55 protein-coding genes, 1 pseudogene and 1 CRISPR repeat array (2 of these 57 cut by a window edge) are annotated in these 57,671 nt (G+C 32.9%); of the genes and pseudogenes, 33 read left to right on the top strand and 23 right to left on the bottom strand.

Annotation, left to right across the window (positions count from 1 at the left end; genetic code table 11):
* Positions 1–1,589: direct repeats of the CRISPR family, unit length 36 nt; unit sequence GTTGTGGTTTGATTAAAGATTAGAGAACACGATATT; it reaches 28 nt to the left of the window's first position.
* A gap of 105 nt (positions 1,590–1,694) precedes the next feature.
* Entirely contained in the window at positions 1,695–2,024 is a 330-nt protein-coding gene (gene cas2 / locus BUC09_RS11655) for a CRISPR-associated endonuclease Cas2 (RefSeq protein ID WP_073311767.1), read from the bottom strand.
* Positions 2,015–2,899, bottom strand: coding sequence for a type II CRISPR-associated endonuclease Cas1 (gene cas1, locus BUC09_RS11650; protein ID WP_073311766.1), 885 nt, complete (start codon positions 2,897–2,899; stop codon positions 2,015–2,017). The genes cas2 and cas1 overlap by 10 nt, the downstream gene beginning before the upstream one ends.
* Positions 2,900–3,004: 105 nt before the next feature.
* Here cas1 and BUC09_RS11645 point away from each other — a divergent pair, with 105 nt between their 5' ends.
* The 3 genes from BUC09_RS11645 to BUC09_RS11635 are packed head-to-tail and all read left to right on the top strand — an operon-like array spanning position 3,005 to position 4,480.
* Positions 3,005–3,415: a hypothetical protein gene (locus BUC09_RS11645; RefSeq protein WP_073311765.1), complete on the top strand. Its 411-nt coding sequence runs from the start codon at positions 3,005–3,007 to the stop codon at positions 3,413–3,415.
* Positions 3,416–3,451: 36 nt separating this feature from the next.
* Positions 3,452–3,655 (top strand): hypothetical protein, encoded by a 204-nt coding sequence (locus BUC09_RS11640; protein ID WP_073311764.1) that lies wholly within the window; start codon positions 3,452–3,454, stop codon positions 3,653–3,655.
* A 15-nt stretch (positions 3,656–3,670) separates the two neighbouring features.
* Positions 3,671–4,480, top strand: a complete 810-nt coding sequence (locus BUC09_RS11635; RefSeq protein WP_073311763.1) for an endonuclease/exonuclease/phosphatase family protein — start codon at positions 3,671–3,673, stop codon at positions 4,478–4,480.
* A gap of 165 nt (positions 4,481–4,645) precedes the next feature.
* Here the strand turns inward: BUC09_RS11635 and BUC09_RS11630 are convergent, their stop codons facing one another.
* Positions 4,646–5,704 carry a 3-oxoacyl-ACP synthase III family protein gene (locus BUC09_RS11630; RefSeq protein WP_073311762.1) on the bottom strand — a complete coding sequence of 353 codons (1,059 nt, stop codon included), beginning with the start codon at positions 5,702–5,704 and terminating at the stop codon, positions 4,646–4,648.
* 241 nt (positions 5,705–5,945) lie between these two features.
* Between BUC09_RS11630 and BUC09_RS11625 the strand changes: the two genes are divergently transcribed.
* The 4 genes from BUC09_RS11625 to BUC09_RS11610 all read left to right on the top strand — a co-directional run bounded on the left by BUC09_RS11625 (position 5,946) and on the right by BUC09_RS11610 (position 13,237).
* Positions 5,946–8,786, top strand: coding sequence for a sensor histidine kinase (locus BUC09_RS11625; protein ID WP_073311761.1), 2,841 nt, complete (start codon positions 5,946–5,948; stop codon positions 8,784–8,786).
* Position 8,787: 1 nt separating this feature from the next.
* Positions 8,788–9,540: a LytR/AlgR family response regulator transcription factor gene (locus tag BUC09_RS11620; protein ID WP_073311760.1), complete on the top strand. Its 753-nt coding sequence runs from the start codon at positions 8,788–8,790 to the stop codon at positions 9,538–9,540.
* A 98-nt stretch (positions 9,541–9,638) separates the two neighbouring features.
* Entirely contained in the window at positions 9,639–11,375 is a 1,737-nt protein-coding gene (locus BUC09_RS11615) for a T9SS type A sorting domain-containing protein (RefSeq protein ID WP_073311759.1), read from the top strand.
* Between the two features lie 140 nt (positions 11,376–11,515).
* On the top strand, positions 11,516–13,237 hold the full coding sequence (locus BUC09_RS11610; protein WP_073311758.1) for a T9SS type A sorting domain-containing protein: 1,722 nt from the start codon (positions 11,516–11,518) through the stop codon (positions 13,235–13,237).
* 19 nt (positions 13,238–13,256) lie between these two features.
* On the opposite strand, the gene BUC09_RS11605 is transcribed toward BUC09_RS11610, so the two are convergent.
* Together BUC09_RS11605 and gcvP are read right to left on the bottom strand one after the other, a co-directional pair.
* On the bottom strand, positions 13,257–13,637 hold the full coding sequence (locus BUC09_RS11605; RefSeq protein WP_073311757.1) for a group III truncated hemoglobin: 381 nt from the start codon (positions 13,635–13,637) through the stop codon (positions 13,257–13,259).
* 60 nt (positions 13,638–13,697) lie between these two features.
* Positions 13,698–16,547, bottom strand: coding sequence for an aminomethyl-transferring glycine dehydrogenase (gene gcvP, locus BUC09_RS11600; RefSeq protein ID WP_073311756.1), 2,850 nt, complete (start codon positions 16,545–16,547; stop codon positions 13,698–13,700).
* A 113-nt stretch (positions 16,548–16,660) separates the two neighbouring features.
* Here gcvP and BUC09_RS11595 point away from each other — a divergent pair, with 113 nt between their 5' ends.
* On the top strand, positions 16,661–17,542 hold the full coding sequence (locus BUC09_RS11595; RefSeq protein WP_317041201.1) for a UbiA prenyltransferase family protein: 882 nt from the start codon (positions 16,661–16,663) through the stop codon (positions 17,540–17,542).
* A gap of 164 nt (positions 17,543–17,706) precedes the next feature.
* On the top strand, positions 17,707–17,991 hold the full coding sequence (locus BUC09_RS11590; protein WP_073311755.1) for a hypothetical protein: 285 nt from the start codon (positions 17,707–17,709) through the stop codon (positions 17,989–17,991).
* Positions 17,992–18,036: 45 nt separating this feature from the next.
* Here BUC09_RS11590 and BUC09_RS11585 read toward each other — a convergent pair whose 3' ends face one another.
* The 11 genes from BUC09_RS11585 to BUC09_RS11525 form a co-directional block, all read right to left on the bottom strand.
* On the bottom strand, positions 18,037–18,498 hold the full coding sequence (locus BUC09_RS11585; protein WP_073311822.1) for an SRPBCC family protein: 462 nt from the start codon (positions 18,496–18,498) through the stop codon (positions 18,037–18,039).
* Positions 18,491–19,402, bottom strand: coding sequence for a TIGR01777 family oxidoreductase (locus tag BUC09_RS11580; protein WP_073311754.1), 912 nt, complete (start codon positions 19,400–19,402; stop codon positions 18,491–18,493). Before BUC09_RS11580 ends, BUC09_RS11585 begins: the two co-directional genes overlap by 8 nt.
* Positions 19,403–19,461: 59 nt before the next feature.
* Complete coding sequence (locus BUC09_RS11575) at positions 19,462–19,845, bottom strand: hypothetical protein (RefSeq protein ID WP_073311753.1); 384 nt, start codon at positions 19,843–19,845, stop codon at positions 19,462–19,464.
* 7 nt (positions 19,846–19,852) lie between these two features.
* Complete coding sequence (locus BUC09_RS11570; RefSeq protein ID WP_073311752.1) at positions 19,853–20,209, bottom strand: hypothetical protein; 357 nt, start codon at positions 20,207–20,209, stop codon at positions 19,853–19,855.
* A complete protein-coding gene (locus BUC09_RS11565; RefSeq protein ID WP_073311751.1) occupies positions 20,196–20,921 on the bottom strand; it encodes a YqjF family protein in 726 nt (241 codons plus the stop codon). Before BUC09_RS11565 ends, BUC09_RS11570 begins: the two co-directional genes overlap by 14 nt.
* Before the next feature lie 387 nt (positions 20,922–21,308).
* A complete protein-coding gene (locus tag BUC09_RS11555; protein ID WP_073311749.1) occupies positions 21,309–21,812 on the bottom strand; it encodes a GbsR/MarR family transcriptional regulator in 504 nt (167 codons plus the stop codon).
* 93 nt (positions 21,813–21,905) lie between these two features.
* Complete coding sequence (locus BUC09_RS11550) at positions 21,906–22,499, bottom strand: hypothetical protein (RefSeq protein ID WP_073311748.1); 594 nt, start codon at positions 22,497–22,499, stop codon at positions 21,906–21,908.
* A 5-nt stretch (positions 22,500–22,504) separates the two neighbouring features.
* The gene (locus BUC09_RS11545) at positions 22,505–24,529 is read right to left on the bottom strand and encodes a M3 family metallopeptidase (protein WP_073311747.1); all 2,025 of its coding nucleotides are present in this window, start codon (positions 24,527–24,529) and stop codon (positions 22,505–22,507) included.
* Between the two features lie 177 nt (positions 24,530–24,706).
* A complete protein-coding gene (gene purE, locus BUC09_RS11540) occupies positions 24,707–25,192 on the bottom strand; it encodes a 5-(carboxyamino)imidazole ribonucleotide mutase (protein WP_073311746.1) in 486 nt (161 codons plus the stop codon).
* 283 nt (positions 25,193–25,475) lie between these two features.
* Positions 25,476–26,633: a 5-(carboxyamino)imidazole ribonucleotide synthase gene (locus BUC09_RS11530; RefSeq protein ID WP_073311744.1), complete on the bottom strand. Its 1,158-nt coding sequence runs from the start codon at positions 26,631–26,633 to the stop codon at positions 25,476–25,478.
* A gap of 64 nt (positions 26,634–26,697) precedes the next feature.
* Positions 26,698–27,237: a hypothetical protein gene (locus BUC09_RS11525; protein WP_234972595.1), complete on the bottom strand. Its 540-nt coding sequence runs from the start codon at positions 27,235–27,237 to the stop codon at positions 26,698–26,700.
* Between the two features lie 69 nt (positions 27,238–27,306).
* On the opposite strand from BUC09_RS11525, the gene hpt reads away from it, so the two are divergent.
* The 4 genes from hpt to obgE all read left to right on the top strand — a co-directional run bounded on the left by hpt (position 27,307) and on the right by obgE (position 30,878).
* Positions 27,307–27,837: a hypoxanthine phosphoribosyltransferase gene (hpt, locus tag BUC09_RS11520; RefSeq protein ID WP_073311742.1), complete on the top strand. Its 531-nt coding sequence runs from the start codon at positions 27,307–27,309 to the stop codon at positions 27,835–27,837.
* A gap of 28 nt (positions 27,838–27,865) precedes the next feature.
* Complete coding sequence (locus tag BUC09_RS11515) at positions 27,866–28,438, top strand: adenylate kinase (RefSeq protein WP_073311741.1); 573 nt, start codon at positions 27,866–27,868, stop codon at positions 28,436–28,438.
* A gap of 66 nt (positions 28,439–28,504) precedes the next feature.
* Positions 28,505–29,737, top strand: a complete 1,233-nt coding sequence (locus BUC09_RS11510) for a hemolysin family protein (RefSeq protein WP_234972593.1) — start codon at positions 28,505–28,507, stop codon at positions 29,735–29,737.
* Positions 29,738–29,870: 133 nt separating this feature from the next.
* Positions 29,871–30,878, top strand: a complete 1,008-nt coding sequence (gene obgE, locus BUC09_RS11505; protein WP_073311739.1) for a GTPase ObgE — start codon at positions 29,871–29,873, stop codon at positions 30,876–30,878.
* 32 nt (positions 30,879–30,910) lie between these two features.
* On the opposite strand, the gene lysM is transcribed toward obgE, so the two are convergent.
* On the bottom strand, positions 30,911–31,378 hold the full coding sequence (gene lysM, locus BUC09_RS11500) for a peptidoglycan-binding protein LysM (protein ID WP_073311738.1): 468 nt from the start codon (positions 31,376–31,378) through the stop codon (positions 30,911–30,913).
* Between the two features lie 191 nt (positions 31,379–31,569).
* Here lysM and BUC09_RS11495 point away from each other — a divergent pair, with 191 nt between their 5' ends.
* The 3 genes from BUC09_RS11495 to BUC09_RS11485 all read left to right on the top strand — a co-directional run bounded on the left by BUC09_RS11495 (position 31,570) and on the right by BUC09_RS11485 (position 35,969).
* Complete coding sequence (locus BUC09_RS11495) at positions 31,570–33,720, top strand: S46 family peptidase (protein ID WP_073311737.1); 2,151 nt, start codon at positions 31,570–31,572, stop codon at positions 33,718–33,720.
* Positions 33,721–33,907: 187 nt separating this feature from the next.
* A complete protein-coding gene (locus BUC09_RS11490; protein WP_073311736.1) occupies positions 33,908–34,594 on the top strand; it encodes a tetratricopeptide repeat protein in 687 nt (228 codons plus the stop codon).
* Positions 34,595–34,613: 19 nt separating this feature from the next.
* Positions 34,614–35,969 carry a UDP-N-acetylmuramate--L-alanine ligase gene (locus BUC09_RS11485; protein ID WP_073311735.1) on the top strand — a complete coding sequence of 452 codons (1,356 nt, stop codon included), beginning with the start codon at positions 34,614–34,616 and terminating at the stop codon, positions 35,967–35,969.
* A gap of 275 nt (positions 35,970–36,244) precedes the next feature.
* On the opposite strand, the gene BUC09_RS11475 is transcribed toward BUC09_RS11485, so the two are convergent.
* Positions 36,245–36,895 carry a DUF1287 domain-containing protein gene (locus BUC09_RS11475; protein WP_073311733.1) on the bottom strand — a complete coding sequence of 217 codons (651 nt, stop codon included), beginning with the start codon at positions 36,893–36,895 and terminating at the stop codon, positions 36,245–36,247.
* Positions 36,896–36,968: 73 nt separating this feature from the next.
* Between BUC09_RS11475 and radC the strand changes: the two genes are divergently transcribed.
* From radC to BUC09_RS11445, 6 genes and pseudogenes are all read left to right on the top strand, one after another.
* Positions 36,969–37,652 carry a RadC family protein gene (radC, locus tag BUC09_RS11470; protein ID WP_073311821.1) on the top strand — a complete coding sequence of 228 codons (684 nt, stop codon included), beginning with the start codon at positions 36,969–36,971 and terminating at the stop codon, positions 37,650–37,652.
* Between the two features lie 3 nt (positions 37,653–37,655).
* A pseudogene (locus BUC09_RS11465) lies at positions 37,656–38,163 on the top strand (ABC transporter ATP-binding protein); the annotation flags it as partial.
* A 118-nt stretch (positions 38,164–38,281) separates the two neighbouring features.
* The gene (locus BUC09_RS11460) at positions 38,282–39,475 is read left to right on the top strand and encodes an ABC transporter permease (protein WP_073311731.1); all 1,194 of its coding nucleotides are present in this window, start codon (positions 38,282–38,284) and stop codon (positions 39,473–39,475) included.
* Positions 39,468–39,941 carry a hypothetical protein gene (locus BUC09_RS11455; protein WP_073311730.1) on the top strand — a complete coding sequence of 158 codons (474 nt, stop codon included), beginning with the start codon at positions 39,468–39,470 and terminating at the stop codon, positions 39,939–39,941. The genes BUC09_RS11460 and BUC09_RS11455 overlap by 8 nt, the downstream gene beginning before the upstream one ends.
* Positions 39,942–39,944: 3 nt before the next feature.
* Positions 39,945–40,631, top strand: coding sequence for a YjjG family noncanonical pyrimidine nucleotidase (locus tag BUC09_RS11450; protein WP_073311729.1), 687 nt, complete (start codon positions 39,945–39,947; stop codon positions 40,629–40,631).
* A 2-nt stretch (positions 40,632–40,633) separates the two neighbouring features.
* Positions 40,634–41,344, top strand: a complete 711-nt coding sequence (locus tag BUC09_RS11445; RefSeq protein WP_073311728.1) for a hypothetical protein — start codon at positions 40,634–40,636, stop codon at positions 41,342–41,344.
* Between the two features lie 3 nt (positions 41,345–41,347).
* Here the strand turns inward: BUC09_RS11445 and BUC09_RS11440 are convergent, their stop codons facing one another.
* The gene (locus BUC09_RS11440) at positions 41,348–42,637 is read right to left on the bottom strand and encodes a replication-associated recombination protein A (RefSeq protein WP_073311727.1); all 1,290 of its coding nucleotides are present in this window, start codon (positions 42,635–42,637) and stop codon (positions 41,348–41,350) included.
* Between the two features lie 168 nt (positions 42,638–42,805).
* Between BUC09_RS11440 and BUC09_RS11435 the strand changes: the two genes are divergently transcribed.
* On the top strand, positions 42,806–43,573 hold the full coding sequence (locus BUC09_RS11435) for a rhomboid family intramembrane serine protease (RefSeq protein ID WP_073311726.1): 768 nt from the start codon (positions 42,806–42,808) through the stop codon (positions 43,571–43,573).
* Between the two features lie 39 nt (positions 43,574–43,612).
* Here the strand turns inward: BUC09_RS11435 and rlmB are convergent, their stop codons facing one another.
* The 4 genes from rlmB to BUC09_RS11415 all read right to left on the bottom strand — a co-directional run bounded on the left by rlmB (position 43,613) and on the right by BUC09_RS11415 (position 50,946).
* Positions 43,613–44,347, bottom strand: a complete 735-nt coding sequence (rlmB, locus tag BUC09_RS11430) for a 23S rRNA (guanosine(2251)-2'-O)-methyltransferase RlmB (protein WP_073311725.1) — start codon at positions 44,345–44,347, stop codon at positions 43,613–43,615.
* A gap of 64 nt (positions 44,348–44,411) precedes the next feature.
* Complete coding sequence (locus BUC09_RS11425) at positions 44,412–45,890, bottom strand: SusD/RagB family nutrient-binding outer membrane lipoprotein (RefSeq protein WP_073311724.1); 1,479 nt, start codon at positions 45,888–45,890, stop codon at positions 44,412–44,414.
* 11 nt (positions 45,891–45,901) lie between these two features.
* Positions 45,902–49,132: a SusC/RagA family TonB-linked outer membrane protein gene (locus BUC09_RS11420; RefSeq protein ID WP_073311723.1), complete on the bottom strand. Its 3,231-nt coding sequence runs from the start codon at positions 49,130–49,132 to the stop codon at positions 45,902–45,904.
* Positions 49,133–49,275: 143 nt separating this feature from the next.
* Positions 49,276–50,946, bottom strand: a complete 1,671-nt coding sequence (locus BUC09_RS11415) for a POTRA domain-containing protein (RefSeq protein WP_234972582.1) — start codon at positions 50,944–50,946, stop codon at positions 49,276–49,278.
* 171 nt (positions 50,947–51,117) lie between these two features.
* Here BUC09_RS11415 and rpsL point away from each other — a divergent pair, with 171 nt between their 5' ends.
* The 10 genes from rpsL to rplV form a co-directional block, all read left to right on the top strand.
* Positions 51,118–51,501, top strand: coding sequence for a 30S ribosomal protein S12 (gene rpsL, locus BUC09_RS11410; protein ID WP_073311722.1), 384 nt, complete (start codon positions 51,118–51,120; stop codon positions 51,499–51,501).
* A 26-nt stretch (positions 51,502–51,527) separates the two neighbouring features.
* Positions 51,528–52,004 (top strand): 30S ribosomal protein S7, encoded by a 477-nt coding sequence (gene rpsG, locus BUC09_RS11405; protein ID WP_073311721.1) that lies wholly within the window; start codon positions 51,528–51,530, stop codon positions 52,002–52,004.
* A gap of 10 nt (positions 52,005–52,014) precedes the next feature.
* Positions 52,015–54,171 carry an elongation factor G gene (gene fusA / locus BUC09_RS11400; protein ID WP_073311720.1) on the top strand — a complete coding sequence of 719 codons (2,157 nt, stop codon included), beginning with the start codon at positions 52,015–52,017 and terminating at the stop codon, positions 54,169–54,171.
* Positions 54,172–54,182: 11 nt separating this feature from the next.
* The gene (gene rpsJ / locus BUC09_RS11395; RefSeq protein ID WP_073311719.1) at positions 54,183–54,488 is read left to right on the top strand and encodes a 30S ribosomal protein S10; all 306 of its coding nucleotides are present in this window, start codon (positions 54,183–54,185) and stop codon (positions 54,486–54,488) included.
* 112 nt (positions 54,489–54,600) lie between these two features.
* Complete coding sequence (gene rplC / locus BUC09_RS11390; protein WP_073311718.1) at positions 54,601–55,218, top strand: 50S ribosomal protein L3; 618 nt, start codon at positions 54,601–54,603, stop codon at positions 55,216–55,218.
* Entirely contained in the window at positions 55,218–55,847 is a 630-nt protein-coding gene (gene rplD, locus BUC09_RS11385) for a 50S ribosomal protein L4 (protein WP_073311716.1), read from the top strand. Before rplC ends, rplD begins: the two co-directional genes overlap by 1 nt.
* Positions 55,848–55,853: 6 nt before the next feature.
* Positions 55,854–56,144 (top strand): 50S ribosomal protein L23, encoded by a 291-nt coding sequence (gene rplW / locus BUC09_RS11380; RefSeq protein ID WP_073311714.1) that lies wholly within the window; start codon positions 55,854–55,856, stop codon positions 56,142–56,144.
* 10 nt (positions 56,145–56,154) lie between these two features.
* The gene (gene rplB, locus BUC09_RS11375) at positions 56,155–56,979 is read left to right on the top strand and encodes a 50S ribosomal protein L2 (protein ID WP_073311712.1); all 825 of its coding nucleotides are present in this window, start codon (positions 56,155–56,157) and stop codon (positions 56,977–56,979) included.
* A 6-nt stretch (positions 56,980–56,985) separates the two neighbouring features.
* Positions 56,986–57,264 (top strand): 30S ribosomal protein S19, encoded by a 279-nt coding sequence (gene rpsS, locus BUC09_RS11370; protein ID WP_073311710.1) that lies wholly within the window; start codon positions 56,986–56,988, stop codon positions 57,262–57,264.
* Positions 57,265–57,272: 8 nt separating this feature from the next.
* Positions 57,273–57,671: the 5' portion of a 50S ribosomal protein L22 gene (rplV, locus tag BUC09_RS11365; protein WP_073311708.1), read on the top strand. It continues 12 nt past the right edge of the window; 399 of the gene's 411 nt are visible here — the first part of the coding sequence; its start codon is at positions 57,273–57,275; the stop codon falls past the right edge of the window.

Here is a 57,671-nt window from a genome sequence, read left to right as displayed (position 1 = left end):
ACGATATTTAATATCAAAGGTGGGGGTACTTTTGCAGAGTTGTGGTTTGATTAAAGATTAGAGAACACGATATTGCAGATGGCGAATCACACCACGCAAATATGTTGTGGTTTGATTAAAGATTAGAGAACACGATATTTACAAAGGTATAAATCAAGACACGAAGCAGGTTGTGGTTTGATTAAAGATTAGAGAACACGATATTCCCGCCGCTACTTTCTATATCGATAGCCAGTTGTGGTTTGATTAAAGATTAGAGAACACGATATTGAACCTGAGGAGTTTATGAACTCCAAATTAGTTGTGGTTTGATTAAAGATTAGAGAACACGATATTTGCTCAGGGAGATTTTGCAAGAACCTCAGGGTTGTGGTTTGATTAAAGATTAGAGAACACGATATTGAATTTAAACTTAGAGACAATAAATACAGAGTTGTGGTTTGATTAAAGATTAGAGAACACGATATTTGAGGTAAACCTACTGTTAAGATAACACGGGTTGTGGTTTGATTAAAGATTAGAGAACACGATATTGTGTTAAAGGTGGTATATTTGCAAATACGAGTTGTGGTTTGATTAAAGATTAGAGAACACGATATTATTGGCTAGTTCAATGGCTAATGCAATTCAGTTGTGGTTTGATTAAAGATTAGAGAACACGATATTTTAGGTGATGGATTGGATATTGATCAGATAGTTGTGGTTTGATTAAAGATTAGAGAACACGATATTAACAGTTTTCTGTTTTGATGATGCAGTATAGTTGTGGTTTGATTAAAGATTAGAGAACACGATATTTGAATTAGGTGGTTTTATGATACCAAACCAGTTGTGGTTTGATTAAAGATTAGAGAACACGATATTGTCTCAAGGAGGTAAACGAATGATGTTAGTGTTGTGGTTTGATTAAAGATTAGAGAACACGATATTAGATTTGTTTGATGATTTTATGAGATTGAAGTTGTGGTTTGATTAAAGATTAGAGAACACGATATTTGAGCTTAAAGAATTGGTTAAAAATGAAACGTTGTGGTTTGATTAAAGATTAGAGAACACGATATTAAAAGCGAAATTGGCGGCTAAACCTGCCGCGTTGTGGTTTGATTAAAGATTAGAGAACACGATATTATCTCAGTTATACATATACGGGGGCGATAAGTTGTGGTTTGATTAAAGATTAGAGAACACGATATTAATTATTAAAACTACTTGGGTCACGCCACAGTTGTGGTTTGATTAAAGATTAGAGAACACGATATTTAAAGACCCTAATTGCAGAAAGCACGCGCAGTTGTGGTTTGATTAAAGATTAGAGAACACGATATTATATGTAGTAGCGACATTTGGAGCTGCATAGTTGTGGTTTGATTAAAGATTAGAGAACACGATATTTTTGGTTTTTGGCAAAGAAAATGCAACTGCGTTGTGGTTTGATTAAAGATTAGAGAACACGATATTTACCAAATCAGAATTATCAATATTTACACTGTTGTGGTTTGATTAAAGATTAGAGAACACGATATTAAAGACACAAACTCTGTTTATCCATTTAAGTTGTGGTTTGATTAAAGATTAGAGAACACGATATTAGTAGCGGCGTTGTCTTCTGATATTTAAGTGTTTAAGGTGAAATATCGTAATAAAAAATGCTTCTTTTTTGCAGTGATAAGGCAAGATTGAGGCATTTTTTTATTTTAAAATAATTCCAACTGTGTAGGTTGCGGCTCTTTGGGTATTGCTGCCTTACCCCAAAAATTTAAGATATTGCCAAATTGCTTGTCGGTTATTCGTAGTACAGAAACTTTTCCTAATGGGGGTAGTAATTTATGAATTCGCTTCTCATGGACATCGGCACTTTCGCTACTAGCACAATGTCTAACATATACAGAATATTGCATCATGCTAAAACCATCCTTCAACAAATTGTTTCTAAAGCCAGAGGCATTTTTTCTATCCTTTTTAGTTTCTGTTGGCAAATCAAAAAATACAAATAACCACATAATTCTGTATCCATTTAGCTCCATAGTTTTGGATATTTTATCTTCTTACGCTCTCCAGTAAAACATTGTTGCAATGAACTAGCCGTTTTCTGTAAAGCGACCATTAAAGGACTTTTTTCTTCTTTAAAGTAAACTGTTCGAGTCAGAATTTGTAATAGTTCAGACTTAATCTCGGTATTTAATTCTAGTTCTTTATATCGCTGCATTATTTCATACACTTTTTCATCAACAATAGGACGAAAAGGTTCCATAATATCATCTGCCAGCGCAAAAGCATTGTATTTACTTTTATGATGAATCCCTAATGTATTTAAAAGACCACTTCCAGAGAGTGTTCTTGCTGTTGCTGCTCTTAAAATAGCATAACCATAGTTTAAAAAGTTATTAGGGTAATCGCCAAATCGCTCTCTTTTAAAGTTATGTTCAAAAAAAGTTTTCCAATAAAAACTCGCAGCAACTCCTTCCATATTTGAAGTATCGCCACTCAAAACTTTGGTTGCTAAAAAATCAAAATTGTTTTTCTTTCCTGTAATTTTTTCCAACAGTATTCCTTGATTGGTAATTTTTTCTACTATCGTTTGTTGCCAAAGTTGTTTTTTTAAAGGAATGCTTGCATCTATCTGATTTTTAAATATTTCTTGTTGGATGTGATGGCTGTTCAAGTTCATAAACAAACCATTGGGTAGATGAGATTTATTGCAAATAATGACAGCAGTATTATTTTCGATTAACAAATTTAATGATGGTAGACTTATGAAGGTTTCTTGGTTGTCAATGACTAAAAAGCCAATGTCTTCTATTGGTGTAGTTCTTTTTTTAAGTTCATTTTCAATTATTAATTGATTGAATTTAGTACTAATTGAACTCTTGTTTTCTACTAATATGGTTTTTTTTAACATGAGGTAAAAATTAATTGTAATTTAATTTTTAAAAATGATTAGTTTTTACGGTTTTCCGTATTCATAATTGTATATGGATTATTAATTTTAAAATAAAAATAGCGTATGACTAAAAAACTACTTTTTATATATTTTATAGGGTTAATTTTAGTTTCTTGTAGACAAGAAGCTCAAAAACCTGTACAGAAAATTGTTCCTTTTGTAGAGAAAATACTTCCTGAAGACATAAAAACAATTACCCCTGAGGAGGCAAAGACATTTCATAAAAATCCTGAAAGAAAGTATGAATATAGAACAGGGACTTACAATAATTATGAATATGATTATGATGTTGTAGGAACAGATAGTCTGAAAAACCATGTGAAAGGAAATGTGATTGTAAAAGGAAAGTATGGGGCAGGTATGCTTACTGACTCATTGGGAAGAGTATTTGATGTGGAGGTAGAATGGACGGGATTTGATATGCTAAAAGCCAAGGATAAAAAAGGAAATACATATACCCTGAAGACCGAATAGTTCTACTTTCAGTATTGACTTAAATATTTATATGCCATGAAACTAATCTGTTTACTACTATTATGTATTACTTCTCATTCTGTTGATAAAAAAGTTTATGTTTGCTTTTCAAAAGGAGCTTCAAGATATCATTATAAAGAACATTGTAGGGGATTAAGTGCTTGTAAACATGTGGTAAAAAAAATGACTATTGAAGAAGCTAAAGAATTTGGGTTCACTCTTTGTAAGTGGGAAGACTAAATAGAGATTGTAAAGATGCGTTACTTCAATACCATTTTATTAATTTGTTTGCTATTTGTTAGTACAATAACTGCCCAAATAAAGGTGTGTTCTTGGAATGTAGAAAATATAGGTAAATCGAAATCGGAAGCAGATATTGAATTTATAGCTACTATCTTGCGTGATTTTGATATTGTTGCTCTTCAAGAAGTTGTTGCGGGTTATGGAGGAGCCCAAGCTGTGGCGAAATTGGCAGATGCCTTGAATAGGAAAGGAGCAAAATGGGAGTATGTCGTTAGTGAACCGACTTCAGGGAGTACATACAAAACAGAACGTTATGCTTTTTTATGGAAAAGTCATCTTTTAAAAATTAAAGGAAGTCCATGGTTGGAAAAAAAATATCAACTCTTAATAGACAGGGAGCCCTTTTATGCTACGTTTAAATTTGGGAGTAAAGAATTTACATTGGTTAATTTCCATGCAATAACAAAAAGCAAACAACCAGAAACAGAAATTAAGTATTTTAAATTTTTACCATCTCAATATCCGAGTTTGAATTTGATTTTTGTGGGTGATTTTAATTGTCCACAATCACATACAGTATTTTTCCCCTTAAAGAAAATGGGGTATGAGTCTGTTTTTAAAAATCAAAAAACATCGTTAAAAAAAGTATGCAAAAAAGGCAATTGTCTAGCCTCTGAGTTTGACAACATTTGGTTTGATGGAAAGAAGAATAAAGTAGTAAATAGGGATGTAATCCATTTTTATGAAAACTTTGAATCTCTTGATGAAGCAAGAAAAATTTCTGATCATATTCCTATTGTAGTAGAGTTGGAATGGTTGTAATGTTCTTTTATCTATTTGGAATGCTAAATTTAAGACAATAATAAAAAAACCTCTCAAAGTGAGAGGTTTTATATGAAATTTTATAGGATAGCTGAGGTTCTCGATGGTAGCTGAGCGCAGTCGAAGGCAGCTGAGACTCTCGATGGTAGCTGAGCGCAGTCGAAGCTAGTATTGATATACAATTGCATTAATACTCATACCCGCACCTACAGAGGCAAAAATAATCACATCGCCTTTGTTTAACTGTTGGTTTTCGACTTCGCCTTTTACAATCAAATCATACAAAGTAGGTACAGTAGCTACGCTACTATTTCCTAGTTTGTGAATGCTCATAGGCATTACTCTTTCGGGTGGGTCTTGTTTGTATATTTTGTAAAAGCGTTGTATGATGGCTTCGTCCATTTTTTCATTGGCCTGATGAATCAATACTTTTTTCACTTCGCTAATATCTATGCCGCTTTTGTCTAAACAGGCTGCCATGGCTTTAGGAACTTGGCTTAAAGCAAATTCATAAATTTTGCGTCCGTGCATTTTGATATAACGCACATCTGGATCATGGTCTTTATTGAATGAATTGCCAAAGTATAAGTAATAGGCTTCGTCATACGTAAATGTCGCCGATTCGTGAGCTAGAATTCCTCCTGCTTCATCGGTAGCTTCTATTACTGTTGCACCTGCACCATCTGAATAAATCATAGAATCTCTGTCGTGCAAATCGACTACTCTTGATAGGGTTTCGGCTCCAACAACTAGACATTTTTTGGCCATGCCCGCTTTAATGAAAGCTTGTGCGTGAATCACACCTTCGACCCATCCTGGACAACCAAAAAGCATATCGTAAGCCACACATTTTGGGTTTTTAATGCGTAAATCATACTTTACACGCGTTGCTAAACTCGGTAATATGTCGGTTTGAATAGCGCCTTGTTTTACGTTACCAAAATTGTGAGCAAAAATGATGTAGTCTAACTCTTCAGGGTCAATGCCAGCATCTGCAATGGCTTTTTTTGCCGCAATGGTAGCAATGTCTGAAGTAAGTAAATCGTCAGTAACATAACGGCGTTCTTCGATTCCAGTTATGTCGTGAAATTTTTCGGTAATGGTTTCATTGGGCAAAGGGAATGGGGTGCCATCATCGTTCAAAAAAACGTGTTTGGCAAAATCTTTATTGGTTACAGTTTCGGTTGGGATGTAGCTCCCAGAACCAGTAATTCGGACATTCATAAGTGTAGATAAAGTTTACACTAAATTAACCATAATATTAACTAATTACTAGTAATACGCTTTGTTTGCTTTATTTTTACTAATAATCTAAATAAAAAGTTATAAAATTAGTAATGCTGTTTTTATTTATGTGTTTTTTTTCATTAACTGTATTTTGTGGTGCATAATTTTAGAAGTTCAAACGGCATTTTCGAAAGGTAATTACTGTTTAAGCCACAGTTTGTTATAAATTTGACTACGTATGTTATTGAGATTTGTTTTTTTACTAATTACTTTATCCTGTTTTGCGCAGCAACCTTCTCATTATGTTGTAGGAGAAGAGGAGTTGGCAGGGGTAAGTATTTATAGTTTACTACAAGATAAAGACAAATCGATTTGGGTATCTACTAATAATGGTTTGTACAATTATGATGGGACAAAGTTCTCAAGGATAGAAACCAGTCTTATTAATGATTTGTCACTTTTTGGTTTAACCAAAGATGTCTTTGGCGACATTTACTTTTTTAATTTAAGTGGCCAAATTTTTAAAATTGAGGACAAGAAAATCAAACTCTTCTGGCAAGTTCCTAAAAAATACAATAGTAGTGTTTTTTATATAGCATTTGATAGCGATAATAATTTGATTATTTCCTGTAAAAGTCTTTTGAAAGTAACTAAAAATGGATCTTATAAAGTTTGTCATTCTTTTGATAGAAATGACGCTTGCCAAATGAGTATCGACGAAGACCGAAATATTTATTTTTGGGATAATAACAAGGTGTTTAAGTTTGATGGAGATCATTTAACCTATAAACAAGAACCTAAAGGCACCCAGAATATATTGATGGTTCATCAATCTAAAAAAGGGGTAGTTAGTTTAGTTTCAAATTTAGAACCTGTTGTTGTTTATAAAAATTGGAATGGGGATTCTAAACGAATCGAGTTTAATGTTCCTGTTCAAGAAACAATTAGTTATATCAGTTACATTTCTGAAAAGTATGACTACTATTGGTTGGCTTCTTCCAATAATGGAATTTATTGTTTTACTAAAAATGGCTCTTCTAATTATAATGGTAAAAAGTTATTTCAAGATTATTTTATTTCGTCATATTTAGAAGACGATGACGGAAATATTTGGCTAGCTACTTTTGGTAAAGGAATGCTCATAATTCCTAATATGAAAATTGTCGATTTTTCTAATAATTCAATCATAGGGAATGATGACTTATCAAAAATTACGAAGAAAAACAATGTGGTTTATTTTGGAGGTGTAAAAGGAAATGTTTACGAGTTGAAAGACAATAACATCTCTATTGTAAATTCAAATTTTAAAAAGATAGAATCATTACTTTATATCCCTAAGAATGATCTGTTTTTTGTGAATAGTTCGGTCTATAAAACTATTTTCTCCTCTCAAAAAGCTGCCGAAAACACATACAATAAGTATGATGTGTATGAATCAAAAAAAACAGATTCGGTCTTTTTTGTAACTCGAAGAGGTCTTTTTTGCTTAGAAAAAAATCTAGAGGCTACAAATTTAAACTATGACATTCGAAGTTATTGTGTTTACAAGGATGAGAAAAATGATATTACTTGGATAGGTTCTTCAACAGGTTTAGAAATTAAGAGAGGAAATACAATCACTAAGGTTGAGGTTTCAAAACGCCCTGTTTTTGCTAATAGTATTATTGAGGTGGATCAAGAAACATGGATAGCATCGAATAATGGTATTTGTGTTTTTGAAAAAGACAGGTTTAAAAAGAAGTTTAGTAAGAAGGAAGGCTTGATATCTGATAAAATAAACAAAATAATTAAGCAGAATAATTACGTCTATATTGCTTCAAACGAAGGGATTCAGCGATATGATTTATTAAAAAAACAATTTAGCAATTTTACGAAATCGAATGGATTGATTTCTAATGCCGTTTTTGATTTTGAAGTTATTGAGGAACAAATTTATATTATCACAGCAATGGGGATTCAGAAATTTAATTTCAACGATTTGCAAGTGCCAATTTTGCCTCAAATCAATTTTGAAAGTGTAATTGTAAATGGTTCTGAACAGGTTGAAAATAAAGTTGTTTTAGCCAATAAAAACAACACGATAGAATTTCATTTAAAAACAATTTTACACGGAAATAAAAGTAATTTAAAGTATGTCTATCAGTTAAAAGGGTACGATGCGGCTCCTCTAGAAAATTCTTTTTTTGAAAATACAATCAAGTATACCAATTTGCCTGCTGGGAATTATGAACTAGTAGTGTTTTTAAAAGATGCGAATGGAAGTGTAAGTAAATCGTCTAGGTTTAGTTTTGAAATTGAAGAAGTATTTTGGAAGAAAACCAAAAATATTGTGTTGTTCTCTTTGCTGCTTTTAGCACTGATTTACGGTTTTTACAGAATTAGAATTCGATACATTCTGAATCAAAAAAATATTGAACTAGAAAAAGAACGTTATAAAATTGAGTTGGCAAAATCACAATTAAAAGCCTTAAACTCACAAATGAATCCGCATTTTATTTTTAATGCGCTAAATAGTATTCAGGAATATATTTTATTGAACAAGAAAGAGCAGGCGTCAAATTATTTGGGTGATTTTGCTGATTTAATGCGAAGTTATTTGGAACATAGTCAGTTGGATAGCATATCATTAAAAGATGAAATTGAAACGTTGCAATTGTATTTAAGTTTAGAGAAAATCAGGTTTGAAGACGACTTGAGTTATGAGTTTACAATTGATAAAAATATCTTATTAGATAATATCGAAATTCCTTCTTTTATCATTCAACCTTTTATTGAAAATGCTATAAAACATGGTTTGCTTCATAAACAAGGAGATAAAAAAATTGATGTTTCTTTTCAATTACTCGATTCTGATACTATACGATGTGAAGTAGTTGATAATGGAGTGGGTCGAGTAAAAAGTTCAGAAATAAATAAAAACAAGAAACGAACTTCGTTTGCTGTCGATGCCAATCAGAATAGATTAGAATTGTTGAATCAAAAATTTAGCAATAAAATTGGTTTAGAAATTGTCGATTTATATGATGACAATTTGCCAACAGGGACAAAAGTAATACTAACATTACCAATTTTTAAGTAAAATGAAAGCACTTATAATTGATGACGAAAGCAAAGCGAGATCGCTATTGAAAACAATAATTAGTGAATATGTTTTTGATATTGATGAGGTTATGGAGGCAACCAATTTATTAGAGGGTGTTGCTGTACTACAAAAAAATGCTGTCGATATTGTTTTTCTAGATATAGAAATGCCTAACCATTCGGGATTGGAATTGTTTTCTTTTTTAAATCCTAGTGAGATTAATTTTGAATTAGTTTTTACCACAGCTTATAGTGAATATGCAATTAAAGCCTTCGAGTTTTCGGCCATTGATTATTTGTTAAAACCTTTACGACCTAATAAAGTAGTTGATGCAGTTGAAAAGGCTAAAATTAAATTAGAACAAAATCAATTGCAAGAACGATTGTTTGAGTTGAAGAATGCGTTAACAACTGAAAAATTCAATAAAATTGCTTTGCCAGTTGAGGAAGGTGTTTTGTTTGTAAAACTAGATGATATTTATTTTTTACAGGCTGAAAGTATGTACACGCAGTTTTATTTAACAAGCGGCAAAAAAATATTGATTAGTAAACCACTCAAGTATTTTACTGATATGCTCGAAAATCGTGAAATGTTTTATAAATCGCATCGTTCCTATTTAGTGAATTTAAAATACCTTCAACGAATTGTGAAAAAGGATGGGACGTCTATTGAACTCGAAAATAATGCGCTAATTCCTGTGTCTAAAGACAAAAAAGAAGAGCTGAATAAAATATTAGAAATGCTAATGTAGTGTCTATTTAGAAGTTGATAAAGTTCATTCAGAAGTTGTTCATTAATTAAAAAATAGGTCAAGCTTAATTTAGTCTTAAATTCTAAATTAAGTCAGACATGAAAAAAGTATTACTATTTCTTTTTACCTCAATTTTAAGTTTGCCAATTTTTGCTCAAGTACCAGCATTTGAATGGGGAAAACATATAGGAGGGACAAACGATATCAGAGTTTGGGATAATGCATTCGATTCAAGTGGTAATGCATATGTTGTGGGGGATTTTGTTGGAACCATTGATTTTGATCCAGATGCAACTGGAGTGCAAAATAGAACGTCAGCTGGTCAACAGGATTCTTTTGTTTTAAAGCTAGATTCTCAAGGAAATTTTATTTGGGTAAAGACTTTTGGAGGTTCAGGTATTGATTTAATATCGAGAATTGTAGTAGATAATTTTCAAAATGTTTATGTAAGCGGAAGATTTCAAAATTCAATTTCATTTGCACCAGCGGGTTCAACAACTAGTATGGGAGATTATGATGGATTTTTGTTGAAGATGGATGATGATGGGACACCAGTTTGGTATAAAAAATTGTCAAGTACAGGAATAGATTTCTTTTTAGGTCTCGATGTAGACAGTGTTGGAAATGTATATGCAACGGCAAGTTATAATGGTGGTGTAGCAGAATTAGGTCCCGGAGTGGTTTCAAATTATGGAAATGCGGCACAAGGATTTTATGATTTTTTAATTGTGAAGTTATCAAGCACTGGAGCAACATTGTGGGCTCATAAATTTGGAAGTAATTCCAATGATGTTGGGTATAGTGTAAAATTATCAGATGATGATACTAAGCTTGTAGTTACAGGTTATTTTAGAGGAATAATTGATTTTGATACTGCTGGTTCAACCATTTATAATTTAAGTTCGGTAGGAAATGCAGACTCTGGTTTATTATATGTAATAGATTCGTCTGCAGGATTTATTTTTGCGAAAGCTTTTGGAAATTCTACAGCGGCATGTGCTTCTTATGATGCAACATTTGATAGTGCGAATAATGTATTTGTTACTGGAAGGTTTGCAGGTACTTCAGGCAATTTTAGCCCAGGGGTTATAGCAAATTCAAATGGTGGTTCTGGATTTGATGCGTTTGTGGCAAAATATGATATTGCAGGTAATTACCAATGGGTTAAGTCATTTCAAGGTATTGGTTCTGGAACAAATGAACAAGGCAGTGGAATTGATGTTGATAATTTAGGGAATGTTTATGTGGTAGGAACTTACAATAGTTTTGGTGGTTTAGATTTGGATCCTTCTGCAGCAACGGTAAGTGTTCCTAACCATGGCAGTACTGCTGGTACTAGTGATGTTTTTGTGGCTAGACTAGATACAAATGGCAATTATTCTTGGGGAGCTTCTTTTACGAATAGCAATAATAACGACGATGCTTGGGGTATAAATGTAGATGATAATTATAATATTTTGTTGTCAGGTTATTTTAATGCAACGCAAATTGATTTGAATCCACTGCCTTATGCGGGAGATCAGTTGGTTACTGGAAATGTAAATGGAAGTAATGATATTTTTATAACTAAATTGAGTCAGCAAAGTTTATCAAATTCTAGTTTTGATATTTCGAAAACGGTAAGAGTTTATCCAAACCCTGTAACTGATGTTTTAAAGATAGAGTCTGAAAATGAAATTAAAGAAGTGAAATTATACAACTATACTGGTCAAGAAATTAACATTCAGTTTTTTAATAATTCAGTAAATGTTTCTTCGCTGTCTCAAGGAATTTATATACTTAAAATAATAGCTACTAACGGTGAGTATTTGAACCATCAATTCATTAAGAAATAAGTTTATACTAAGTTTTAAAGGCGACTCTATAGAGTCGCTTTTCTTTTTAGAAGTTAAAAAGGTACGTTCAGAAGTTCTGACTGAGTAATGATAGTACTTAGGTCTATTTTAGTAGTCAAATTCTAAAAAACACAATGATTATGGGAAATAAACTACTCTTTTTAATTTTATTAGTTTTTGTTGAAGTTAACGCACAAACCCCTAATTATGAATGGGGTAAAATGATAGGTAACAATCAAAATTTATATGTGTATGATAATGCAACAGATGCTAACGGAAATGTTTATTTGACTGGAGAATATTCTGGAACAGTAGATTTTGATCCCGGAGTAGGAACATTCAATCAAACCGCAAATGCAACGGGTGGTAGGGACATATTTATTTTAAAATTAGATGCATCGGGTGTGTTTGGTTGGGTAAAAACGTATGGAGGAACTGGTATTGATTTTGGGCAACGTATAACTGTTGATAATTCAGATAATATCTACGTAGGAGGACGTTATCAAAATAGTGTGACTTTTACAGGTTATGGAGGTTTTTCAAGTAATGGTGGTTATGATGGGTTTTTGTTAAAAATGGATGCATCAGGAACTTTGCAATGGGTTTTAGATCTTTCTGGTGGTGGTACAGAAGGCTTTTTAGGTCTTGTTACAGATGCTTCAGGAAATATTTATACAACAGGTTTTTTTAATACAGCATCGGCAACCTTAGGAGGATTGAATAGTACTTGGACATCTTTAACCAGAAGTGGTGCTACAGCAAATTATGACTTTTTTGTAGCCAAATACAATAGCAATGGGGAAAGAATCTGGTCAAACACCACAGGAGCAGGTTATGACGAAATTCCTTATGGTGTTGCTCTAACAGATGATAACAAAGTAGTTACTGTTGGAACATTTATTGGAACATCTGTTGATTTTAATCCAGGTCCTGCTAGTAACTTAATATACAGTAATAACAATACAAACACCACTGGTTTTATTCAAGTATTAGAGGCTTCTAATGGTGATTTTTCTTGGGCGAGATCATTAGGTTCTGCTTCAAATGATGGAGTTTATGATGTAGCTTCTGCTAATAATAATATTTATATAACTGGTTTTTTTTCAGGATCTCAAGCTGATTTTAATACAACTGGTTCTGGAGGAGGTGATGTTTTAAATAGAACTGGAACGGTCGATTCTTATATAGCAAAGTATACTTCAACGTCGGCTTTTGTTTGGGTAAAACAAATTAGAGGAACTACTGGCTCTGATAATAGAGGAACTTGTATTGCCGTAAAAGGAAATCCAGAAAGAGTTTATACTACAGGAACTTTTACGAGTTTAGTATATTTGAATCCAACTTCAAGTTCTTCTATTTCTAGTTTTGGGGCAAAAGATGCTTACGCGGCAAGCTATGATGATTCAGGTATTTTTCTTTGGGGTGGAAGCCAGAGGTCTATGGACAACGAGGATGCTTGGGGAATTTCTGTAGATAATAATTATAATGTTTTTATAACGGGTTACTCTGCTAGTGGAAATTTTGCGATCAATCCTTTTTCAAATGGCACAGTGGCCAATAATAGTACAACGGGTAACGATGTTTATGTGGTAAAGTTGTCACAAGCTACTCTAGATGCTTATACTTATCAATTCAATGATTTTAAATTATATCCAAACCCTGTTAGTGATGTATTGAGTTTTTCCTATGCAGATAATACAATAGTTGATAAAGTTGAGGTTTATGATGTTTCAGGAAAATCAGTTTTACAAGTTAGTGGCTTTGTGAAGGAACTTAATCTTGAGAAACTCGCTAAAGGATATTATACAATAGAAATTATTTCTGGTGAACAGAAAATGATAAAGAAATTAATTAAAGAGTAATAAAAAGGCTAACCACAGGTTAGCCTTTTTTGTTATTTATGATTTTGATTTGCATAATGGTCGCAATGCTCAATGCTTGTGTTTTGATTTGTTCTGCTTTTTGTCCTGCAAATAATTCATCAACAGTGGTATTGAAATGTCCTAACCAAATATTGAATAATTCTGGTGTAAGGTGCTCTTTTTTGTCTATGTCTAAATGGATTTCAGTTAGGTTTTTAGTGTAACCACCAGTACCTAGAATGGCTTGTGACCAAAAAGTAACCAAGATGGGTAAGTGTTCTAGGATTTTAATTTTAACCACATCAGTAAAGATATAGCTGATGCTTGGGTCGGCCAACAGTTTTTTATAAAACTCATCTACTAGTAAGTATAAATCTTCTTGATTTTCTATGTCTTTCATAAATTGTAATGAAATAAAAACCCTTTCGATATTGAAAGGGTTTTTGATATTAGTTTAATTTTAGTGTTCCATGTATGCCTCGATAGGAGCACATGAACAAACTAGGTTTCTGTCTCCATAGGCGTCATCTACACGACGTACCGAAGGCCAGAATTTATTGTCAGCAATGTATTCTAATGGATACGCTGCTTTTTCTCTTGAATATGGTAAATCCCAAGAATCTGCTGTTAACATACTCAAAGTATGCGGAGCATTTTTTAATGGGTTGTTAGGATTATCTGCAGTAGCTTCAGCAATTTCTTTTCTGATAGAAATCATAGCGTCACAAAAACGATCTAATTCAGCTAAATCTTCAGATTCTGTTGGTTCAACCATTAACGTTCCAGCTACAGGGAAAGAAACCGTTGGTGCGTGGAAACCATAATCCATTAAACGTTTTGCGATATCACCCACTTCAATTCCATTTTGTTTGAACTCACGACAATCTAAAATCATTTCGTGAGCTGCACGTCCCATTTCACCAGAATATAAAACTGGGTAATGTTCTTCTAAACGTGCTTTCATGTAGTTTGCATTTAAAATCGCGTGCTCTGTTGAAGAACGTAATCCTTCGGCACCTAACATGGTAATATAACCATAAGAAATCAAACATACCAATGCTGATCCGTAAGGCGCAGCAGATATAGCTGAAATGGCGTCTTTTCCGCCAGTTGCAACTACTGGGTTAGTAGGTAAGAAGTCCACTAATTTTTCGTTCACACAAATTGGTCCAACACCAGGTCCACCACCACCGTGAGGAATAGCAAACGTTTTGTGTAAGTTCAAGTGACAAACATCAGCACCAATTCTAGCAGGATTTGTTAAGCCTACCTGGGCATTCATGTTAGCTCCATCCATATATACTAATCCGCCGTTATCGTGGATTAATTGTGTAATTTCAATAATAGAAGATTCGTAAACACCGTGAGTAGAAGGGTACGTTACCATTAAACAAGATAGATCGTCTTTGTGTTCTATAGCTCTTGCTCTTAAATCTTCAACATCAATGTTTCCTTCAGGAGTCGTTTTAGTAACGATGATTTTCATTCCTGCCATCGCTGCAGAAGCTGGATTGGTTCCGTGAGCTGATGATGGAATTAAACATACGTTACGGTGACCTTCACCACGTGAAATATGATACGCACGAATAGCCATTAAACCAGCATATTCTCCTTGTGCTCCCGAGTTGGGTTGTAATGAAGTTCCTTTAAAACCAGTTACTACATTCAATTGCTGCTCTAATTTTTTCAACATGGTCATATAACCTTGTGCTTGATCAGCTGGAGCAAATGGGTGAATACTATTCCAATTTGGCATTGACAATGGTAACATTTCTGCTGCCGCGTTCAATTTCATCGTACAAGAACCTAACGAAATCATTGAGTGATTTAATGATAAATCTTTACGTTCTAATTTTTTGATATAACGCATCAACTGACTTTCCGAATGGTGGTTATTGAATACGTCGTGTTGTAAGAAACTTGAAGTTCTTACTAAGTTGTTTTGAATATTATTTTCAGTAGCTAATTCAGAAACATGAACTGCCGATTTACCTGCTGCTTCAGAAAAAATAGCAACAATAGTATTAATGTCTGCAATAGAAGTCGTTTCGTTGAAAGAAATCGAAACACAGTCTTTGTTAGGGTAGAAGAAGTTGAATTCGTTCTTCTCAGCAATCGTTTTTACTTTTTCCGCATCAGCTTTTACTAAAAGCGTATCAAAAAAAGCAGAGTTCACTTGGTTGATTCCTAAAGAAGCCAATGCTTTTGCTGTAGTTACTGCCGAAGCGTGAACTTTATTAGCAATGTATTGTAATCCTTTTGGTCCGTGATATACAGCATACATACCCGCCATAACTGCTAATAACACCTGAGCTGTACAAATGTTTGAAGTTGCTTTTTCACGTTTGATGTGTTGCTCACGAGTACCTAATGCCATACGTAAAGCACGGTTGCCGTTTACATCAATAGAAACACCAATGATACGGCCTGGCATTGAACGCTTGTATTCTTCTTTCGTTGCGAAGAATCCTGCGTGAGGTCCTCCAAATCCCATTGGAATACCAAAACGTTGTGTCGTACCAACCACAACAGCAGCTCCCATTTCGCCTGGAGAAGTTAATTTTACTAGCGATAGAATATCGGCAGCAACAGCTACTTTAATTTCGTTTTCTGCTGCTTTAGCTATAAATTGAGAATAGTCATGAACTTGACCAAATTTTCCTGGGTATTGTAAAATTGCACCAAAGAAATCAGCTGAAAAATCAAAAGTTTCATGATTACCTACAACCAACTCAATATTTAATGGAGTCGAACGAGTTTGTAAAACTGACAACGTTTGAGGTAAAATTTCTTCAGAAACGAAAAACTTACTTACATTATTTTTCTTTTGGTCACGTGTTCTTACGTCAAAAAGTAAGGCCATTGCTTCTGCAGCAGCAGTTCCTTCATCAAGTAATGATGCGTTAGCGATTTCCATTCCTGTCAATTCAATGATTGTAGTTTGGAAATTCAATAAAGCTTCTAAACGGCCTTGCGCAATTTCAGCTTGGTAAGGTGTATAAGCAGTATACCATCCTGGATTTTCAAAAATGTTTCTTTGAATTACCGGTGGAACAACTGCTGGGTGGTATCCTAAACCAATATATGATTTGAATACTTTATTTTTTGCACCTAACTGAGTGATGTGAGTTAAATACTCATATTCAGTCATGGCAGGATCAAGTTTGATATCTTCTTTTAAACGGATTCCGTCTGGAAAAGTTTCGTAAAGCAATTGGTCCATATCTTTTACGCCAATTGTTTTGAACATGTGTTGTTGGTCAGATTCTCTCGGACCAATGTGTCTTAAAGCAAATGCATCTGTTCTCATCAGTGTCTTTGTACTGTTTGTAGTTGAATTTGAGTGTGACTCAAATGATTATTAAGTTGTGTTTTTACGCGAACAAAAATAACTATATAATCTTAAAATTGAAGTTAAAAACAATGCAATTTTTATCAAATTATGAACCAAAAATGTTATTTATTAACATATTGATTACTTTTGTAAGTATGCGATTACTTAAAGCAATCTTTGATTTTTATTTGCATGGAAGTATTCATGTAGCATTAGCTGTATATGCCTTGGTTCGCATGACTTTCCACTTTTTTCATATAGATTATGATGAGCCTATGGCTTTGTTTGCTTTTTTTGGAACAATTGTAGGTTATAATTTTGTGAAATATGATGAGCTAGTCCGAGCTAAAAAGCTTAAGATAACAAATGAAAGAAAGGCAATTGTAGTCTTAAGTTTAGTGTCTTTTATTGCAGCGACATATTACTTTTTTCAATTGGAGACTATTACGAAACTAATTGGTATTGGATTTCTTGGATTAACCATGTTGTACACTTTGCCTTTTTTTCCTAAAATTGGGAATGCTCGAAATTGGGCAGGTGTTAAAATTTATATTGTGGCTTTTTGTTGGGCAGGTGTTACACTTTTTCTGCCCATAGTTAATGCTCATTTACCTCTTTCTCATGACGTATGGTTGAAGTTTTGTCAACGTTTTTTATTGGTAATTATATTGATTTTGATTTTTGAAATTATCGATTTGAAACATGATGATATTTCGTTACAAACTGTTCCGCAGAAGCTGGGTATTGAAAAAACCAAACTTGTTAATATTTTTTTATTAGTTCTTTTTTATTGTTTAGAATTTTTGAAGTCTGATTTTCAGGTTGTCCAACTCTGGATTAATCTAATTTTGATTTTGTTGATTGCTTTATTTACTGTGTTTGCACATCCCAAACGATCATCATATTATACTTCTTTTTGGGTGGAGAGTGTACCTGTTTTTTGGTGGTTATTAGTGATGTTTTTTTGTTAGACTTTTAAAATCAGGTATTTATACGGTTATTAGTCCTGTATATTCCTCTTAAGTTTGTTTAGTAATATTACATAGACGTCGAAGTTGAGTTTGACACAACTTTAAAAACAGGGCGGAATCTGAAAAGCCATATGAGTAGGAGGTCAATTAAACAAATTTAAATCATGTCAACTAACACATTAAACGAAAAAGAGACTGTAGTAGGGGGATGGTCTCCATATCATCCATTAACAGCTCAAGATCAAGCAGTATTTGATCAAGCAATGAAAGGTTTTGTTGGAGTTAAATATACTCCTAACACCGTTTCAACTCAAGTAGTAGCCGGTACTAATTACCGTTTTAAATGTACAGCAAGTATGCCACCAGCATTAGTAGTATGGGAGGCTATTGTAGAAATATTCCAACCAATAAATGGTTCTCCACACGTAATTGGAATTATAAGACTTTAATTTTCAGATTGTTTTTATATTATAATTGGATTTCAAAGCGGTTGTTTACAATCGCTTTGTTTTTTCCGCTTGCTGCTTTAAATACTTGTTTCTTTCAAGAATCATTTTTTTGAGATGTCTTTTAAGTACAAGTTTATCAAAGAATTTACCTAAAATACCAAAAGGAGTTTCATAATAAATATCGTCAATCATTAGGGTTGAGGTGTTTTGAGGTATAAATCTATGATGGTGAATAAATGATTTGAAACAACCTTTTGTCATTTCATCAGTAAATGATTCAAATTTACTCATTTGAGTGATAGTGCTTTCATGGGTAAGATACAGCCCAAAATGTTTTCCCTCCCAGGTAACCTTTTCACCAAGTTCTATAAGACCGTGTGTTTTTCCTGAAATAGCTTTTTCCTTTGTTTTATGTAAAGAATCTAAGTGTGCATCTATATTTCTAGACAAATTGAAAATTAGTTCCACCTCAGTATTGGTGATTGTTTCAAAATGAAGGTTAGTCATGTAACAAATTTTTAAATGCTGATTCAATTGTTTGATATTTAAAAGTAAAGCCATTTTCTTGCAAACGTTTCGGAATAACATTTCTGCTTTTTAAAACAAGCTCGGTTTCTGTTCCTATAATTTTAGCGCCAAATTCTAATAATCGTTTGCCTACAGGTGTTCCAAATGGGATTTTCAATTCTTTACGCAAAGCTTTCATGAAAGCTTTGTTTTGAATTGGAGTAGGTGAGACAATGTTGATTACTCCAGTGATTTCCTTTTCAAACACAAATCCAAGAGCTTTTGCAAAATCGTCTTCATGAATCCAGCTCACAAACTGTTTGCCGTTACCCTGTTTGCCACCAAATCCCATTTGGGTTAAATTTTTTAATGGTAAAAATGCGCCACCATTCTTCCCTAATACTATTGAAGTACGTAGTGCTGTTTTTTTAGTGTTTGGAGTTTCGGTTTTGAAGAAAGCTTTTTCCCAACTTTGTGCCACATTCATGGAAAAATCATTTCCTATTTCTCCAGTGTATTCATCCATTTGTTTGTCTTCAGAATGTCTGTAAATAGTAGCTGTAGATGAGTTTAACCAATGTTTGGGTGGTTTTTTGCATTGTAAAACAGCATTGTTCAGAATTTTGGTACTGTTAATTCTGGATAATAGAATCTCTCTTTTATTGGCTTCGTTATATCTGCAGTCTACTGATTTTCCTGCGAGATTAATTAGTAAATCGGCGTTTTCAAGCGCAGCTTCCCAACCAGTCAAAGATTTTGCATTCCAATGTACATAACTAATATTTCCCTCTTGCTTTTCTTTGCCACGAGTAAGTACTACTATTTCTTTAGCATTTTGTTTAAAATGACGGATAAGGGCTTGGCCCAAAAAACCTGTTCCTGCAGCGATGACTATTTTTTTCATTTTAGAATGATTTTTACCACAGTTGTATAACAAGATTATACAACTGTGGTTGATTGCTTTTAATTTACTGGAATTAATTCAGGAGTTTGATTTTCTTTTGCTTTTCTTTTTCCTCTAAAGAATAAATAAAGGTTAAAGAATAGCATAATTCCCAGATAAATAGAAAAGCCACCTATTTTATAACTTAAATCTTCAATAAGATTTTGATAAGTGTTTTCATAAAGATTTAACTCTAGTATCATTAAAGCAAAGCCTAGATTTAGCAAGTAAAAACCTGTTTCGAATAGTTTATTGGTTGCAAAAGCAATTTCTTCTCTGCCTTTGAATATGTCTAACATAAATGTTTTTCCATTTTTAAATAGTGTTTTTGAAACATAAAATGTTAGTAAAAATGCAATAGGTAAATAAATAGCATAACCAATTAAAATTTTTGAAGTTTCCATAATAATCTTATTTAATTAATTTTTGAATGTAATTTGTGAGTATATAAATATTTGAATAATGTAAAAAGCAAAGTATAAAAGCAATGATTGATGTTTTTACTGAGATGGTTTCGATGAGCTGTTGTATTGTTAGTATATCTTTCCAATAGATTAAAGTCATTGAACTATATCCAATATTTACTAAATAATAACCAACCAAAAGTGTTTTGTTTATTTGATGACACAATTCGGCATGTTCAGGAATAAGTTCTGAAACATAAATGTTACCATTTCGATAGCATATCTTTCCAACAACAACTATAATGAAAGTGATTATTGATAGGAAAATTATATAACCTAAGATGTTGTAATTAACTAATGTCATGATGTGGTAATTTTCTTTTATTCTGTACTTTAATTTCAGAACCTTCGGCAAGAAAAACAGATACTGGTTTTACATCATTTAAAAAAGCAAAGTCATTACCGTAGGTATTTTCAAAATCTACTTGGATCTCAAAGTTTTTGATGTAGTATTGTTCCCATTTAGGATGTTTGACTTCATATTCGTAAGTTTCATGTTCATTGTGTTTGGTATACCCAAAATAGTGTTCCATAATGAATTCAGCTTCGCTACCTTCTTCTAATGGACTCTTGAAATCATAAGCGTTCACACTGATATAATTTGTCTTTTTTTGATTTTCCCAACTATAACCTACTTTTAGAACTTCGGCTTCTAGTTCGTTTTGATGCTGCATGAAAAGTGTTCTGTAGTTTTCTTTATAAAAGGTATTGGCTACAAAAGTGATGGCGCGTTTGGGAACTATTTCCTGAATAAAAACAACACCGCGTTTCCATGCTCCATTTTCAAAACGTTTGACATAAAATCGAAGATTAACTTCTTCAAAATCAGTATGTCTTGGTATCCTGAAGCCTAATACTTTAGTGTCTTTAAAAAGAAATCCTACTAAACTTATATAACAGTTGCCATTCCAGTAATCGAGTTCGGTACCTGTAGGTAAGTGTTTTTTCAAATGTTCCGGATTAATGACATAGTTTGCCATTATCAAGTTTTTCCATTGTGCGGTTAGAAAGTTCATTTTTCAATTTTTTTATAGATTATGACTGTAAGATAAAGGGCAAGACAAGGGGGTATAGTAAATAATACTGTATTCCCAAAATTGACGTATCCAAATTTTAAACTTGTAAGCCAAATACAAAAAAATAGAATAACACACGAAAAGTATAATTGAAGATGTTTGTTTTTTGGTTCATCAATCAGCATTGCTATTCCAAATACAACTTGGAATAATCCTGTGAGCATGGTAGAAAGCAATCCCCATAAAAGGAAGTTTTCATCCAGCAAACCCATTAAGCACATCACGATAGGTGCGCCTATAATAAAGAGGTTTAAGTTAAATAAGTTTTTCATAGTATCTGTATTTATTAAACTTTCAGAAAAAATTGAAAGTTTTAAATAAAAAAAATTATTTCATGAATTTGATTAGAATTTGTGCTAGCCAATTGTCTTTGTACTCGGTGATTTTATCCAATACATTGTCGGCTTTTAATACAAAATCATATAGTTTTGAAGTTTGTTCTACAAAATGTTTTTCTTCGGCTGATGCATTGGCATCGATAGATGAAACTTCTTTCAAGACTTTTAACGCAGGTTTAATTTCTCTTTTACTACGTTCACGAGAAATTTTTACGGCCAATTCATCCAAATCTTTTTCGGCAGTAAAAAACTCACGTCTTTCACCTGCTTTGTATTCTTTGTATACAATTCCCCAATCCATCAATGCACGTAAATTCATACTAGCATTACCACGTGAAATTTGCAATTCTTCCATGATGTCTTCCATAGAAACCGCTTCGCTAGATACCATTAACAAAGCATGGATTTGTGCCATGGTTTTGTTAATACCCCATTGAGAACCTAAAGCTCCCCAAGTTTGTACGAATTTATTTTTTGCTTCTTTGAAATCCATGAGACAAATGTATAACAAAGTTTTTAAACTTTCAAAAAAAAATGAAAGTTTGTTTAAAAAAGAAAACCGAAGAACATAACTTCGGTTTCTAAATTAATTAAGCATTTGTTTATTATATAATATCTCATAGAGTTTTTCGTAATCTCCTCCTTGTCCAAATTGCTCTGTGTTCAATTTTGTTCCGACAATATAATGATGCCTACAACTAAAACATATTTTAGCAATTCCGACAATTTTTTCTTTTAGTTTAAATACTAAAATGTCTCTGTAAATTGCAGGACAAGCAAACGAATCAATAATTGAGTTTTTTTTAAATCTAAAAATGTTTTTTAATTCTTCATTTTTAGAATCGTTTATTGTTGTTTTTTTGTAACCTAGATTTTTTATTTTCGTTAAAAAAGAAATATCGGAAATAGATTTTGGAATGTCATGGTTCCCAATAATTTCAATAAAAATTTCCTCATCTCTTGTTCTTTCTTTTTTTGACCATAAATCAAATACTTTTTCCTCATCAATATCAATATTAAATAACTCTACATTGTCAAAATTGAAATAATTCTTGCCAACATAGGTAACAATATTTTTAGGTTCACTAAATGTTTCAATATTTTCAGTTTTAACTTCTTTATTTGAAGTACAACCTAAAATGAAAAGGACTACAAAAATTAAGCTTAAAATTACTTTCATATATTTTATATCAATCCCGCTCTTTTCAACAACGCCTCTGGTTTAGGTTCTTGTCCTCTAAATTTTTTATACAAAGTCATTGGGTGTTCTGTACCACCTTGAGACAATACATTGTCTTTGAATTTGGCAGCAACTTCTTTATTAAAGATTCCTTTTTCTTGGAAATAAGCAAAAGCATCAGCATCTAGAACTTCGGCCCATTTATAACTATAATAGCCAGAAGAATAACCACCTTGAAAAATATGAGAAAAAGAAACACTCATACAGTTCTCAGCAACATCTGGATATAAAGCGGTAGGTTCCATTGCTGTTTTCTCGAAAGTTTTTACATTATCAACTACAACTGGTTTACCGTGATATTCCATGTCTAATAAACCAAAGCTTAATTGGCGTAAAGTAGCAATACCTTCAAGGAAAGAAGCACTTTCTTTAATTTTATCTACATATTCCTGCGGAATGATTTCTCCGGTTTCATAGTGTTTAGCAAAAATGGCTAAAGCTTCAGGTTCATAACACCAGTTTTCCATTACTTGGCTTGGTAATTCAACAAAGTCCCAATATACTGAAGTGCCCGATAAACTTGGATAAGTTGTATTGGCTAACATGCCATGCAATGCATGTCCAAATTCGTGAAATAAAGTCGTCACTTCATTAAAAGTTAAAAGTGATGGTTTTGTTTCAGTGGGTTTAGTGAAATTGCAAACAATAGAAACGTGTGGTCTTTCATTAATACCTTCCTTAATATATTGAGGTTTGAAAGACGTCATCCAAGCACCATTTCGTTTTCCTTTTCGCGGGAAGAAGTCAGAGTAGAAGATAGCGACCAAGTTCCCATTAGCATCATTTACTTCAAAAGTATGAACATCTTCATGGTATTTATCAATGTCAAAAACTTCTGTGAAAGTCAATCCAAATAAACGTTTGGCAACTTCAAAAGCACCTTCTTGAACGTTTTGTAATTTGAAATAAGGTTTTAATTTTTCATCATCTAGATTGAATAATTCTTGTTTTAGTTTCTCAGAATAATACGCACCATCCCATTTTTCCAATTGATCAAGATTGTCTAGTTTCTTTGCAAAAGCAGTCAATTGACTGAATTCTCTTTCGGCTGCAGGTTTAGCTTTTCCCAATAAATCATTCAAGAAAGATTTTACTTTATCTGGATTTTGCGCCATACGTTCTTCTAATACAAAGTGTGAGTGTGACTCGTATCCTAATAATTGAGCTCTTTCATGTCTCAGCGCTACAATTTTTTTTACGTTTTCTTGATTGTCAAATTCGTTGCTTTGAAAGGCTTTTTTACCATATGCTATTGCTATTTCTTTGCGTAATTCTCTATTGTCGGCGTAAGTTACAAAAGGAGAGTAGCTAGGAACATCAAGAGTAAAAATCCATCCTTCTTTGTCTTTGCTTTTTGCTAACGATCTTGCTGTTTCTATTGTATCTTCGGGTAAGCCTTTTAGATCACTTTCGTTAGTGATATGTAGTTCGTAATTGTTAGTTTCGGCCAATACATTTTCACCAAAAGTTAATTTTAGTTTGGCTAATTCAGCATCGATTTCTCTTAAGCGTGATTTTTTATCTTCGGCAAGTAAAGCACCATTTCTAGAAAAACCTTTGTATTTTTTGTCTAATAATGTTGCTTGTTCTGTTGTTAGGTTTAAAGACTCTCTTTGGTCATAAACAGCTTTAATTCGTTGAAATAAATTTGCATTCAGAGTAATGTCGTTTGACAGTTCTGTTAGCATAGGTGATATTTCCTGTGCTAGTTTCTGCATTTCTTCACTGGTTTCTGCCGAGTTTAAGTTAAAGAAAATAGTAGTTACTCGATCTAGTTGTGTACCACTAAATTCAAGAGCTTCAATCGTGTTGGCAAATGTTGGAGCATCAGAATTATTAACGATTTCGTCTATTTCTTTTTTTGTTTCTGAAATTCCTTCTTTTACAGCAGGTAAATAGTCACTTAATTTAATTTGTGAAAAAGGAGCTGTGTTGTGTTTAGTGTTAAAATGTTTAATAAGAATATTCATAACAAAGTGTATTTCATCGATTTTATTTGTTCTATACCGAAAGGTATTTTATATTTGGCACTGAAAATCAGAAAAATATCAAACTAGATATATACCGTTTAGATATTGATTTAACCCAATCAGTATTTATGTTTGTGTTACTTAAAAGCTCCAAAATACCACATTCTGGGGCTTTTTTTATTTATTTAAATTAGCAGAAGCATCTAAAACTACTTGTTTTAATCCTTCTTTGTACTCAATTATTTTATCTAAAACAGTTTTGTTGCTTGAGCCAATTATTTGAGCGGCAAGTATTCCTGCATTTTTTGCTCCGTTTAAAGCGACAGTAGCAACTGGAACACCTCCAGGCATTTGAAGAATAGACAAAACAGAATCCCAACCATCAATAGAATTACTCGATTTGACTGGTACGCCAATTACAGGAAGCGGACTCATACTAGCAACCATTCCCGGTAAGTGAGCGGCACCACCAGCTCCAGCAATAATTACGGCAATACCTCTATTGTGTGCATTTTTACTGAAATCAAATAATTTTTCTGGAGTTCTGTGTGCTGATACAATGTCAACCTCTGTTTCGATTCCGAAATTTTTCAATATATCGATGGCTTCTTGCATGACTGGCATGTCTGAAACACTTCCCATTACTATAGCTACTTTATTCATTATGCTTTTTTTCTAGATGTTTTTTTATTAAAAAGATAAATATTGAGATTAAATAGAAAATAAAATAATTTATTATCAAACCAGAAAGACAAATGTTACTTTGATAATATGAGTCATCAAATTTTAGATTCCAAAAATTTAAAGGAAAACCTATTCTGATTTCTGGGTATTCTTTGATTTGTGTATAATATAACATTTGTAATAATAAAGATATGAATGATAAAACAGACATCAATATAAAAGAATTATAACTTGAATATAAAATGGCTTTTTTAATCATTAATTAAATTTGACTTATTACTCTAATACTATTTTTTACTTCTTCGGCAATTTTTCGTGCTTCTTTCATGTTTTCATTGATGATGGTTACGTGTCCCATTTTTCTGAAGGGTCTGGTCTCACGTTTTCCATAAATATGTGGAGTCACTCCAGGGATTTTCATGATTTCTTCGATATTCTCATAAATAACTGGTCCAGAAAAACCTTCTTCACCAACCAAATTTACCATAATTCCAGCAACTTTACTAGCTGTACTTCCTAGGGGAAGATTTAAAATTGAACGGATATGTTGTTCAAATTGCGAAGTATAACTTGCTTCAATGCTGTAATGTCCAGAATTGTGGGGTCTTGGTGCTACTTCGTTTACTAATATGTCATCATCTTCAGTCTGAAACATTTCTACAGCTAGTAAGCCAATATGGTTATAAGCTTCTGATACTTGTAGCGCTACATTTTGTGCTTTTTGTGCTACTGTTTCATTAATTCTAGCAGGGCAAATGGTATATTCAACCTGATTTGCTTCTGGATGAAATTCCATTTCGACAACAGGATAGGTTTTAACTTCACCAGAAACGCTTCGCGATACAATTACGGCTAATTCATTTTTGAAAGGAATCATGTCTTCTGCAATACATTCTACATCTGGTAATCCTACTAAATCAATGGTAGAACGAACTATTTTTACTCCGTTTCCGTCATAACCAAATTGTGCCGATTTCCATACAAAAGGAAATTCAAGTACATCTTTTTCTAATGCTTTTTTCAACTCATTGATACCTACAAAACGTTGGTGTTTTGAAGATGGAATGTCATTCTCGACATAAAAATCTTTTTGGCGTCCTTTGTTTTGTATTAAGCGTAATGTTTTAGGAGAAGGATATATTTTTAAACCTTCATCTTCTAGAGTGTCTAAAGCGTCTAGGTTTACATTTTCGATTTCGATGGTTAGTAAATCGACCATTTTTCCAAACTGATAAACGGTGTCGTAATCCATCAAACTACCTAAAAAGAATTTAGTAGCACCAAATTGGCAAGGAGCTTCTTTACTAGGATCTAAAACATAAGTTTGAATGTCTAATTTTCGAGTTTCGGTAAGGAGCATTTTTCCTAATTGCCCTCCACCAAGGATTCCTAATTTGAAATCGGAAGAAAAATAATTCATTGTAGTTGTTGTGTTGTTGTTGCGCAAAGATAATGCTTTTAAAAAAATGGTAAAAACAATAATTTTAATGTTTAACCTTTCTTAATATTTCTTTTGCTACGGCCTTATAAGCAGCAGAATGATGAGCATAATCTTGTTGTACAATTTGTAGCAATTCAGCATGAATCCAGTCGTATTTCTTTCCAAAATTGTATAAAGTTCTAATGGAATATGCCTTTGCAGCTACTTTTTCATCGCGAATAAGCCAATCAAGACAAGTTTCAATGATTATTGTTTCTTGTTTTTCTGTGAGAGAATATTTTTTAGAATCAGATAAAAAAAGACAAATTTTAGAGGCAGGTCTTTTTGCAGGATCTTCTTTTAGTTTGGAAATGATATCGCAAAATGAGTCTAGGTATGGAGTGATTAAATGAAGATTTTCTTCAAAAATTAATTCCAAAATCCACCAGGCTTTGTGATGGTTTTTGTCTTTAATGTTAAAAGCAATTTGAATAAGATCATTTAAAAAATCAGGATTTTTAAAAATAAAATCACGGTTGATTTCTCTACTCATTCTGTGAGCGGTACTTTTTTCAATTTGTTTATAAAATTCTATGTCCATCATTTCAAAAATAAATAATTTTCCTGATACTGAACTCTTTTGTTATCTTTGCCCTTTATTTTAAATTTAAAAATGGAAATTCAGCTTCACGATAAGCATTTTGTGCCTTTTATTTCTGCCGATGAATTAGATAAGGCAATTGCCAAGATGGCAACTCAAATTTCGAAAGATTTTGAAAACGAAGTACCTGTTTTTATAGGTGTTTTAAACGGAGCGTTTATGGTTGTTTCAGATTTTATGAAACATTACAAAAATCCGTGCGAATTAAGCTTTATTAAAATGGCTTCATACGATGGTATGCAAACTACTCACGAAGTAAAACAGTTAATTGGTTTAAATCAAGATTTAACTGGTAGAAGCGTTGTGGTAATTGAGGATATTGTTGATACAGGAAATACAATCGAAGAACTTCAAAAATTGTTTGCAGATAAAAATTTAAAACAATTAAAATTTGCTACCCTATTTTTAAAACCAGAAGCTTATAAAAAAGATATTAAAATTGATTATATTGGTATCGAAATTGAAAATAAGTTCATTGTAGGTTTTGGTTTGGATTATGATGGTTTAGGTAGAAACCTTTCAGAAGTATATCAGTTAAAATAACACAACACATTTATAAATTTTTAATTTAATGATTAATATAGTTTTGTTCGGGAAACCTGGGGCAGGTAAAGGAACCCAAGCCGAATTTTTAAAAGGGAAGTACAATTTAACTCATTTGTCAACAGGGGATATTTTTAGATTTAATATTAAAAATGACACTGATTTAGGTAGGTTAGCAAAAACCTACATGGATAAAGGGGATTTAGTACCTGATGAGGTTACTATCCAAATGTTGCAAAGCGAAGTAGATAAAAACCCTGATTCTGATGGCTTTTTATTTGATGGATTTCCTAGAACAATTTCTCAAGCCGAAGCTTTAGATGTATTTTTAGAAAGCAAAAGTCAGTCAATTACGGCTACCATAGCTTTAGAAGCTGATGATGAGATCTTAGTGAAAAGACTTTTAGAAAGAGGAAAGACTTCAGGAAGACCTGATGATCAGGACGAAGAAAAAATACGTAATCGTTACCAGGAGTATAATGAAAAAACAGCTCCTTTGATGAATTATTATAAAGAACAAAATAAATTTTATGCCGTTGACGGTATTGGGTCTATTGCAGAAATTACTGAAAGGTTAAGTACTGTAATTGATAATTTGTAACTAAATTTTTAAAATTTGGAAATAGTCATAATCTTCTTGCTGATTTTACTTAACGGAATTTTTTCCATGTCAGAAATCGCACTCATATCAGCAAGAAAAAACCGGTTAGAAACCGCTGCCAAAAAGGGCAACACGAGTGCAAAAACAGCTTTAGAATTAGCAAATTCGCCTAATAAGTTTTTATCTACTGTTCAGATAGGGATAACACTTATTGGTATTTTGACAGGTATCTATTCAGGAGAAAAAGTAACGGAAAATGTTCGTATTTTCTTCGAAGGATTTGAACTTACAAAACCATACTCAAATTCTTTATCGGTAGGTACAGTAGTAGTTATTTTAACTTTCTTTTCATTGGTATTAGGTGAATTGTTGCCTAAACGTATAGGATTGAATTATCCTGAGGCTATTGCTAAGGCTGTGGCAGTTCCAATGAAAGTAATTTCGATAGTCACTGCACCTTTTATTTGGTTGTTAACTGTTTCTACAGATTTTATTTTAGATGTTTTTAAAATAAAACCTACTGCAGATGGAAAAGTAACCGAAGAAGAAATCAAAGCCATTATTAAAGAAGGAACCGAAGGAGGAGAAGTTCAAGAAATTGAACAAGATATTGTGGAACGTGTTTTCCATATTGGAGATAGAAAAGTAAATTCTTTAATGACACACCGTAAATCGGTAATGTATTTGTCTTTAGAAGATAATTTAGACGCAATAAAGTCTCAAGTTTTAGAAGAATTGCATTCTATTTATCCTGTATGTGAAGATAATTTGGATAATGTTGTTGGGGTTGTGTTTCTTAAAGATTTGTTTACCAATTTCGAAAAGAAAAATCAATTTGATTTAAGAGTTATTGCTAAAGAACCAGTTTATTTTATTGAACATACATCTGCTTATAAAGCGCTGGAAGTATTCAAAAAAACAAAAGTGCATTATGCTTTAGTTACTGATGAGTATGGAGTAGTGCAAGGAATTATTACCTTAAATGATATTCTTGAAGCTTTAGTGGGAGATGCTGCTGAGTTTTACGAGGAAGAGTTTCAGTTAGTAGCAAGAGAAGATGGGAGTTGGTTGGTTGATGGGCATTATTCATTACACGATTTCTTAACTTATTTTGATATGGACGATTTGATTAATGATTATGATGTTACTACGGTAAGTGGTTTAATCATGACTGAGTTGTCATATATTCCAAAAGTAGGAGAGAAGTTAGTATGGAATAAAATGGAATTAGAAGTTATCGATATGGATGGTATTAAGATAGATAAGGTCTTAGTTCGTTCGTTGAAAGAAATAAATTAAAAATAAAAGCATTAGTTAATTATTTTCTGATGCTAAATGATTGATAATAATGACAGAGGATTTGAGATTAAGAGGAGGACTGCCAGTGGCAGTCAGGTATTTTGAATTCAAAGCTCTGTAAAGAAAAGAAAAAATGACAGAGGGGAATTTTGTAGATTACGTAAAAATATATGTTTCATCAGGAAAAGGTGGAAAAGGTTCATCGCATCTACATAGAGAGAAGTTTATCGAAAAAGGAGGTCCAGACGGTGGAGACGGAGGTCGTGGTGGACACGTTATTGTAAAAGGAAACAAAAACCTTTGGACATTATTTCATTTAAAATTTACAAAACACGTAAAGGCAGGCCATGGTGGTGATGGAGGTAGCTCTAGAAGTACCGGTCATGATGGAGAAGATAAATATTTAGAAGTACCACTTGGAACTGTAGTTAAAGATAAAGATACTGACGAAGTTTTATTTGAAATTACAGAAGATGGTGAAGAAATAATTTTGGTTGAAGGAGGAAAAGGTGGTTTAGGGAATTGGCATTTTAGAACTTCTACTAATCAAACTCCTCGTTATGCACAACCAGGAATGCCTCCTATTGAAGCAGATATCATTTTAGAACTTAAAGTTTTAGCCGATGTTGGACTTGTAGGTTTTCCAAATGCCGGAAAATCAACATTGTTGTCTGTATTGACTTCTGCTAAACCTAAAATTGCTGATTATCCTTTTACAACCTTAAAACCTAATTTAGGAATTGTTGCTTATAGAGATTTTCAATCGTTTGTAATCGCTGATATTCCTGGAATTATTGAAGGTGCTGCTGAAGGTAAAGGATTAGGACATTACTTTTTGCGTCATATAGAAAGAAATTCAACCCTTTTATTTTTGGTTCCTGCAGATGCCAAGGATATTAAAAAGGAATATGAAATTTTGTTAGACGAACTAAGAAGGTATAATCCTGAAATGCTAGATAAGGATAGGCTGCTTGTGATTTCAAAATGTGATATGCTGGATGATGAATTAAAATCTGAAATGAAAAAGCAATTAGACAAAGAATTAAAAGGAATACCATATTTGTTTATCTCATCAGTCGCTCAACAAGGTTTAACTGAATTAAAAGATAAGCTTTGGCAAATGTTAAATATTGAAGTATAAAAAATCCCTCATTTGAGGGATTTTTTATTTTATTATCCTTGAATATTAGGAATTCTTAGAACTTGGCCAGGATAAATTTCATCAGGGTCTTTTAACATAGGTTTATTTGCTTCAAAAATAATATCATATTTCATAGCATCTCCATAGTACTTGGCAGCAATTTTTGATAACCAATCACCTTCAACAACTGTATGATATTGTGCTTCTGGAGCAGGTGTGGCAACCGTCATTTGATTGTCAACGGTTTCAACTCCTTCAACATTTCCTAGAGCTAAAACAATTTTTTCAGAATCGGCTTGTTGATTAACCTCCCCTGAAACAACCACAGAGTCGTCTGCATTTACAACTACTTTAAGTGTATTAAATGGCAATCCTAAAGCTTGAACATGAGCTAATAAAGCACTCGCTTTTAATTGTGATTTTTCTTCTGCGGGCGCAGCTTCTTCTTTAGAACCAAACAATTTTTTTCCAGCTCCTTTGATAAATGAAAATAATCCCATAGTTTTTTTTAGTTAAAAGTTATTTCTTAAAGTTAAGTAAAAAAAATAAGAACGAGATTTATTGAAAGTTTTTTTTAAAGTAATAATCCTTAAAAAGTTAAAATTTTCTTAATAAAAAGATATTCTTTTTCGCTAGATTTTAAGCAATTATTAAAAAAAGGTATATTCGCACCACTAAAAATAAATATGTTATGAAAAAATTAATTTTATCTCTAATCACTGCTATCATGCTTGTGCCAACAAGTGTTAAAGCAGACGAGGGAATGTGGTTTTTGATGTTCATTGAACGTTTAAATCACAGAGATATGCAAAAAATGGGATTGCAGTTAACTGCTGAAGAAATTTACAGTATTAACAATCACAGTTTAAAAGATGCAATTGTTCAATTTAATGGAGGTTGTACAGCAGAAATTATTTCTAAAGACGGATTGGTGTTAACAAACCACCACTGTGGATATGATGCAATTGCTGAATTATCAACTGCTGAAAAGAATCACTTAAAAAATGGTTTTTGGGCAAAAGATAGAAAAGACGAAATTAAGCCTTCAAGTTTATTTGTTCGTTTCTTTGTTCGTATGGATGATGTTTCTAAAAGAATTTTATCAGTAGTTAATGATAAAATGACTGAAGCAGAACGTGAAAAAGCTATCAATGCTGAAATTGCAAAAATTGAAAAAGAAAACAACGAAGGTGGAAAATATACTGTTTCAGTTCGTTCATTTTTCCAAGGAAATGAATACTACTATTTCGTTTATCAAGATTATAAAGATGTACGTTTAGTGGGAACACCACCAGAAAGCTTAGGTAAATTTGGTGGAGATACAGACAACTGGGAGTGGCCTCGTCATACTGCAGATTTCTCAATGTTCCGTGTTTATGGAGACGCTAACGGAAATCCAGCAGATTATTCACAAGAAAATGTGCCTTTAAAACCTAAGCACTATTTACCAGTAAACATTGGAGGTGTTAAAGAAAACGATTATGCAATGATCTTAGGTTATCCGGGGCGTACAAACCGTTGGATGCCAGCATCAGGAATCGATCAAAATGTAAAATATGCATATCCTGCATGGGTTGAAGGTTCAAAAGTTGGTATGGACCAGATGAAAAAATACATGGTTCAAAGCGATGCTTTAAACTTAGTTTATGCCTCAAAATTTGCTGGTGTAGCTAACTACTGGAAAAACCGTCAAGGAATGATTGACGCTTTAACAAAGTTTGGAACAGCAAAAACAAAAGCGGCTCAAGAAGCTAAATTTGACAAATGGGCTAACAAACCAGAAAACAAAGAAAAATATGGTAATGTAGTTGCTACTATTAACAACTATTACAAATTAACAAATGAGAAATCACGTCACGATAACTACTTGATGCAATTGTTAAGAACTAGCGCTTACGGAACAATTTCAAGAAGTTTAGGAAGACAGCTAGACAATTATGCTAAAGCTGATGCTGAAAAACGTGTTCAAATGGCTAAAGCTATATCTGAAATGGCAACTGAATTTTTCAAAGAAGTTCACATTCCAGCAGAGAAAGACATCTTAGCTGCTCAATTGAATTTATATGCTACAAAATCTACAGGATATGCAATTTCTCCTTATGTTGCTGAAATAGGTAAAGCTAATAATAATGACTTTACAGCTTTTGTAAATTCGGCTTTCGATTCAAGTGTTTTAACATCTTTAGATAAAGTTAAAGCATTTTTAGACACTCCAAACGAAGCATCAATTGCAAATGATCCTTTAGTGAAATTGTCAAATGAATTATTAAATCATTATAATTCTAAATCTGACGAAATTGCTAAAGCACAAAATGATTTTGGAGCTTCATTCCGTAAATTAGTTGAAGGATTACGTGAGTCTAAAATTGGAACAATTAAATATCCAGACGCTAACTCAACATTACGTTTAACGTATGGAAAAGTTCGTGCTTTACCTGCTGACAAGCGTAATGATGCAAAAATCAACAACTATACAACTCTAGACGGTCAAGTTAAAAAATATAAGAAAGGTGATGCTGAGTTTGACTTACCAGAAAGAGTTCTAGAAATGAATAAGAACAAAGAGTTTGGTCGTTATGCAGATAAAGATGGTTCATTGCACGTAAACTTCTTGACAGATAATGATATTACAGGTGGTAACTCAGGTTCTCCAGTATTAAATGGAAAAGGTGAGTTAATAGGTTTAGCTTTCGACGGAAATATCGAAGCCATGGCTGGTGACGTAATTTTCGACAAAAACTTACAAAGAACTATCAACGTTGATATTCGTTATGTACTTTGGGTAATTGAGAATTTCTCAGGAGCTAAAAATATTGTAGACGAAATGACTTTAATCAAATAAGTTATTACAATTTAATAAAGAATCCGAATTCAGAAATGAGTTCGGATTTTTTATTTTTGGGCGTTACGTTTTTTATTAGCTGACTTCGAGAACCTCAGTCAGCTAATAAAAAAACGTCGGGCTGTTCGCACTACATGGTAGTTTGCTTCCATCCCTAACGCAAACAAATTTTTTCTATTTTTGAAAAATGAAATACATAATCAGTTTTTTTCTATTTATCCCAGTCCTTCTTTGGTCTCAAACCAATTGCGATACTGGTGAAGCTTTATTTAAACAAAAAAAATATGCTGAAGCACAAGTTTTACTGCAAAAATGTATTTCAGATAACCCCAAAAACTACAAAGCAATTGACCAATTAGGAGAAATAGCCTATCACAGTAAAAATTGGGACGATGCAATAAAATATTCTACCATTCTTAAAAATGCTTTTCCATCAAATGCTGAGTATTGGTTTAGATATGGTGGTTCATTGGGTATGAAAGCCCAAAAAAGTAGTAAAATAAAAGCCTTTACCATGCTTGATGATATCGAGGGTTCATTTGTAAAAGCTGCAAAGTTGGATCCAAAACATATCAATTCACGTTGGGCCTTGGTGGTTTTATATGTAGAATTGCCTGGAATCATTGGAGGGAGCGAAAAAAAGGCCTTAAGATATGCCAATGAATTAATGCAATTGTCTAAAGTTGACGGCTATCTGGCGAAAGGCTATATTGATCTGTATTATAAACGATATGACAAAGCAGAAATAAATTATGTAAAAGCACACGAAATAGGCCATTCGAAAACCACTTTTGAAAAATTATATGATTTATATTTGAACAAGATTAAAAATAAAGGAAAAGCAGAGGAATTAAAGTCAGAATTTAAAAATTAAAAGAATAGAAAATATATCAATGAGAACTCATTTCATAGCAATTGGCGGAGCAGCCATGCACAATTTAGCATTAGCATTACACAGTAAAGGATATCATGTAACAGGAAGTGATGATGCTATTTTTGAACCTTCAAAATCAAGACTAGAGAAAAAAGGTTTGTTGCCTGTAGAAATGGGTTGGTTTCCTGAAAAAATAACTTCAGATATTGAAGCTGTGATTCTAGGTATGCATGCAAAAGCAGATAATCCTGAACTGTTAAAAGCTCAAGAATTGGGGCTTAAAATTTATTCGTATCCAGAATTCTTATATGAACAATCTAAAAATAAAACTCGTGTAGTAATAGGAGGTTCGCATGGTAAAACCACTATCACCTCTATGATTCTTCATGTGATGCATTATCATAATGTAGAAGTTGATTATATGGTAGGAGCACAGTTGGAAGGTTTTGATACTATGGTGCATCTTACAGAACATAATGATTTTATTGTTCTTGAAGGGGATGAATACTTATCTTCTCCAATGGATCGTCGTCCAAAATTCCATTTGTATCAACCTAATATTGCCTTGATTTCTGGGATTGCTTGGGATCACATTAATGTGTTTCCAACCTATGAAAACTATGTAGAACAGTTTGAAATTTTTATTAAAAAAATTACTAATGGCGGTATTTTAGTTTATAACGAAAATGACCCTGAAGTAAAACGTGTTGCCGAAAAAGCCGAAAATCCTATTCGTAAAATTCCTTATCATACTCCTGAATATACTGTTCAAAATGGAGTGACTTTATTAGAAACTCCAGAGGGACCAATGCCTATTGAAGTTTTTGGAGCACATAATCTAAATAATCTTGCAGGAGCCAAATGGATTTGTCAAAATATGGGAATCGACGAAGCCGATTTTTACGAAGCCATTGCAAGCTTTAAAGGTGCTTCTAAACGTTTAGAGAAAATTGCAGAAAGCAGTAATAAAGTAGCATATAAAGATTTTGCGCATTCGCCAAGTAAAGTTGCTGCTACTACAAAAGCAGTAAAAGAACAGTATCCTGACAGAACTTTAGTAGCTTGTCTAGAATTACACACTTACAGCAGTTTGAATGCTGAATTTTTAAAAGAATATGAAGGAGCATTAGATCATGCAGATGTAGCTGTGGTTTTCTATTCTCCAGATGCTGTTAAAATCAAACAATTGGAAGAAGTGACTTATGAGCAAATTGCTAAAGCTTTTAAGCGCGACAATCTTGTTATTTATACTAATCCAGCAGAATTTAAACAGTTTTTATTCAGTGCAGATTTAAATAATTCTGCATTACTTTTAATGAGTTCAGGAAACTATGGTGGATTAAATTTTGATGAGGTAAACGGATTGATTAATTAGTCAAATAAATTATTAAATACATACAAAACCTTTCAGAATAGATTTCTGAAAGGTTTTATTTTAAAATGAAGATTATGGATTTTATAGACTTTTTAGCTTTATTAGATAATATTATAAATCCAACAAAATCAATAAAAGAATATTGGTTTAAACTTACAGATACGAATGGGTATTTAGGAGATAGATTTTTAGCATTTGTTTCTCTATTCTTAGTACTCGCGTTTTATTTTTGTATAGTCTTATTTTTGATTTTTATTCTTTTTAAATAATAAGATTTATTTTTTATACCTAAAATGACCAACAATAGTATACTTAAATAAGCAATCTTCTAAAACTTGTCCTGCACCAACGTTGTGAACTATCATAGGTCTTATTCCATCCTCTGTCTTGATATGTGTTACAATACCAATATGTGGTAGTTTATCATTTATCATCCAAGTAACAATATCACCAGTTTTATAATCTGTTGGGCTTTGCGAAATAGGTAATTTATCTCCCTTTCTTTCAAAAAATACTTCCAAGTTTGGAACCCTTCTATGATCAATGTTTGTATCGGTTGTTTTTAATCCCCATTTTTTAAGATTAGGGTATAAACTGAAGTTGGATACCATGTCTTCATGAACTTCTTTTTGAAGGTCTATATTCAATTTTCTATAAGCTCTAATAACAACGTCAGTACAAACTCCAGTTTTTGGTGGTACATCTCCATTTGGATACGTTATTCCAATATAGTTTGGAGTATATACAATAGTAGGATCGATTATTGATAATGCCGCATTTGATAACTTTTCTGCAAATGTCTCGGGATTGACAATTTTTTCAATAGATGTATTGATTACTGGAGAGATCTGAGTTTGTGCAACTGAGTCATGATTTTTACAGCCTATTAATAAGCTTGCATAAGCTAATATAAAATGCTTGTTCATAGAAGTGGTTTTGATGTTTATGTCTGGTAAATATATTTTTGTTATTTTGTATCAAATTTTAAGCCAAATAAATATGTATACGCCAATCAATCAGTGGGCTGAAGATGATCGCCCGCGTGAAAAATTTCTTCTTAAAGGAAAAACTACTCTTTCCGATTCTGAGTTACTAGCCATCCTTATAGGCTCAGGTTCTCGTAATGAAAGTGCGGTGCAATTGTGTCAGCGTATTTTAGCATCTGCAAATAATAATCTTAATCAACTTGGAAAGTTATCGGTGCAACAACTCATGCAATTTAAAGGAGTAGGAGAGGCTAAAGCCATTTCTATAGCTGCTGCCTTGGAATTGGGAAAGCGAAGACAAAGTGAAGCTACATCTGAATTAAAAAAAATAACTTCCAGTAAAGCAGTTTTCGAAATCATGCAACCAATAATTGGTGAACTTCCTCATGAAGAGTTTTGGGTATTGTATCTTAATAACTCCAATAAAGTTATTTACAAAACTCAAATTAGCAAAGGAGGAATAACAGGTACGGTTGTAGATTCTCGATTGATTTTTAAAACAGCGTTTGAGCATTTTGCAACCAATATAATTTTAGTTCATAATCACCCTTCAGGTAAACTGCAAGCCAGTGAGGCCGATTGCCAAATCACAAAAAAAATTAAAGAAGCTGGAAAACATCTTGATATTATAGTTTTGGATCACGTTATTGTCACCGAAAAGAATTATTTTAGCTTCGCCGATGAAGGCATGCTGTAAAAAATGATAGTAACTAAGAATCTTACTTTTTCCTACGGAAACGAAACGCATTTTACGTTTCCTGATATAGTATGTAATGCTTCTGAATCTGTTTTAATTACTGGAAATTCAGGAGTAGGAAAAACTACTTTGTTGCATCTTCTAGGAGGTTTGTTAAAGCCTTCTTCTGGAGAGGTTATTTTTGATGGAATAAATATTAGTCCATTTTCAGAAAAGCAAATGGATGCTTTTAGAGGTAAAAATATTGGTGTTGTTTTACAGCAAAATCATTTTGTCGAGTCTATTTCTGTTTTAGAAAATATTATGCTCGCTTCTTGGCTTGCAACAGGAAAAAAAGAAAAGCAAAAAGCTAAATCACTTTTGGAACATCTGCATCTTGAAAAACATTTAAATAAATTGCCTTCTCAATTAAGTGTTGGTCAACAACAACGAGTTTCTATTGCTAGAGCCTTGATTAATAATCCTAAAGTTTTATTAGCTGACGAACCAACATCTAGCCTCGATGATGCAAATACATTAAAAGTAGCGACTTTGTTGGAAAACTTAGCTAAAGAATACAATACAGCATTAATTATAGTAACTCACGACTCTAGATTAAAGCAACGTTTTAGTAACCAAATTTCATTGTCATGATTGCAAAATTAGGATGGAAGAATATTTGGTTTAAACCTCTCAATACTTTGTTGAGTGTGTTATTATTGTCTTCTAGTGTTGCTATTATTACATTGTTGATTCTTTTGCAAAAACAATTTGAAGAACAGTTTTCAAGTAATGCCGATAATATTGATTTGGTCTTAGGAGCACAAGGAAGTCCTTTGCAATTAGTACTTTCATCGGTGTATCAGGTTGATGCTCCTACTGGAAATATAAATTATGACTCAGCAAGAGTATGGATGCGACATCCTTTTATAAAGTCGGCAATTCCCTTGGCTTACGGAGATAATTATTTGGGATATAAAATTGTTGGAACAACACAAGATTATTTAGAAAAATTTAATGGTAAAATTGAGAAAGGGAAAATCTTCGAAAAGGAATTTCAAGTTGTAGTTGGTTATAATGTAGCTCAAAAACTTAACCTTAGAATTGGAGATAAATTTAACGGTACACATGGAGGTGCTAAAGAAGGGGAAAAACACGAAGAATTTCAATATTTAGTTACGGGTATCACTACACAAACGGGAAAAGTAATCGATAATTTGATTTTAAGTAATATTGAAAGTGTTTGGGCTATGCATGGACATTCTCATAATGAATCTGAAGAGGTTCAGGAAGAGCCAAAAGAAATAACTTCGGTACTATTGAAGTTTAGAAATAAAATGGGGATTGTGACTTGGCCAAGAATTATTGCCCAAAACACAAAAATGCAGGCCGCTTCACCAGCAATCGAGATTAATCGTTTGTTTACACTATTTGGTATCGGATTAAAAACACTCGAATATATGGCTTACGGGATTATGCTTATTTCTGGAGTAAGTATATTTATTGCTTTGTTTAATCGATTAAAAGAAAGAGAATATGAGTTTGCTTTAATGCGTTTGCACGGAGCTTCACGAATTCAAATTCTTTCATTAGTGATTGCAGAAAGTTTATTTTTGTGTGTAGTAGGATTCTTTTTTGGAACAATTCTTGGAAGAATAGCTTTGGGTTGGATTTCTAATACAGCTACAGAAGAATTTAAGATAGAATTTAATCCCGCCGAAGTTATTTGGGATAAAGAAGGTTATTTAATTTTAAGTACTTTAATTGTAGGTGTTATAGCTGCCGTTATTCCAGCAATTAAGGCATACAGAATGAATATATCAAAGACATTAGCAAATGGATAAAATAAAAATTATAATTGTAGTGCTAGTTTTTGCACTAATGGGTTTTCAAAAATCAGATTTTATCAAAGAGAAAACTCAAAAGACAATAGTTTCAGATACTTTAAGTTGGAAGAAGTTAGGACAAATAAAATTTATTAAAAAGCAACATAAAGATTACGGAAACATTGATTTTCCAGTAATTAGTCCCGAAGTGAAAAAATACCATAACAAACGCATTTTTATGTCGGGCTTTATAGTGCCTATAGATAATGTGAATTATGCATTGAGTAAAAATGTTTTTGCTTCATGTTTTTTCTGTGGAAAAGCAGGACCCGAAACTATAATGGGAATTAAGTTTAAAGCAGGTAAACTTAAATTACGTACAGACCAATATGTAACTCTTGAAGGAATTATGAAAGTCAATGAAAATGACCCTGATAACTGGATGTATAATATTGAGGACGCTGTGATTGTTAAAGGAAATTAAGACATGTATTCAAAAATAAACCATATATTTTTTGATTTAGATCATACGCTTTGGGATTTTGACAAAAATTCTGAAAAAGCTTTTGCAGCAATTTTTGCAGAAGTATTACCAGAAATTAATCTTGGTGACTTTGTTAAGATATATGCTCCAATCAATCAAGCTTGCTGGAAGTTATATCAAAATAATTTAATAACTCATGATGAGTTGAGGTATAAAAGACTCAAAGATTCGTTTGATGCTTTGAATATTTCTGTTTCAGATGGAATGATTAATAAAATTTCAGAAGATTATATTTTGCATTTGCCTAATAGCAATCATTTATTTGAAGGCTGTGTTGAAACTCTTGAATATCTTCACAGAAAATATAAATTACATATTATAACAAATGGTTTTGCTGAAGTACAGTTCAAAAAACTAAATAATTCTGGAATTCATCATTTTTTTGATACTGTAACTAATTCGGAAATGGCAGGAGTAAAAAAACCACATTCTGGGATTTTTGACCATGCTTTGTCAAAAGCTAGTGCTCAAAAAGAAGAAAGTGTTATGATAGGGGATTGCTTAGATGCAGATGTTGCAGGAGCAATTAATTTTGGAATGCAATCAATTTTTTTTAACTCTGAAAAAGTAAATGTTTCAAAAGACATTAATCAAATCACTAACTTGGTCGAACTTAAAAAACTGTTTTAATAATGAAAAAAATAATTTTTTTACTTGTAATGCTTTTGTCACTTATAGCATCATCACAATCTTCTTTAAATGATTATAATATGGCAATCATTCCTGCTAGATTCGATTTTCAAAAAGAAGATAATCAATATAGAATAAACTCTACAATCAAAACTTTTTTACAACAAAAAGGGTTTGAGGTTTATTTAACTTCTGATGATTTACCAGAAGGATTCATGGATTATAATTGTAATAAATTGGTTGTGAAAGCTATCGAAGAAAACACCACTTTTGTGACTAAGCTTAAAGTTGAATTTAGGGATTGTAAGGGTAAACTTTTATTTGCGACAGATTTAGCAGAAACAAGAGAGAAGGTGTTTGCAAAGGCTTATAATCAAGTACTATTAAAAACTTTGTCAACTTTTTCTAAAGCGAATTATAGATATTCAGGAAAAACCTATTTTGATGAAGAGGCTGATGAGAAAATAAAAAATAGAGATGTAGAAAATGTTTCTGTTGAAGTTGTTAAAAAAGAGATCAATGAGTCTTATGTTAGAGTTCTAAATAAAACAAACCAAAAGGAGCTTTTGCTTTATAGAACATCTAATCCAAACGTTTTTTTGTCGATATATAGTGGTAGTAATGGAATAGTAGTTTCTAAAGAAAATAATTGGTTTTTTGAATATATTGATGGAGACAAAACAGCTTCAGAAAAACTGGATATTAAATTGTAATTACTAGTAATCATATTTATCTTTCCACCTATTTCTCAAAAACTGTCTTAATTCTTTTTCTCTGGCATTTTCACCAGGTTCAAAAAAACGTGTTTCTGAAATTTCTGTTGGTAAGAATTCTTGCTCTGCAAAGTTGTTAGCATAATCGTGTGAATATTTGTATTCTTCTCCATAACCTAATTCTTTCATGAGTTTTGTTGGAGCGTTTCTTAAGTGTAAAGGAACTGGTAAATCACCAGTTTGTTTTACTATTTGCTGTGCTTTTCCAATAGCGATATAACTTGCATTGCTTTTTGCGGAAGTAGCTAAATAAATAGCGCATTGACTTAAGATTATTCGGCTCTCTGGATAGCCAATTGTAGTAACAGCTTGAAAAGTATTGTTTGCCATAATTAAAGCTGTTGGATTAGCATTTCCAATGTCTTCACTAGCTAATATAAGCATTCTCCTAGCGATGAATTTTACATCTTCACCTCCTTCAATCATTCTGGCTAACCAATACACTGCCCCATTTGGGTCGCTGCCTCTAATAGATTTAATAAAAGCTGAAACAATGTCGTAATGTTGTTCACCAGTTTTATCATATAACACAGTGTTTTTTTGAACCAATTGCATTACTTTTTCATTCGTAATTTCAATAGAAGCTGATTCAATAGAACTGTCTGATGCGTTGATGACTAATTCGAAAATGTTTAGTAGCTTTCTTCCATCACCACCAGAAAGTCTCAAGAGAGCTTCGGTTTCTTTTAATTCAATGTTTTTGGTTTTTAATATAGTATCTGTCTTAATAGCTCTATCTAACAAGGATTCAAGATCTTCTCTAGTGAAAGCATTTAAAACATATACCTGACATCTTGACAATAAAGCGGGTATTACCTCAAAGCTTGGGTTTTCTGTCGTAGCCCCTATAAGTGTTACCCATCCTTTTTCAACAGCAGCTAATAAAGAATCCTGTTGAGATTTGCTAAAACGGTGAATCTCATCTATAAATAGAATAGGGTTTTTCGCTGTAAATAAACCACCACTTTGTTTCGCTTTATCTATGACATCTCTAATGTCCTTTACTCCCGAATTAATTGCACTCAATTCATAAAAAGGACGTTGGCTTTCATTCGCCATGATTTGTGCCAATGTTGTTTTTCCAGTACCTGGTGGTCCCCATAAAATTAATGAAGGAATTATTCCACGACTTATCTGATTGGTTAAAGAACCATTTTCTCCCACTAAGTGTGATTGACTAATGTATTCTTGTAGTGATTTTGGTCGAATGCGTTCAGCTAAAGGTGCTTCCATTTTATTTGTAAATAATCAGATTTTTGATTTGGAGTTCAAAAAAAATATGTTTCCAAATTTAAGATATTTCAACTCCCAAATCAAAGCATAAACAAATAAGTCTGAAAACTATATTATGACAAAAGTTCATTAAATTCGATTTGGATATATTTTTGATATGTGTGGTGCATGAAAGAATCAGATTTTAAATTTTCTACATCAGTAATTGCTTGGCCTTTATTTTTTGTTTTAGTGCTTTGGGGGGTCTATCTTTTAGAAATTATACTTCCAGGAGATTTGTTAGATTATGGAGTTTTGCCTAGAACAGTATCAGGCATCAAAGGGATTTTTTTTAGTGTCTTTTTACATGGAGATATAAATCATTTGTGGAATAATAGTGTTTCTCTTTTTGTTTTATTAATGGCTTTGCGTTATTTCTATCGGATTGAGTCATTGAAAGTTTTAATATGGGGAGTTGTTCTTTCTGGAATTGGAACTTGGTTAATTGGGAGAGAAAGTTATCATATTGGGGCAAGCGGACTGGTTTATGTTTTAGCAAGTTTTATGTTTTTTGAAGGTTTTCAAACTAAACATTATAGGTTAATTGCATTGTCATTCGGAATTGTTTTGATGTATGGAGGGATGATTTGGTATATGTTTCCTTCTGCTGAAGTTCATATTTCATGGGAAGCCCATTTAAGTGGGTTTTTAGCAGGTTTTGTTTTGTCAAGAATGATTGATTCGAAAGTATATGAGAAGCCCATAGTTTACGATTGGCAGCATCCTGATTTCGATCCTTCACAAGATGAGTTTATGAAACATTTTGATGAAAATGGGAATTTTGCTCCAAAACCAAAAGAATCTGAGGTTGTTGAAGCGGATGAGGTCTTTCGATTTTTTAATTCAGATTCACAAGTTTTTTACCATTACAAGCAAGAAAAAAAGGACAATCAGTAATTGCTGTTTGTCCTTTTGAATTTATTTTATTTGAATACTTTACATTCTTTGTCTTACTGCTTCGTATAAAAAAGCACCACAAGCTACAGAAACGTTTAATGATTCAATAGTGCCAAACATAGGGAGTTTAGCTTTTTCGTCAATAATTTTTAAAACAGAAGGGTTAACACCTCTGTCTTCACTTCCCATAATGATAGCTACAGGTTCGTTGAAATTGATGTCGTAAATATTATTATCTGTTTTTTCTGTAGCCGCAACGGTTTTGATACCGGATCCTTGTAAGTAGAATACAGCATCTTTAATGTGGTCTACTTTACAAATTGGAATATTGAATACGGCTCCAGCAGATGTTTTTACCGTATCGCCATTAACCGGTGCAGATCCTTGTTTCTGGATAATAATTCCATCAACACCTGTACATTCAGCAGTACGAATTATTGCTCCAAAATTTCTAGCATCAGATAATTGGTCAAGAATTAATAACAAAGGTTTTTTCTCTTTCTCGAGTAATGATTCTACTAAATTTTCAAGTGTATGAAATGAAATTGGTGCAATGGTTGCAACTGCTCCTTGATGGTTGTTATGTGTAAGCTTGTTTAGTTTTTCGACTGGTACATAAGAAAAATTGATGTTGTTTTTCTTCATAGTCTTCATAAGTTCATTCATAAGATCACCATGTGCGTCTTTTTGAATAAAAACTTTATCAACTTCTTTTTTGGCATTAATGGCTTCAATGATAGCTCTAATTCCGAATATTTGATTTTCCTTTTCCATTTGGCAAAGATATAAAAAAAAACAGCCAAGCTTAGCCTGACTGTTTTTAGAAGATATTTTAGATTTAAAATTTATCCCAAAATATTTTTGTTTTTAATTTATCTCCTCCAATTGAAGAAGAAGCTGAAGAGTAATTAGAATTATTTAAAGTTTGCTCTAAAACTGGATAAGTAAATCTTTTTGGAACTTCACCTTCAGCTGCAGTAGCTGCATTAGATGGAGCTATTAAAGCAGGAAAATCTAATTTTCTGTAAGAAGTCCAAGCTTCGAAGCCTCTATTATAATATGCAATCCATGCTTGTTCGCCAATTTTTTGTTTCCAAGTACCCGTTGCAGTTGCATATGCAACAGAAGTTTGAGCCAAGTATGTTAATGCATCAGCATTAGTTCCTCCCCAGTAAATGATTGAAGATGTTATTGCATTGTCATAATGTGAAGAGGCAGTGCCCCCAACAGTCCATCCTCTTTCTACAGCTTCTGCTAGGTAAAATTCAACCTCAGTATAATCTAATATTACACCTTCTAATGTTGGGTCTAATAATCTTGTAACTGGACCTCCAGCAGGATCACCCGCACTTGAATAGTTTTCAAAATCTCCACCTTGAGCATAAGGACAACCAATGTAAGAACCAGCAATATCAATAAAATAGTACTGTCTTCTTGGGTCGTTAAGGGTATTCATTTTATCTACAATTGGTTCAGCCGCAACAAAGTCATATCTTCCACTAGAAACTAAATCTGTGTAAAGAGGATTTGTGTTTGGTTGAGTTGATAAATATTGAATTGTTGCATTATCACTACTTGAAGTGAAAACACCAGCAGCAACAGCTTCCTCAGCACTTGTTTTAGCTAAAGCAGCTAGAGTTGGCTCATCAGCAACAGTAATAGCCATTCTTAATTTTAATGAATTTGCAAACTTAATCCATTTATTTACATTTCCATTATAAACAAAGTCATTGTCACCAAAACTTGCAAAACCACCATCAAGCTTTGTAATAGCATTATTTACTCTAACAAATAAATTCTGATATATGTCACTTGCTTTGTCGTAAACAGGTGAAGGATATTGGTCAGGATTAAGAGCTTGACTGTATGGAATGTCTCCAAAAGTGTCTACAAGAACGCTGTAAGAATAAATGCTTAAAAGGTCTATTATCGCCAGTCTGTTATCTTTTGCTTTTATTTCGGCATTTGTAACAGGGTTTTCTTTAGATGTAACATCATATGCTTCTTTAAGGTCTCTTAGTACATCTCTATACATTGCTCTCCAGTGATTGTCAGGAACGTTTCTTTGAAGAATATCGTATCTTGATTCATCTAAGTAAGTTGTTTCAGTCCAATGTTGAACAAACAATCTAAAATTGTTTGTGTTAACATTTGTGTTTACCATTTGGTCAAACAAATTCTTTTCTGCATTACCAAATAAAGCAGCGGCAGGAACAGTAGTTGGATTTTTTTCATCCAAATTTAAATCTGTCAAAGCATCATCATTACAAGAAACTGTAATTGCTAACAGACCTAGTATGGTTATAAATTTTTTCATTGTTTTTTCTTTTAAAATTTAACTTTTAAATTGAAAGCATAATTTCTAGTAGTAGGTAATACTCCAGATTGGTAACCTTGAAGATTTCCAGAACTTAGACCAGATTCAGGATCTGCATCAGGTAAATTTTTGTCAATTATCCATAAATTATTACCCGAGAATCCTAAATAAAGATCTTGAATTGTATTTCCTAACATTTTCTTAGGGAATGTATATCCAATTGTTACCTCTCTTAATTTTACATAAGAAGCATCATAAACATAATCTCTACTTGCAGAACCTAAATAACCAAAATAACCATCTAAACCATTACTAGTATCTAATCTTACATTATTTGGTGTTCCGTCAGGTAAAACTCCAGGTAAAATTACACCACCTCCATTAGCTATAGTATTTCTGATAGGATTTCCTAAGTCATTAGTTCCTACTGTATTGGTGTATAAACCTGTACCTTCACCATACCATCTGTCTAATGAAAATACTTTTCCACCTTTTTGTACATCAACTAAAAAGCTCAATGATACATTTTTGTATTCGAATCTGTTGTTTATACCTCCATTCCAATCAGGAATAAATGTTCCAAGATTATTGTCATTTGTAGAAGTAATTTGATATTTACCAGTTGAAGGGTCAATTACTCTTTGTCCATTTAAATAAACGTAATCTGTTCCTTGAATCATACCATAAGGTTGACCAACAGCTGCATTTATAGAAACACCTCCTTGGAAGTTACCAAGTTGATAATTATCAATTCCTGGGGCTAGTTCTTTAACTTCGTTAACGTTTTTAGACCAGTTAGCAGTTATATCCCATTTAAAATTATCATTTTTGATAGGTGATACATTAACTGTGGCTTCAATACCTCTGTTTTCAATGTTACCTACGTTTTTATACAGCCTTGTATATCCAGTAGCTTCAGATGCAGGTAAATCTACAATTTGGTTTACAGTATTTGTTTTATAAACAGAAACATCAAATCCAGCTCTTCTTTTGAAGAATTGCATTTCTAAACCAGCTTCCCAGCTTTTAGTTCTTTCAGGTTCTAGATTTAAATTGTTTTTTGTAGATGCAACAGAGAAAAGAGGAGAACTAAATGGAGCAGGCTTTGTGTATGTGTCTAAAATTCTTGCGAAAGGCGCATCATTACCTACTTCAGCATAACCAACTCTTAATTTACCTAGTGACAACCAATCTATATTTAACAGATTTGAAAATACTAAACTTGAAGAAACAGAAGGATAGTAGTATGCATTATTTCCTTTTGGTAAAGTTGAAGAAACATCTCTTCTTACTGTACCATCTATGAAAAGAAAATCATCATATCCTAAAGATGCACTAATATAATATCCGTTTACACCAACTTTAGACATTGTTTCAATTGGACTAACTTTATTAACAGAATTATTTAATGAAAAGAAATTAGGGATATATAATCCACCAGAAGTAGAACCTAATACACTGTTTGTATTTCTTCTTCTAATATTGATACCCGCAATACCTTTAAGATTAAGTTTTTCTGTTAGATTTTTATTGAAATTAAACATTAAATCGTAGTTGAATTCTGATACATCTCTTACAAATTTTTGATAACCAGATGATTCATTATTTTGCTCTATACCAAAAGAATTACCTCCGTAAGATCCATTGGCTAACCTTTCTTCTTGGGTTTCAGAATATGTATCAACAGTAACTCTTCCCATAATATCAAGCCAACTAGTTACTTTATAGTCTAAACTAGCGTTACCAAGGAATCTGTTTCTTGAGTCATTTTGGTAGCTTTCATATCTTTCAAAATATGGATTGTTCCAGTAAGCAGGTGATAAATTGTTTGGTCTATTAGCATTCCAAGTATAATTTTTTCTTGTGGCAAAATAGATATCTCTTTGGGATTTTAAATCTACATTTGTAGCCCACCACTGTCTAAAATTAGATAAGATATTACCGTTGTAACCAGTACCATTTCTACCTAAAGTTTTTGTTGTAATGTAATTACCCATAAATGTAGCAGTCCATTTATCGCTCAATTTATAGCTTGCATTACCAATAAAAGAGTTTTTATTTTGTTTGCTATTTGGCATTAGCCCAGTTGCTGATAAATTTGTATAAGATACTGCAAATGTTCCCTTTTCAGATCCTCCATTAATAGAGATTGTGTTTGAATTTGAAATTGGGTTGTCAAAAAACTCAATTGGTCCGTTCTTTGCAGCTGTCCAAGGAGTTGCTTTTCTGTAGTTTGGAGATTCAGGCATAAATGAATCCCATTGATATACTAATAAAGAAGGATTGAACATAGGTCCATAAGAAGCGTCATCACTTGTTCTTACTGATGAATCATTAATACCGTCTCCATTTATGTCGAAATTTGTTCTAAATGCTGGTGAAGAACCAAAGTAACCTTGACCATATTGATCTTGATATTTAACGAAAGTTGATTTATCAACTGTTCCTACACTTACACTTGAATCAAATGTAATACCTAATCCTTTTTGACCAAGTTTTCCTTTTTTAGTAGTAATCATTATCGCACCATTAGCTGCTCTAGCTCCGTATAAGGCAGTTGCGGCTGCACCTTTTAATACGTTTATCGACTCAATGTCGTTTGGATTGATATCGGAAGCTGCATTTCCATAATCGTAACCTTGTCTTCCAGTTAACTGATTGTTACTATTAGTATTTGAATTGTCAACAGGAATACCGTCAATAACAAATAACGCTTGGTTGTTTCCATTGATTGACTTATATCCTCTGATTACCACGTTTGTAGAACCTCCAAGGTTGTTGTTAGTTTTAACTTGTAAACCAGCAACTTTACCACTTAAATTGTTTACAAAATTTGTAGATGGAAGTTTGCTAACTTCTGATCCATCAACTTTTTGAGTTCCATAACCAAGAGATTTTTTTTCTCTTCCAACTCCCAATGCCGTTACAACAACTTCTGTTAACTTGTTAGTTTCATCTTGCATTAGAACATTCACAGTGTTTGTGGCTCCAATGGTTCTAGTTGTTTCGCTCATTCCTAAGAAGGAAAATACAAGTGTTTCTCCTTCTTTAGCTTTGATAGAATATCCTCCGTCAAAACCAGTTTGTACACCTCGTGTAGTTCCTTTAACTACAACGTTAACGCCAGGTAGCGGCCCAGAGGCGTCTGTTACCGTTCCGGTAATTGTTTTCTCTTGAGCAAAAGAAAACTGCATTGTAAACGCTAAAAGAAGCGTAAAAATCCATTTAAATCTTGATCTCATTTTATATAAAATATTTGATTAGTTGACGCAAATATGAGGTTTTTTTATTTGTTTTCCTATTTTTTTAAAAAAAAAGAAGCTAGTTTTTCTTTGAATCTTGTAAGTTTTTTTTTATTCTAATTTAAGTTTTTTTAAAATTCTTCTTAGAATTGACTTTTAAAGCTTATTTGAACAATTGAGTTTTTTAATTCAATATTCTGGCTTCCAGTGCTTCCGTTTGCGTAAACTATTTTGAAAAGGCCGTTTTTTGTTAATAAGCCTAAACCGAGTCCAAGTCCAAGTAAGCTGTTGTTTTGATTTGTAGCTTTGTCTTGAAGATACGCGTAATCTGTTATAGTGTGAATGTAGAGGTTTTGAGTGGTTAAATATCGGTACTCTAAAAGTAATGACCCAAAAAGGTTTCCTTGTAGACTATTTTCGTTAAAACCTCGAATGGAATTTATTCCTCCAAATCTAAAAAGTTCGTTTATCAAATAATTACTACTTTTCAGATAAGCATTCTGACTCTTTAAATTGACGGAGTTTTTTTGATTAAGATAAAAATTATGGGATACGTCTATTTTGGCAAAATATTGATTGTCATTAAATTTTGAAGTTTCTCTTTTTCCAGTTCCAAATTTTATATTCAACAGTGTTTTGTCAGGGAAAAGTATTGAGTTTATGTCGTTATCAATGTAGTCTAAACTTGCTGTGTAAAACACATTTGAAAAATCACTTAAATTAGTGCTGACAGTATTTTGTATATTGCTTGATTCAGCTTCTTGATAACCTATATATGCTCTGGTATTGTAGTTAAAGTAATATCCTAAATCTAAATTAGTTTGAGTATTTTGAAAAATACTATCTTGCTTAAAAATATAGAGTTGAGCTTTTATTCCTAGTGGGCTTTTAAATAGGTAGGGTAGCTCAGTTGATGCATTAAAGGTTTTTTGATTCTTTCCGTCACTTTTCCAGTATATGTTTATTTTTTCCCCACCATTTAAAAGATTTTGAAATTTTAAGTCAAGATATCCGTTGATGACTAATTTTTGTCTTTCATCATCGTTGGTAAAACCAATAAAACCATCAAACGAATTGGCTTTATTTTTTTCTAAGTAAACATATACTTTAGTAGAGTCTTTGGTAAATAAGATCTCAGGATATTTTGTTTGTTTTACAAATTTGAATTTATTGAAATCATTGTTTAATTTCTCTAAATTTTCTTGATTGAATGTTTTGTTTTTGTAAAATCTCAAGATGTTTTTGAGGTGGCTTTTTGGGAATTTTTCATAACCGTTAATAACAATGTTATCTAAGGTTCTTCTTTTTTCGTTTTTGACTTCTAGCTCAGAATAAAGAATGTTGTTTTTTTGTTCGTGATTTTTCAGGCGAATTTTTACTAATGGAAATCCTGCCTTTTCAAATTTATACAAAACAGAATTCATATAAGTTTCTACTTCACTACTGTTAATTTTTATGGTGTCTTTGTTTGCTTCAAAAATTTTTGGGTTTGCATTTTGCAATTCATTACTTATATATATATGAGATTTTTGGGTCAATTGGTTTAATGAAACGATAGATGAAAAAGTAGAATCATTTACTTTTTTAATATTTTCAAAAGAAGCTTCAAAGTAACCTATTTGTGAATATTTAATGACTAGTTTTTGTTCTTCATCTAAAATTGATTTAACAGAAGTATGTTTTTTTTGATAGCCAATACTGTCAATTTTTTTTATTTCTTCGGCATTGTTTGATGAAATTTGATAATAAAAATTTTGTCCAAAACTTGTTTGGAAGTAAAAAATAAAAAAGAAAAGCAGATAGTTTATTCTCACCTGTAGTCAAAAATTTTCATAAAAGTAACGTAAAAAATATCAATAGAGTGTCTAAAAAATTACCCTGCTGAAAATTAATAATTTACAGTTTGTTTTTACAAAAATAATATATACATTTGCAACCCCGTAAAATACGGGATTTTATAAACAAGTAATTTTTAGTATTTAATTATGCCAACAATTCAACAATTAGTAAGAACAGGGAGAGCCCAAATGACTAAGAAGTCTAAATCGGCTGCTTTGGATTCTTGTCCTCAAAGAAGAGGTGTTTGTACGCGTGTTTACACTACTACTCCAAAAAAACCAAACTCTGCAATGCGTAAAGTTGCGCGTGTACGTTTGACTAATGGAAATGAAGTGAATGCTTACATACCAGGAGAAGGACACAATCTACAAGAGCACTCGATAGTATTAGTTAGAGGCGGAAGGGTAAAAGATTTACCAGGAGTTAGATACCACATCGTTCGTGGTGCTTTAGATACGGCTGGAGTTAACGGTCGTACACAAAGAAGATCTAAATATGGTGCTAAGAGACCTAAAGACGCTAAAAAGTAATTTTTAAAAACTTTTAAGAAAAAGACATGAGAAAAAGACAGGCCAAAAAAAGACCTCTTTTACCAGATCCGAAATTTAACGATCAATTAGTTACACGTTTTGTGAATAACTTAATGTGGGATGGTAAAAAATCGACAGCTTTTACAGTATTTTATGATGCATTAGATATCGTAGAATCTAAAAAACAAGATGCTGAAAAATCAGCGTTAGAGCTTTGGAAAGATGCATTAACAAATGTTATGCCTCACGTAGAAGTTCGTTCAAGAAGAGTGGGTGGAGCTACTTTCCAAATCCCAATGCAAATTCGTCCAGATAGAAAAATTTCTATGGCGATGAAATGGTTAATTCTTTATGCAAGAAAAAGAAATGAGAAATCTATGGCAGGTAAACTTGCTTCTGAAATTTTAGCAGCAGCTAAAGAAGAAGGTGCAGCTGTTAAGAAAAGAATGGATACTCACAAAATGGCAGATGCTAATAAAGCATTCTCTCACTTTAGATTTTAATTCATAAGAAATGGCTAGAGATTTAAAATTCACAAGAAACATAGGTATTGCTGCTCACATTGATGCAGGAAAAACTACAACTACAGAACGTATCTTATTTTACACTGGAAAATCACACAAAATTGGTGAAGTACACGATGGTGCTGCAACAATGGACTGGATGGCGCAAGAGCAAGAAAGAGGTATTACAATTACTTCAGCTGCTACAACTTGTGAGTGGAATTTCCCAACAGAGCAAGGTAAATTAGTTGCAGATTCAAAACCTTACCACTTTAATATTATTGATACTCCAGGACACGTTGACTTTACTGTAGAGGTAAACCGTTCATTACGTGTACTTGATGGTTTAGTTTTCTTATTTTCTGCTGTTGATGGTGTTGAGCCTCAATCAGAAACGAACTGGAGACTTGCTGATCAATATAGAGTTCCTCGTATGGGATTCGTTAACAAAATGGACCGTCAAGGTTCTAACTTCTTAAACGTTTGTCAACAAGTTAGAGATATGTTAAAATCTAACGCAGTTGCTATTACTTTACCAATTGGTGAAGAAAACGATTTCAAAGGAGTTGTTGACTTAGTAAAAAACCAAGCTATCGTATGGCATGATGCTACTCAAGGGGCAACTTTTGACGTCGTTGATATTCCTGCTGATATGGTAGATGAAGTAAAACAATACAGATCAATCTTAATTGAAGCAGTTGCTGAGTATGATGAAAATCTACTTGACAAATATATGGAAGATGAGAACTCAATCACTGAGGACGAAATCAACGCTGCGTTAAGAGCTGCTACTATCGACATGGCAATTATTCCTATGATTGCTGGTTCTTCTTTCAAAAACAAAGGAGTTCAGTTCATGTTAGATGCAGTTTGTAAATATTTACCGTCTCCTTTAGATAAAGAAGGTATCGAAGGTATCCACCCTGATGATGCTGAATTATTGGAAGAAGATCAAACTAAAATCTTACGTCGTCCAGATGTAAAAGAGCCTTTTGCTGCTTTAGCATTTAAAATTGCTACTGACCCTTATGTTGGTCGTTTAGCTTTCTTCCGTGCTTATTCTGGTCGTTTAGATGCAGGTTCTTATATCTTAAACACTCGTTCAGGAAACAAAGAGCGTATTTCTCGTATCTACCAAATGCACGCTAACAAGCAAAACCCAATCGAATATATCGAGGCAGGTGATATTGGAGCTGCTGTAGGATTTAAAGATATCAAGACTGGAGATACAATGTGTGATGAAAAACACCCAATTATTCTTGAGTCTATGAAATTCCCTGATCCGGTAATTGGTATCGCGATCGAGCCTAAAACAAAAGCTGACGTAGATAAAATGGGTATGGCTTTAGCTAAATTAGCTGAAGAAGATCCAACGTTTACAGTTAGAACGGATGAGGCTTCAGGTCAAACAATTATCTCTGGTATGGGTGAGCTTCACTTAGATATCTTAGTAGACCGTATGAAACGTGAATTCAAAGTTGAGGTTAACCAAGGTGAACCACAAGTTGAATACAAAGAAGCTTTCACAAAATCAGCACAACACAGAGAAGTTTATAAAAAACAATCTGGAGGTCGTGGTAAATTCGGAGATATCGTTTTCCGTTTAGAACCGGCTGAAGTAGTTGATGGTAAAGCTCCTGTAGGATTACAGTTTGTTAACGAAGTAAAAGGTGGTAACGTTCCTAAAGAATATATTCCTGCTGTAGAAAAAGGTTTCCGCGAAGCGATGAAATCAGGTCCTTTAGCTGGTTATGTTGTAGATAGTTTAAAAGTTACTTTATTAGATGGATCTTACCACGCGGTAGACTCGGATGCATTATCATTCGAATTAGCAGCTAAGTTAGGTTACAAAGAAGTGGCTAAAGCTGCTGGAGCTGTAATCTTAGAACCAATCATGAAAATTGAAGTTATTACTCCAGAAGAAAATATGGGTGATATCGTAGGTGACTTAAACCGTCGTCGTGGTCAAGTAAATGATATGGGTGATAGAAATGGTGCTAAAACTATCAAAGCTAGTGTTCCATTATCAGAAATGTTTGGATATGTTACAACTTTAAGAACTTTATCTTCAGGTCGTGCAACTTCAACAATGGAATTCTCTCACTATGAGCAAACTCCATCTAACATTTCAGAGGAAGTAATTAAGAAAGCAAAAGGTAACGCTTAATTTTTAAGAAAATGAGTCAAAAAATCAGAATAAAATTAAAGTCTTACGATCACATGTTGGTTGATAAATCAGCAGAGAAAATCGTAAAAACTGTAAAAAGTACAGGAGCTGTGGTAACTGGTCCAATTCCATTACCTACAAACAAAAAGATTTTTACTGTATTGCGTTCTCCACACGTTAACAAAAAGTCGAGAGAGCAATTCGAAGTAATGTCATACAAAAGATTGTTAGATATCTATTCTTCATCTTCAAAAACTATCGATGCTCTTATGAAATTAGAGCTTCCAAGTGGAGTAGAAGTTGAGATTAAAGTGTGATAAAACGCTGAAAGTAAATATTTAGGCATTATGTTTTGATATTCAAAACATAATGCCTACTTTTGCACACTCAAAATTAAAAATTTTATAAATAATTAATAATTAGTTTAATATGTCTGGGTTAATCGGAAAGAAAATCGGAATGACTAGCATCTTTGATGAGAACGGGAAAAATATTCCTTGTACTGTTATTGAAGTGGGTCCTTGCGTAGTTACCCAAGTCAGAACCAATGAGGTTGACGGGTATGAGGCTCTTCAGCTTGGTTTCGATGACAAAACTGAAAAGCACACTACTAAAGCTGCTGAAGGTCACTTCAAAAAAGCTGGTACAGTTGCTAAGAAGAAAGTTGTTGAGTTCCAAGGATTTGAAAACGAGCACAAATTAGGTGATGTTATCACTGTAGATCTATTCTCTGAAGGGGAGTTTGTAGATGTTCAAGGTGTTTCTAAAGGTAAAGGTTTCCAAGGTGTTGTAAAACGTCACGGTTTTGGTGGTGTTGGACAAGCTACTCATGGTCAGCACAACCGTTTAAGAGCGCCAGGTTCTGTAGGAGCTTCATCTTATCCATCTAGAGTATTCAAAGGAATGCGTATGGCTGGAAGAATGGGTGGAGATAATGTAAAAGTACAAAATCTTAGAGTTTTAAAAGTAGTTGCTGAAAAGAACCTACTTGTTGTTAAAGGATGTGTTCCTGGTCACAAAGACTCTTATGTAATCGTTCAGAAGTAATGGAAGTAAAAGTTTTAGATATCAACGGAAAAGAAACTGGAAGAAAAGTTCAACTTTCTGATTCAGTTTTCGCAATTGAGCCTAACAAACACGCTGTTTACTTAGATGTTAAGCAATATCTTGCTAACCAAAGACAAGGTACGCACAAAGCTAAGGAAAGAGCTGAAGTTGCAGGTAGTACTCGCAAAATTAAAAAGCAAAAAGGTACTGGTACAGCTCGTGCAGGTAGTGCTAAATCTCCTGTATTCAAAGGAGGAGGAACAATTTTCGGTCCAAGACCAAGAAGTTATTCTTTCAAATTGAATAAAGCTTTAAAAAGATTAGCTCGTAAATCAGCTTTCTCAATCAAAGCACAAGAATCAAATTTAATCGTAGTAGAAGACTTCACATTTGAAGCTCCAAGTACTAAAAATTTCACTAACGTATTGAAAGCGTTAGGATTAGAAAACAAAAAATCTTTATTCGTTTTAGGTGATACAAATAAAAATGTATATTTGTCATCTCGTAATTTGAAGGGGTCTTCTGTTGTAACTAATTCAGAATTAAGTACTTATGCGATATTAAACGCAAATAATTTAGTTCTTTTAGAGGGATCTTTAGAAGGAATTGAAGAAAATTTAAGCAAATAATAGGCCATGAGTATCATTATTAAACCTATCGTTACAGAAAAAATAACTAAAGACGGTGAAGTATTCAATCGCTTTGGTTTCGTTGTAGATAAAAAAGCTAACAAAGTGCAAATTAAGAAAGCTGTTGAAGCTGCTTATGGAGTTACTGTTGTAGAAGTAAATACAATGAATGTACGTCCAGATCGTTCAACTAAATATACAAAAAGTGGAATGATTACTGGAAAAACTAATGCTTACAAAAAAGCAATTGTTCAAGTACAAGAAGGAGAAACAATAGATTTTTACAACAATATCTAAGTAAAAAAAGATGTCAGTAAGAAAATTAAAACCTATTACCCCGGGTCAGCGTTTTAGAGTTGTTAATGGTTTTGACGCCATTACAACTGATAAGCCGGAGCGTTCATTAATCGCATCGAAAAAAAACTCAGGAGGTAGAAATAGTCAAGGAAAAATGACCATGCGTTATACAGGCGGTGGTCACAAACAAAGATATCGTATCATTGATTTCAAAAGAACTAAAGATGGAATTCCAGCTACAGTGAAATCAATTGAGTATGATCCAAACAGAACTGCTTTTATCGCATTATTAGCTTATGCAGATGGTGCTAAAACGTATATCATTGCTCAAAATGGTTTACAAGTAGGTCAAAAAGTGGTATCAGGTGCTGATGCAGCTCCAGAAATTGGTAACACTTTACCATTAAGTAAAATTCCTCTAGGTACAGTTATTTCTTGTATCGAATTACGTCCAGGTCAAGGTGCGGTTATCGCTCGTTCAGCTGGTACATTCGCACAGTTAATGGCTCGTGATGGTAAATATGCTACTATCAAAATGCCTTCTGGAGAAACTAGACTTATTTTGTTAACTTGTTCTGCAACAATTGGTGCAGTATCTAACTCAGATCACCAGTTAATCGTTTCTGGTAAAGCAGGTAGATCTAGATGGTTAGGTAGAAGACCTAGAACGAGACCAGTAGCGATGAACCCAGTTGATCACCCTATGGGAGGTGGTGAAGGACGTTCATCTGGAGGTCACCCACGTTCAAGAAAAGGTTTACCAGCTAAAGGTTACAGAACCCGTGCTAAACAAAACCCGAGCAACAAGTATATTGTAGAACGTAGAAAGAAATAATAAGATATGGCACGTTCATTAAAAAAAGGACCTTTCGTACACTATAAATTAGAGAAGAAAGTACAAGAAAATATCGAAGGTGGAAACAAAGGAGTTGTTAAGACTTGGTCTAGAGCTTCAATGATTACTCCTGATTTCGTAGGACAAACAATAGCAGTTCACAACGGTCGTCAATTTGTTCCAGTATACGTTACTGAAAACATGGTAGGACACAAGTTAGGTGAATTTTCACCAACAAGATCTTTTAGAGGTCACGCTGGAGCTAAAAATAAAGGTAAAAAATAAAAGAAGACATGGGAGTTCGTAAAAGAGAAACGGCAGAAGCAAGAAAAGAGGCTAACAAGTCTTTAGCATTTGCTAAATTGAATAACTGCCCTACTTCACCTAGAAAAATGCGCTTAGTAGCAGACTTGGTAAGAGGTCAGAAAGTTGAGAATGCACTAAATATATTAAGATTTAGTCAAAAAGAAGCTTCAAGAAAATTAGAGAAACTATTATTATCTGCAATCAATAACTGGGAGCAAAAAAATAGTGAAGGTAATGTAGCTGAAGCAGGCTTATTCGTAAAAGAGATCAAAGTTGATGGTGGTATGATGTTAAAAAGACTTCGTCCAGCTCCACAAGGTCGTGCACACAGAATTAGAAAACGCTCAAATCACGTAACAATCGTTTTAGGAGCTATTAATAACACA

This window comes from Flavobacterium terrae (genome assembly GCF_900142035.1).
Taxonomy (GTDB): domain Bacteria; phylum Bacteroidota; class Bacteroidia; order Flavobacteriales; family Flavobacteriaceae; genus Flavobacterium; species Flavobacterium terrae.
This window is presented reverse-complemented; position numbering and strand designations above follow the sequence as displayed.

Bases quoted from the DNA above. Each gene is read 5' to 3' on its own strand.
- BUC09_RS11440 (WP_073311727.1), bottom strand. From the start codon at position 42,637: ATGGAAGCACCTTTAGCTGAACGCATTCGACCAAAATCACTACAAGAA.
- rplB (WP_073311712.1), top strand. From the start codon at position 56,155: ATGTCAGTAAGAAAATTAAAACCTATTACCCCGGGTCAGCGTTTTAGA.
- BUC09_RS11420 (WP_073311723.1), bottom strand. From the start codon at position 49,132: ATGAGATCAAGATTTAAATGGATTTTTACGCTTCTTTTAGCGTTTACA.
- BUC09_RS11630 (WP_073311762.1), bottom strand. From the start codon at position 5,704: ATGAATGTCCGAATTACTGGTTCTGGGAGCTACATCCCAACCGAAACT.
- BUC09_RS11635 (WP_073311763.1), top strand. From the start codon at position 3,671: ATGCGTTACTTCAATACCATTTTATTAATTTGTTTGCTATTTGTTAGT.
- rpsS (WP_073311710.1), top strand. From the start codon at position 56,986: ATGGCACGTTCATTAAAAAAAGGACCTTTCGTACACTATAAATTAGAG.
- gcvP (WP_073311756.1), bottom strand. From the start codon at position 16,547: ATGAGAACAGATGCATTTGCTTTAAGACACATTGGTCCGAGAGAATCT.
- BUC09_RS11515 (WP_073311741.1), top strand. From the start codon at position 27,866: ATGATTAATATAGTTTTGTTCGGGAAACCTGGGGCAGGTAAAGGAACC.
- BUC09_RS11615 (WP_073311759.1), top strand. From the start codon at position 9,639: ATGAAAAAAGTATTACTATTTCTTTTTACCTCAATTTTAAGTTTGCCA.
- BUC09_RS11485 (WP_073311735.1), top strand. From the start codon at position 34,614: ATGAGAACTCATTTCATAGCAATTGGCGGAGCAGCCATGCACAATTTA.
- hpt (WP_073311742.1), top strand. From the start codon at position 27,307: ATGGAAATTCAGCTTCACGATAAGCATTTTGTGCCTTTTATTTCTGCC.
- rplW (WP_073311714.1), top strand. From the start codon at position 55,854: ATGAGTATCATTATTAAACCTATCGTTACAGAAAAAATAACTAAAGAC.
- BUC09_RS11565 (WP_073311751.1), bottom strand. From the start codon at position 20,921: ATGAACTTTCTAACCGCACAATGGAAAAACTTGATAATGGCAAACTAT.
- BUC09_RS11425 (WP_073311724.1), bottom strand. From the start codon at position 45,890: ATGAAAAAATTTATAACCATACTAGGTCTGTTAGCAATTACAGTTTCT.
- radC (WP_073311821.1), top strand. From the start codon at position 36,969: ATGTATACGCCAATCAATCAGTGGGCTGAAGATGATCGCCCGCGTGAA.
- BUC09_RS11550 (WP_073311748.1), bottom strand. From the start codon at position 22,499: ATGAAAGTAATTTTAAGCTTAATTTTTGTAGTCCTTTTCATTTTAGGT.
- BUC09_RS11495 (WP_073311737.1), top strand. From the start codon at position 31,570: ATGAAAAAATTAATTTTATCTCTAATCACTGCTATCATGCTTGTGCCA.
- rpsJ (WP_073311719.1), top strand. From the start codon at position 54,183: ATGAGTCAAAAAATCAGAATAAAATTAAAGTCTTACGATCACATGTTG.
- BUC09_RS11585 (WP_073311822.1), bottom strand. From the start codon at position 18,498: ATGACTAACCTTCATTTTGAAACAATCACCAATACTGAGGTGGAACTA.
- rplD (WP_073311716.1), top strand. From the start codon at position 55,218: ATGGAAGTAAAAGTTTTAGATATCAACGGAAAAGAAACTGGAAGAAAA.
- BUC09_RS11620 (WP_073311760.1), top strand. From the start codon at position 8,788: ATGAAAGCACTTATAATTGATGACGAAAGCAAAGCGAGATCGCTATTG.
- cas1 (WP_073311766.1), bottom strand. From the start codon at position 2,899: ATGTTAAAAAAAACCATATTAGTAGAAAACAAGAGTTCAATTAGTACT.
- fusA (WP_073311720.1), top strand. From the start codon at position 52,015: ATGGCTAGAGATTTAAAATTCACAAGAAACATAGGTATTGCTGCTCAC.
- BUC09_RS11570 (WP_073311752.1), bottom strand. From the start codon at position 20,209: ATGACATTAGTTAATTACAACATCTTAGGTTATATAATTTTCCTATCA.
- BUC09_RS11490 (WP_073311736.1), top strand. From the start codon at position 33,908: ATGAAATACATAATCAGTTTTTTTCTATTTATCCCAGTCCTTCTTTGG.
- rpsL (WP_073311722.1), top strand. From the start codon at position 51,118: ATGCCAACAATTCAACAATTAGTAAGAACAGGGAGAGCCCAAATGACT.
- BUC09_RS11455 (WP_073311730.1), top strand. From the start codon at position 39,468: ATGGATAAAATAAAAATTATAATTGTAGTGCTAGTTTTTGCACTAATG.
- BUC09_RS11575 (WP_073311753.1), bottom strand. From the start codon at position 19,845: ATGGAAACTTCAAAAATTTTAATTGGTTATGCTATTTATTTACCTATT.
- BUC09_RS11475 (WP_073311733.1), bottom strand. From the start codon at position 36,895: ATGAACAAGCATTTTATATTAGCTTATGCAAGCTTATTAATAGGCTGT.
- BUC09_RS11545 (WP_073311747.1), bottom strand. From the start codon at position 24,529: ATGAATATTCTTATTAAACATTTTAACACTAAACACAACACAGCTCCT.
- rlmB (WP_073311725.1), bottom strand. From the start codon at position 44,347: ATGGAAAAGGAAAATCAAATATTCGGAATTAGAGCTATCATTGAAGCC.
- BUC09_RS11450 (WP_073311729.1), top strand. From the start codon at position 39,945: ATGTATTCAAAAATAAACCATATATTTTTTGATTTAGATCATACGCTT.
- BUC09_RS11445 (WP_073311728.1), top strand. From the start codon at position 40,634: ATGAAAAAAATAATTTTTTTACTTGTAATGCTTTTGTCACTTATAGCA.
- BUC09_RS11510 (WP_234972593.1), top strand. From the start codon at position 28,505: ATGTCAGAAATCGCACTCATATCAGCAAGAAAAAACCGGTTAGAAACC.
- BUC09_RS11645 (WP_073311765.1), top strand. From the start codon at position 3,005: ATGACTAAAAAACTACTTTTTATATATTTTATAGGGTTAATTTTAGTT.
- rplC (WP_073311718.1), top strand. From the start codon at position 54,601: ATGTCTGGGTTAATCGGAAAGAAAATCGGAATGACTAGCATCTTTGAT.
- cas2 (WP_073311767.1), bottom strand. From the start codon at position 2,024: ATGGAGCTAAATGGATACAGAATTATGTGGTTATTTGTATTTTTTGAT.
- purE (WP_073311746.1), bottom strand. From the start codon at position 25,192: ATGAATAAAGTAGCTATAGTAATGGGAAGTGTTTCAGACATGCCAGTC.
- BUC09_RS11580 (WP_073311754.1), bottom strand. From the start codon at position 19,402: ATGAAAAAAATAGTCATCGCTGCAGGAACAGGTTTTTTGGGCCAAGCC.
- BUC09_RS11525 (WP_234972595.1), bottom strand. From the start codon at position 27,237: ATGATGGACATAGAATTTTATAAACAAATTGAAAAAAGTACCGCTCAC.
- BUC09_RS11625 (WP_073311761.1), top strand. From the start codon at position 5,946: ATGTTATTGAGATTTGTTTTTTTACTAATTACTTTATCCTGTTTTGCG.
- BUC09_RS11435 (WP_073311726.1), top strand. From the start codon at position 42,806: ATGAAAGAATCAGATTTTAAATTTTCTACATCAGTAATTGCTTGGCCT.
- BUC09_RS11595 (WP_317041201.1), top strand. From the start codon at position 16,661: ATGCAATTTTTATCAAATTATGAACCAAAAATGTTATTTATTAACATA.
- BUC09_RS11610 (WP_073311758.1), top strand. From the start codon at position 11,516: ATGGGAAATAAACTACTCTTTTTAATTTTATTAGTTTTTGTTGAAGTT.
- BUC09_RS11590 (WP_073311755.1), top strand. From the start codon at position 17,707: ATGTCAACTAACACATTAAACGAAAAAGAGACTGTAGTAGGGGGATGG.
- BUC09_RS11555 (WP_073311749.1), bottom strand. From the start codon at position 21,812: ATGGATTTCAAAGAAGCAAAAAATAAATTCGTACAAACTTGGGGAGCT.
- BUC09_RS11460 (WP_073311731.1), top strand. From the start codon at position 38,282: ATGATTGCAAAATTAGGATGGAAGAATATTTGGTTTAAACCTCTCAAT.
- rpsG (WP_073311721.1), top strand. From the start codon at position 51,528: ATGAGAAAAAGACAGGCCAAAAAAAGACCTCTTTTACCAGATCCGAAA.
- BUC09_RS11640 (WP_073311764.1), top strand. From the start codon at position 3,452: ATGAAACTAATCTGTTTACTACTATTATGTATTACTTCTCATTCTGTT.
- BUC09_RS11530 (WP_073311744.1), bottom strand. From the start codon at position 26,633: ATGAATTATTTTTCTTCCGATTTCAAATTAGGAATCCTTGGTGGAGGG.
- lysM (WP_073311738.1), bottom strand. From the start codon at position 31,378: ATGGGATTATTTTCATTTATCAAAGGAGCTGGAAAAAAATTGTTTGGT.
- BUC09_RS11605 (WP_073311757.1), bottom strand. From the start codon at position 13,637: ATGAAAGACATAGAAAATCAAGAAGATTTATACTTACTAGTAGATGAG.
- obgE (WP_073311739.1), top strand. From the start codon at position 29,871: ATGACAGAGGGGAATTTTGTAGATTACGTAAAAATATATGTTTCATCA.